The sequence below is a fragment of the Legionella israelensis genome, from assembly GCF_004571175.1.
GTDB lineage: Bacteria > Pseudomonadota > Gammaproteobacteria > Legionellales > Legionellaceae > Legionella_D > Legionella_D israelensis.
Genome location: NZ_CP038273.1, coordinates 807400 through 865070, shown reverse-complemented (window position 1 = coordinate 865070; position 57671 = coordinate 807400). Strand labels below are relative to the sequence as shown.

The following is a 57671-nucleotide window of genomic DNA, read 5'->3' as shown; positions in this document are numbered from 1 at the left end:
CATCAGAGGGCATTATTCTCACAGAAGCACAAATTGCAGCTTTGGAGAAGAAGAAGTTTGATGATGAGGCTTGCGGCGAAATTGAAACAGCACATCCTGGCTATCTTGGTTCCCAAGATACATTCTATGTGGGAACTATCAAAGGAGTTGGCCGCATTTATCAGCAGACTTTTGTTGATACTTATAGCAAAGTGGCATTTGCCAAGCTCTATACAACAAAAACGCCTATTACATCAGCAGATCTCCTTAACGACAAGGTCTTGCCGTTCTTTGAGCAGCAGCAGTTACCTATGCTGCGTGTTTTAACTGACCGGGGTACAGAGTATTGTGGGAAAGTAGAACAGCATGACTATCAGCTTTATTTAGCTATTAACAACATTGATCACACGAAAACTAAAGCACAATCACCGCAAACAAACGGTATTTGTGAGCGTTTCCACAAAACGATTTTGCAGGAGTTTTATCAAATCACATTCCGTAAGAAAGTTTACGATGACATGGATGAACTGCAAAAAGATCTGGACGTATGGCTTCATTATTATAATAATGAGCGCACCCATCAAGGCAAAATGTGCTGTGGACGTACTCCAATGCAAACATTGATTGATGGCAAACAAATCTGGAAGGAAAAATTGATAGGCTGAATTTGACCTGACAGACACTTCTGAAAAACCGGTAACTGTCAGATCAAGTTTGAACTACTACAGCTAAGGTGAGCAAGCGTAGGTTGGGCCACTCGGCCCAACATTTACTCCCCATTCATACTTTGAGTTGTCGCAAGTCTCTCATTACTCCAATCACCTGGTAGCTCACCGCATTTATAGACAAAATTAGAATTTGCCTAAGGCAAGTTCAGCAAGTAGTATAAGTTTTCCTGAGTAAAGTTTCACTCAATTCTGCTAATGCTTCAAATATGTGAAAGACAAGTTTTCAAGAGAAAGATTGATCTGTTAAGAATTTTGAGTTGATTTTCTGTTGACCGACAATACAGAACTTGTATTTATACTTTCAATCCCAGACTTCTTCGAGCGCACTCTACTGTTGCTGTGTTTGTTGTAACTACATTACTCAATAATCCCCATCGCCTTCTTGCGGCCATTCTTTGTTCTTCAATGGCATTTAATTCTTTTGTAAATTTTTCCATGTTAATAGTTGGTTGCGTTGGGTCAACTCTTATGAATCTAATATTCGCATTTTTTGCCATACTACCATCTAAATCATCCCTGTCTCCAACATAGGCAACCGGTCTATCTTTTACACTGTATGTCTTGCAAAATTCATGGAACATGGCGGCATTAGGTTTTGATGGTAACGTATTGTTTTTATAAATATATCCATCAATATCAACGCCAAAAAATTCCTTAATCTTTGGAACTTTACTCTCAAACGCTGAACCGTCAGTGATGATACCAATTTTATATTTATTTCTTAGCGCTAAGAAATCCTCCTTACTCATTTTTGGTGTAAATGGTTCTGCATTTTTATGTTCTTGGTACGCTTGAGTTATATCTTCGCAGGAAATTTGAATTTCAGGATTATATTGTTTTATGAAAGCCAATAGCATCTGTTGATATTGGTATTGCCCATTATCTTTCCATTTTTGACGCCTTTCTTTAATTTTTTCAATTGGCACTTTTACACTAGAATATGTTTTTATAATATCCTGAAATATGATAAAAGTATTATTGCTTAAATTATGTAAGGTATCATCAAAATCAAATAGTAACCAAGGGAGATTAGCCCTTTTGTAAACCTCCCTTTTTTAGTGCCAGTTATAATTAGAGTTTTCCGACCTGTTTTTAATCAATCTGTAATCCAAAGGTGACATATCACCGAGTGATTCATGTGGTCTTTCTTCGTTATATTCTTTCATCCAATTTCTGGTAATATCACGTACCTCATTGAGACTTCTAAATAGATAAAAATCCAATATTTCATTCCGATAAGTTCTATTGAACCGCTCCACAAATGAATTTTGAGTTGGCTTTCCCGGCTGAATAAACTCAAGAATAACACCATGCTTTTCTGCCCAATCCGCTAACGCAAGGGAAATAAACTCAGGTCCATTATCAAGTCGCAACCTTGCAGGATATCCTCGATTGGCGGCAATATGGTCAAGTACCCGAATAACCCTTAGAGCAGGCAAGCTCAAATCAATTTCAATTGCCAAAGCTTCCCGATTAAAATCATCTACCACATTAAAAGTCCTGAATCTTCTGCCGCAATTGAGGGCATCACTCATAAAATCAGCTGACCATGTATGGTTAAGGGAATCAGGCACAGCAAGAGGTTCCGGGTGACGGGAAGCTAATCTGCGTTTTCCTTTTCGCCTTATATTTAACTTCAACTCACAATAAACACGGTATACTCTTTTATGATTCCAGGAGAAACCTGCCTGCCGCAATTTGATAAACAACTTCCTGAAACCATAACGCGGATAGTGTTCGGTTATGGTCACCAATTCTTTTATCACCGCTTCATCCTTATCCATCGCCGGCTGATAGTAGTAAGCTGTACGACTTAAGCGTAATACCGAGCAGCTTCGCCTGAGACTCAGACCATGTTCCTGCACCAGATAATCAGCCATTTCCCTCTTTTCAGCCGGCTTCAAAGCTTTTTTTCTATAACATCCTTCAGTGCACGGTTTTCCAGAGACAAATCAGCAAACATCCGTTTCAGCTTTGCATTTTCTTCCTCAAGTTGCTTCATGCGTTTAATATCTGAGGCTTCCATCCCACCGTATTTTGCTTTCCAGTTGTAATAGGTGGCATCGGATATCCCATGTTCCCGGCATACATCCTTTACCAATCGTCCTACTTCAACTGATTTTAATATGTTTAAAATTTGATTTTCTGTAAAGCGACTGCGTTTCATCGTTCCTCCTCTTTTTTGCTTATTATGCCGGAGAAACTCTAATTGAAAATGGTGCTATTTTAAGGGAGGGTTACACTTTCACTTGCTTCTTTATTGATTTTTTGTCCTTCTTCGTCTGATAATACAATTTGTTTTTTATACGGTACTGTATATCTGCCTTTTTCTATTGCTGCCAATAACTCAATCTCAAAATTTGCAAATTCTACTTTTGGTTTTTCAAACTCATCCATTAAGCTATTTTTTTGATTTTTAAACAGAGGATGATTGATATCGTTTGTTGCATCATACTTTTTAAGTAAATGTTCGAACATTGATTTATGTTCTTTATTGGTAGAGTCACTCAGAATTGAGATTAATATCATACCCTCAATATTCGTCAAAGTTTCAATGTTTAATCCGACAGTATCTAGTATTTTATTTAACCTGGGGAGATCATTTGAACCATTAGGCAACAAACTTTTGATGAATTCTATAACATCAGGCTGGATATTAAAAAAAAGACCATTTTTATGCGCTGTTATACAAGCTATGCTAAGCAAATTAGCGTTGCTATTCATAACCTCAGTAGCTGCACAATACATCGCTGCACCAGCTTGAATATGATCATCTACAATAATTACTTTTTCATTTGGAGTTATTACCTCGTGAGGATTTCTTGATTGGTAAAGCATTAATGGCTGTTGTGCAATTCGATGGATTCCATAAGATTCAGCACGTGATGTACGCTGTTTTAACGCAAATACTCTATCTAATTCCACTTTCCAAGGGTCATTATTTTGCACAATTTTCTTTTTTAATTCTGCAAGTAGCAATGTGCTAAATTCCGCAGTTAACCGATTTTTACCGGCATCAGGCGCGGAAAGATCTCTTTCCATTGTAGCTAAATGAATCACTTCGTCTTTACTGGGACAAGAATTTTTTATTATCTGATATAACTGCATTACCATCTTTTGCAGATAAGTTTCCTCCGCATTTTCCTTCGTTGAGACTTTTAATACGCTTTCTATATATTTATTTGTATTTTCTCTGAGAAGGGAAAAAACCTCTGCATTTTGCATAATAGAGACAGGTGACATTTGCTGCGGTTTTCCGAAAATGGTAATGCTATTGCTAACAAGCCCTGTGATTTTGGTGGTAGGTTGTTTGTCATTATAGCCAAACATTTTTGCTTTTTTTATAAATAATTGCAGCCTGGAAAGCTTCTTTTCTTCTTCAGTCATACGGAAATGATTTTCTGGCTGAGAAAGTTCTTCCGCGGTAGCAGCCACAATAATAGGTATTTTCGCCTCTATGTCATTTAATTTGGAAAATAAAACTCGCCTGGGATGAAAAACATTTTCTTTTGGCATTTAAATTTTCTTGATTTATCGTGTATTTTTAATAAGATGGCATTTTACGTCAACATCATCCCCCATTCAATGGCATGCCTTATAACTTCCATCCACATAAAGGACCTGGGCGGCAATGTATTTTGCTTCCGAGGATATAAGAAAGACAGCAGGCTCTCCGATAGCCCTTTGTGGTGCACTTAGTTTAGGTTCTGGTTTGAAAAAAATTCATCTCATCGGCTAAGCCATTATCTTGCAACATTGACATGATTGAGCGTGTTTCGATCGTCTCACCATACAGGGTTTTTAATGCCAGTAAAGTACTCCAACCCCACCAATTAGAAGTCATTGTGCTATCGTAAGGATTGTTAATATCTTTGCGGTGTAATAATTTATTTTTTTTATCATCCCAGTAAAACAAAGGGGTAATGTTGAGCATGTTCTGAGTGAGCTCTTTTTCTGCTTGAGGAATTTGCGCAAGAATGTCTTGAGGATTTTTTTGATTTCCAGTGTCATAAGTATGAAAAATCGCATCAGCGGATTGTTGCAATAAACGCTCAAGACGCTCACGATTTGCTTGGTTATTCGGGTTAAAATAAGAGAAATCTCCATAGATTATCCAATGTTCATTGAGCTGGTTATGAACATACAAGCCGTATTTGTTGTCTTCATTGTGCATATAGATGGCAAGCAAGGAGCCAAGTAAGGAAGGGGATACCTTTTCGGCAAGTTTTAAGCGCGGTGTGCGCGTGTGTCCTGCGGCGAAATGGTCGGATAAAAAATGACAGGCGAAAGCATCCAGGGCATACGCCAACTCTAAATCACTGCGCAATCCGGTTTTTCGTGCTTTTAAAGCTTGGGATAAGGCCAGTTGATGGCCCTTAAATGGCTTATACCTCCAGTTCCAGTTGTTCATTCACTAACTGCATGTGGTTTGTGGGCTCATTTTTCTAGTCTGCTTGTGTTTGGTTAACTTCTCGGATGCGATCAAAATGGATTCATTGGCGCTATTATCAGATGCTTGCATATGGCAATAACCATCTTGATATTCCAATCAACAGAATAATTAATAAGCCCCAACGTTGATATGTTTCATCCTATTCATATCATCCTGATGTGTTTGTCCAAATCTTACATGTGCCCGATAACATTTTTCCTCATTTTGCTCTCTGGTTTCTTCAACAATGAAGTTTGTTATTTCAACGATTTTAGATGCAGTATAAAAAACTGCCATAACTCTAGCGACAGGGCTAATTTCAAGCGCCTTAAAGATTAAACCAGCTTTTATACCAGAATATACCTTATTAAAATCAAAGTAACTTTGTGGATTTGTTTTACCTACACCTAACATCTGTTGCCTGATGAAAAATTGCGCATCTTACATAGTGCTCCAAATTTAGTCAAGATTGGCGCAACTTGTAATTTTTCTCTAAGGCGCAAAATTTCGTGGCTGTTTCAGTGTTTAATGGTCAAGTCAATGCAGAAGCTAATGCTTATACGCATTTTTCTTGGTCTTTATGAAATACAGTCATTTTTGTTCTTCATCCTTTTTAATCCGTTAAAAAAATCAATAATGACATTTATAAAACTCGTCTATACTTGCTTATCTTAATAAATATTAACTGACCAGGCTTTCTTAAGGCTTAAATTAAATTTTTTCATGAAGAACCGGTTTTTTTAATATACTGAATCTTTTTAAAAAGTGAATCGTTATGCCTGAACATTCCAAACCCATCCAAAGCATGGATATTAAACAGGTCATTGCCTGGTCACTTTATGATTTTGCCAATTCCGCTTATTCGGCAGTCATTTATACATTTGTATTTTCTGCTTATTTCATCAATGAAATTGCACCCAGTGAAATTCAAGGTACCCAATTATGGGGATATACCATTTCGGCATCATCCCTTTTTGTCGCTTTTCTAGGCCCTATAATCGGTACAATAGCAGATTTTGGCGGTAAGCATAAATCCTGGCTGTTTCTTTTTACCTCTATAGGGGTAATATCCACGGTGTTTTTATGGTTTGTTCATCCAAATATACATTCTATTCAGCTTGCTTTAACTTGCATGTTTATTAGTACTGTTGCATTCGAATTGGCTAAGGTTTTTTATAACTCACTTTTACCCAATATAGTGTCATCCGATTATCTTGGCCGCGTATCGGGGTGGGGTTGGTCGTGTGGATATCTCGGTGGGTTGTTATGTTTAATATTATCTTTAATCGTGTTAGAACAACGTGAATTTTTTTTAATAGCCGGGATAAAAAATAAAGAAGACATTCACATTATCATCTTACTGGTAGCTATATGGGTGTCTGTGTTTAGCCTTCCTATATTTTTGTTTGTAAAACAAAAAAAATCTGAAAACTTCAAAGTCATTTCTGCGGTTAAAAAAGGACTCAAAGAGTTGAAAATAACTTTAAAGAACTTCCCTCAACAACGCGATCTCTTGCTGTTTTTAATCGCTCGACTTTTTTACATGGATGGAGTGAACTCGCTTATGGCATTAGGCGGTGTATTTGCCGCGGGCACATTTCATTTTAGCGTTTATGACATGATTATATTTGGAATCATCTTAAATATTACAGCAGGAATTGGTGCGGCATTATTTGCCTGGATAGATGATTGGATTGGCTCAAAAAAAACCGTACTTATTGCTCTTGGATGTTTTACTGCCATGTTTTGTTATCTGTTAACAATAAAGTCAAGGAATCTATTTTGGATGGCTGCACCATTTATAGGAGTGTTTGTTGGGCCAATACAGGCCGCCAGTCGTACATTTTTAGCTCGCTTGGCAAAACCTGAAGAGATAACCCGCATGTATGGTTTTTATTCCTTTTCTGAAAAAAGCACCAGTTTCTTAGGGCCATTTTTAGTGGGCAGTTTAACCGCTTGGGCGGGCAGTCAGCGTATTGGCATGTTAGCGCTTTTGCCTTTTTTTATAGTGGGAGGAGGGTTATTATTGCGAGTCAGTCAAAAATAAGCAATGGTTTTGTCGCAAAGTAGCGTGATTCGATTTGGGCGATCTAAAAAAATGAATAAAGAGAGCAAAAATTATTAGACAAGCGTTTGCTTGAGGAAGATAAATCGTTAGTGAAATTGCTTCAATCTAATTTAAAGCGGTCTTTCACTTTTAATAGGAGTCGTTCATTTTTGGAAGTATTAACCATACCATGCAGACACCCACGTCATGATGGCCTTAATCACTACCATAATAAACCAAGATATGAAACTGACATAGAGAACGGTTGCTATGTAGCCGAGAATAATGATTGCTCCATCTTTTTCAATCATACCAAGGCTGAAGATAATCAGCAGTGTGGCAAATATAAAATTAAAAGGAATGGGCAAAATTAAAAGAAAAGTCAGGCAAAAAATCAATAAACCATTCATTATTTGCATGGGACGGCAGAACATAAAAGACCATCTTGGTTTTATAAAAAACTCTGCATTTTTTAGATAGGGGGCCGTTGTACAGATGATTTTAACCACCAATTTATATGGAATATGCCATTGTGCAATAATTTTAGGTAGCCAAAATGTGCTTCTTCCAAAGATCATTTGAATTGTAAAAATGAAAATCGGCATACTAAAGATAAAAGTCATACCTGGTATAAGTGAAAATGGCAAAGCACTAGGTAAAGAGAAAAAAAGTAACGCAATACCATAAGTGCGCTCACCGAGCAAAGCTAAAATGAATTAGTTTCGACTTAATCTGACATAACCACTTGAAAAGGTGAGAGTTTCCGGTTTTGATAGAAGTGCAAACTTTAACAAAACCAAAAGGAAAACTCTCATGATAGATAATAACGTTAAAATTATTAAACACAAAGTTGGCTTACTAAATTTAGCTGAAGAATTAGGCAATGTATCGAAAGCCTGTAAGGTAATGGGTTTATCACGAGACACCTTCTATCGTTATAAATCAGCGGTAGAATCTGGTGGGGTAGATGCCTTATTTGATAAGTCACGAAGGCAACCTAATCACAAGAACCGTGTTGACGATTCTATAGAGCAAGCGGTAAAAGAGTACGCCATAGAATATCCAGCTCATGGTCAACTACGCACCAGTAATGAGTTGCGTAAGAAAGGGATTTTTGTATCCCCTAGTGGCGTTCGCAGCGTCTGGCTTAGGCATAATTTAGCTAACTTTAAAGACCGTTTGAAGGCACTTGAAGCCAAAGTAGCATCAGAGGGCATTATTCTCACAGAAGCACAAATTGCAGCTTTGGAGAAGAAGAAGTTTGATGATGAGGCTTGCGGCGAAATTGAAACAGCACATCCTGGCTATCTTGGTTCCCAAGATACATTCTATGTGGGAACTATCAAAGGAGTTGGCCGCATTTATCAGCAGACTTTTGTTGATACTTATAGCAAAGTGGCATTTGCCAAGCTCTATACAACAAAAACGCCTATTACATCAGCAGATCTCCTTAACGACAAGGTCTTGCCGTTCTTTGAGCAGCAGCAGTTACCTATGCTGCGTGTTTTAACTGACCGGGGTACAGAGTATTGTGGGAAAGTAGAACAGCATGACTATCAGCTTTATTTAGCTATTAACAACATTGATCACACGAAAACTAAAGCACAATCACCGCAAACAAACGGTATTTGTGAGCGTTTCCACAAAACGATTTTGCAGGAGTTTTATCAAATCACATTCCGTAAGAAAGTTTACGATGACATGGATGAACTGCAAAAAGATCTGGACGTATGGCTTCATTATTATAATAATGAGCGCACCCATCAAGGCAAAATGTGCTGTGGACGTACTCCAATGCAAACATTGATTGATGGCAAACAAATCTGGAAGGAAAAATTGATAGGCTGAATTTGACCTGACAGACACTTCTGAAAAACCGGTAACTGTCAGATCAAGTTTGAACTACTACAGCTAAAATGTCCTCAAAACAAATGTTTTCTTTTACTGTCTTGCAACGAGTAATTTCTAATAATTTTTCAGAAGCATTTTTTTTCATGTGCCACTGGACCTTTATCATTTTAGCTCTCTTAGGATAAACAATAGGCTACAATCGCATCATCTAAAAGCGTGTATTGATATTTACTTGTGGATAGAACCCAAGGAGAATTAAGATATAACCAAAACAAGCATTTGTTGAATGAAGCTTCAACTCATTGCGACACTTTTGGTTACCTTATTTCATACTATGATGTTCTCATAACTTTGTTCTCTTGTGTCCATCTTTATGCTAATTTAATGCCAGCTTCCATTAGATTGTAATCCGGAATCCATTTTTTAAACAAAACAGCACCGTCCAGGTTAGGCCAAAAAATAAGGAATAAATATGAAAAAATATCTTGTAAGATCAATGAGCTGGCTTGCCGTATTATCCGCATTTTATATGAATTCGCTTTACGCTCATTCTTCTTCTCCCAGTGTAGTAGGTCAACCAGCGGATGCCAGTCGAGTGACAAAGACCATTAAAGTGACGGCCTCTGATGACATGAAGTTTCAGTTTTTATCTGAACCCAATCTCCATAATGGCGATGTCATAAGCTTTGAGGTGACTAATGTGGGTAAAGTTCCTCATGAATTCTCCATAGGCGATGAAAAGGAGCAGAAAGCTCACCTGCAAATGATGCGTAAAATGCCAAACATGGTTCATCAACATGGGAATGCGATTACCATAAACCCCGGAGAAACCAAACAACTGATATGGGAGTTTAAGTCTGGTTTTGAAGTCGTATTTGCTTGCAATATCCCAGGACATTTTGAAGCCGGAATGTATAAAAAGGCTCATGTGGCCTAGCGAAGACCCAAACCAACATTGACCAAAGAATTTTTCTTTGAAAAAGAAAAAAAGATATTAAAAGAAAAGAAAGACGAAAGAGAAGGTGAAGGCGAAAATAAAGGCGAAAGACCAGAAGTGCAAAATCATCTTACCGAATTTTGTTTGACGAGAATTATTTCTTTTTCAAGCTTAATGAAGGTTTGAATGTTCAGAATTTTTTGAATGTAAATAATTGCCATAAGCCAGGATGACAAAACTGAACAACCAAATATAATATCCAGCAAGCAATTTTTCCGTAAGGATGAAAGGGGAGAAGAGAGCAAGAATAATGGCGGCAACTCCCAACCGATAACTGCTTACCGACCCATAAGTGAGAAGCTCGATGACATAAACTGGATTTGCTAACCAGGCTGGTTGAAGTGATATTAGCCCCATCCATCCGCTAACCAGAATTTCATAACCGTAAATGGTTTCTGGAAATCCCCGTTCAAAATTTGGTATGACCGCTGAAGGCAGGAATAAAGATATAACATACAAAAAAAACGATAAAAAAATACAAAATGTTTTCATAAGTTTTTAATCCCGATATAAAATTTGATGTCACAAACCTTGCAAAGTAATTTTTTTGAACTCACTTTATCCCTTTAATTCAATTTTTATTCTGGAATTGAGTACTAGTTTAATAATTAATGATAGCGTCTATTTTTTCTAGAGAAAAATATTAGCTAATAGGTCATTCCTCCTCTTTCGGTCTCATGATATGACTTATGGGAAATCCTTGATTTAACTAAAAGCATTTACCCTTATATGGACAACAATGGAAAGATTTAAGTGTTTATGTCCGCGTATAATCCGAGCGGCATTTGCTTTCAGGGAACAATGAAAAGGCAACTCGTTACTACATTACCTCTCTTCCTTATAAAAAACATAGAAAAATGCACCAAGCTATCCGCGAACACTGGCAAATTGAGAATGGTTTGCATTACAAGCTCGATGTGGGAATGAACGAAGATCAATGTCCTATTTATCGAGGATATGCTGATAGAAAATTAAGCATCATGTGTAAAATTATTCTTAAATTATTAATAGACGATAAGGACAATCAAGATGGAATTGCCTTAAAACGAATTAAATCCGCCCTTTCTACTCAATATATGAAAAAAGTGATTGAATTTTAAACTTTAATGAAATCGACCTGATCATATTTCCTTAATGTTAGTGCGATAAACTACTAGTAATAATGGGAATTTTTACATATACAGCATAAATTACCGCAGAAAACGATTTATATGGGACATTTTGATGAGATGTGAAATGAATTTTGAATTTATTAGATCAGCATACTCAACATAAGAGACTGATCTATCCAGTGTAAGTGAAATTTCCGGAGCCAGGATATTTTTCGAAGTAAGGACTTACTTGAGGAATAGTAAAATGCCATTAGAACAAGATCCAAAAATAAGTATAGACAGTTTCATTAAGCGTTACAAAAAAAAATTACCCCCCGAAAGTCTGAAACTTCTAAAAGCTATTAATGCCTTGGCCGCTGAGGAAAGTGTGGCTTTAGGTGCCCAAAGCGATAAAGTAATTAAACTTGTTGGCAAACAACTCGAAAAATCTTTTGATGAATCTTCCCTCCAAGATGCAGCAACTTCTATTTATTCTTTGGTCATAGAACAAATGGATCGCGAAACCGATGAAAATAGACGGAGACACCGTGCCCAAGGCCATTATGATCAAAAATATATTCATGAGCGTAGCCTGCGCGATCAATTGCAAGACCATGATATGTCCTTGTTAATGCCAAAACCCTATGGAAATATCGAGGTGCTAGGCCCAGTAAATCGCTTCGACTCCAGATCTGTTGAAGCGGCGCAAGAAGGCATAGCTTTAGCGCTTCAAAATAAAAAATTTAAACATATTTTTATTCCAATAGGCCCCGGGCATTGGCGTGGTGTTTATTTAACCAAGCCCGTTGATGGCACAGGTAAATATCAGCTCGAACTATTTGATCCTTATGGTCCAGGCGGTGCAAATGCAATCAGAGGAATGACTTTAGATTTGTTGAAAAAGTGTGGGATAAAGGCAAGTCAAATAACGATTACGACCACAGGTCCAATTAACCCACAACAAGATGCATATGCCTGCGGTGATTTTACCTCTGCTTATAGCCATAAAAAAATGAAAGAACTTGGCGCCCCAAGCACAGCTTACAACCAAGAGCTTATCAACGTACTGGACACCCAAGGCAATAAAAAAGATTCACTGCGCCATGCAACTCGTGGCGTATCCAAGACACTAACAAACTCTGAAAAAATAGAAAAAGAATCTGGAAAAACATTAAAACAAGAAGAGAATGTAGATTTTACAGAAACTGAAAAACGGGAATTTTTAAGTCGATTAGTTAAAAAATTTTCAGATCCAGATCAGATAGATAAAGCCGTTCTTGACCAGCACGTTGCAAAAATAAAAACTCCATTGGGCAATACATCTAATGCATCGTTACGGGAATTGGATGCTTATGGGGTATTTAATCCAGATGGTTCTCTGAATGAATCGGTTGCGCAACAATTTGAGATAACATTCGATATTGGTCGAATTAAACCACGACTGGAATCTTATGGGTTCAAACATCTCTCATTTCGGGAAATGATTGTTTTTGAATCTGCTATTGGCACTGTAATTAATGAGCTTTCTTCTGAAACTTTTAAAAAAATAATGACCCTTCAGGATGAATTAGATACTTTATTACAAAAGAATGACCCAAAATCGCAAAACCGGAAAGAAGAAATAGAGGACGAATTAGAATATATAAAATCACATCAACCAAGTAAGGGATTGGCGAGACAGAGTCTTGCTGATATTTGGCCACCTACACTGCTACGACTTACAACGCCTTTAAGTATGGATCTCTCAGGTCCGGCCCGACAAAGGATAGGAATGGGCTATTTTAAATTTAAAGATACGAATGTTTCGATTTCACCAGGACCTAATTCCGCCAAATCGCTTATTCCTGCTGAAAATCCAGAACTTTACGAAGCACACCATGATATCGCAAGATATTTCAACAATTTATTAAAAAATAATGTAGCTCATGTATTCGCTATGGGTAGAGTACTTCCCTATTATCCACAAGAAGGCTTCAATGAAAGGGCAATAATAAAAGAGCAAATAGTAGAGGAAGATTTCATTAATTATTTCATACCCGATGCTAATGGACGCGTAATACTCCCTGATATTCCTGAGCTTAAAGACGTGTATATTACTTCACAGCCAATTAAAAAAGTAGGACGATTCTTTACTTATGAAATCAGCATCAATGGAAACGATCCTATCCAAATACATCATTTTCCTATTCGGGATAAGCAACCCTTAGAATTAACTACAGAAGAATTAGCCTATGTCAAAGAAATAGGCCAAACCACTCCTCCTGAACAAAACATTCACACACATTGTCGAGGAGGAAAAGGACGCAGTGCTCAAATTGCTTATCTTTTGGCCTCCTTAAATCCGAATTACACTCAACTTAGTCATAAGCAGCGACTCACTCAGATGAGAGCAGAAAAAACTGATGGCCTGAAAAGGGAGTTTATAGAAACTCCCTTACAGAAAGGTTACATTAGTGAAACCGGATACTTAATCCATGAAGATATTGGCCGCGAGGCCCCTCTTGAAGATGAAAATATCGAACTTTATGTTATTTATGGAACCCTATTAAAACAAGAAATTGATACACTCCTTCGGCAGATTGGTATCCCAAAGAGGGGATTGATTAGACCGAAACATCAGGCGCTTCTTGAACTGATGGAAAAATACCAAGAATTAAGTTCAATCCCGTCTGATCAATTAAAAAAATGGATTACAGAGGTTTGCGAAAACCCAATTGTTACTGAGTCAACTACTGAGTCAACGCAGAAATTATTAACTTCAATTAATAACTCTGCCGAATTCTTACTGCATGCCTTTAAAGAAAATAAGCATCTCGATGAACTAGGATTATTTTTTGACTTGCTAGCTCGTAATAGAAGCTATCTGACCCTTCTTGACCAGTTAGAGAACATTCCTCCCGAACAAGTTCAAATAGAAGAGGATAGGTTTGTTAAATATAGAGCTTCTTTTGTCGCTCATATGCAAGATGCCTATTTAAAAAATTCAAAAAATTTAAACAAAACAAACAAACTACAATTAAAACTTGATGTATTTAATAATATTTCAGAAACAATGAATGGAATATTAGAATCTATTTTTAGTTTTCCAAAGGAACTTACGAGAGAAAAGTTTGAACGCTTAAAAGATGAATACCATCAGTGTAAACAACGTATCGAATTATTGGAAAATGCAGAACGCAATGATAATTATCAAGTGCTTGATGCGGAGTTAAAACAACGTAGCAAGTTTATAGAACAATTGTTTATTTTAGGTTATGACCATTTTGAAATAGATCCAACTGAGATACCTATAAAAATGGCACTGCTCTATCAACAATTAAGTGAATTAAATGCCACTAATGAACTTAGTCCAGAAAGGTGGGACGAGTTAAAAAAACAATTTACGGCGCTTAAGTTCCTATTTGATTCTACAAAACCAGATGATATGGAGCCGCCTGTCATACTCACAACTTTGGATACATTATTCCAGGGAAAAAGAGAACAGACTATTCCTCTATTTACATGGAGAGTTCTGCAAGCCAAACCAAACAGAGAAAGCCTCGATGAATTTGTGGCTCGCTTAAGTTTTGCTGTATTAGAGGCCGCTTTCACAGAACTTCCAGAAAAGTATTATGGTAACAACGCTGATGGGGCCTATTCTAAAGAAATTAACCAACTACTTGTCGCTATTGCTGAGCTGGCTGATAGTTATAGAAAACCACCTGAGAAGGGGGCCTTTAAATTAAAATCCCAAAAACCTAAATTACCTGCCCCAGAAGAATATGAAAAGGCGCGACAACAAGTTATTGAATTAATTTCAAAACATGTTCCATTTCTTATCACTACAAACGATCTTAGAGTACAGCTTGAAAATCTAAATAAAGATTTCCAACGTTTAGAGCATCATTTTCAATTGAGGACCCCCGAATTTAAAGAATTAAAAAAACGCTTTATTGAATTGAAAGAAGAGTATCAAAAGACAAATCCTCAACTAGATAATCCATCAATTAATCAATTAATTGAGAAATTTGAAACACAAATCAAAACAGTGGTTGATCTCGATGAGGAAAAGCAAAATCTTTTTACCCTTACAATGAAACAACATCTCTCATCCATGGAAAATGTTTCAAGAATTCAAGCGATTAAGTCAGGAGTCGCCCGAGAAGTTCAAGATGATATTAATGATGTGGATTTACGTGTTAAAGCACCATCACCGTATAAACAGCCAAAACTTATCGTGTTTGATGCGGATGCACTTATACATTTAGAAGAGGAAACTACAGCAGAAGTACTCAATGTACTGAAACATGCCAAGAAGCAAGGTATCGAAGTCGCTTTTATTACCAATCGTACTCCATCTGAAGATGCTGAAGAACAAACTCCAATTGCAAGACTAAAATCAGTAATATCTTCGGAAACAGGGATTAACATTTCGGATATGTTGATTTTTTTAAATACTGATTCCCTACGTCAAGAAAAACAAGCACGTGTTAATTATTTCCATGAAAAAATCTCTAAATTAGAGCAAAAACTCAAAGGATTAAAAGAGCAGCTTCCTCATGCATTAAATAAAGAAGAATTGGAAAAAAATATCAGAGATTTACAATTAGAAGTTGAGTCGCTTCAAAAGAAAGCCGAACGATTTACTTCCGATAAATTCATGCAGTTAGATGCCGCAAGAAGACATTACCGTGCATTTAAAAACCCGAACAACTACTATCAAATGGTTGAAGGGGGAGTTCTACTGGATTTTAGAAACCCGGGATTAACAAAAAATATAGGAATTGATGACTTCAAAGAAAAAAAAGAAATTTGGACTGACCTATTTGATTTAGCAGAAGCCCTAATGCGCTCTCCTGCACTTAAGGAGAAGGAGCCCAAACCTTCATTACATACTATATTAAAAGATCTTATTTTTGATGTCGATAAACCTGAACGTCTGCACAAAAAATACGGCAACCTCAGCCAATGGGGGGAAACGATAAACAGTGTTAGTGAAAATAAGAAATATTTTAGAAAACATATTTCTCAAATCGACTCATTTTATCAAAGTCGACTTGCTTACCAAAAACTTGAGTATGAGAGAATTGCTGCCTTGCATGAAGAAGATGTAGTATATCTTGATTCTCAGGAAGATATTGTTAAGCAAATTCATCAACAAAGTCATTATCGTACGATTAAGATGGGTGATTTGGATGAGGATTCATTGCAATTCACTGTAGAGTTTAATTATGAGATAGGGGCATATAATGATGTTATCGCCTATTTAAATGAAGACCAGCCCAATATCCCTCTAGGTTATGATCCACGCAACAGTCACATCCCTAATTTCAGTACCCATGAATTTCGACATACTCCAATTGTCTTGCATGTAGAAATGTCAAAAATAATTAGAAAACTACCTGAGTTAAGTGCAAAAGTAAAAGACCAAATACACTTTAAGGATCAATTTATTGAAGCGGCTATCGAACGTTTTAAAGAATTACCCAAAAAATTACAAGAAGACTTTGTAAAAAGTTATTATTATGATGCTAATCTGGCTTTAGAAGAAATAAATAAACAGCTTAAAGATTTAATCGCTTCCCCTTCTGAAGAGTCTCGCCAAGAGTTAAGCAAGCTAAAAGCTCAAGCTGATAAAATTATCGCAATGGATGCGAAATTTTCACAACACATTTCACCGACGTTTTTAAGTTCTGAAGCGAAGCTATTAAAATTCATGATTCAAAATTTCGACAGTTTGAAAATTGAAGCTGAGAAAGTGCAACTTAAAGAAAAACACGAGGAAACTCGAACAAGATTTTATATCGAATCAATCATAGAAGAACCTGATATTTATCTGCGGGAGATTCATTCAGCTCTAGAAGAAGCGGACGGTTTTGATAAAGAATTTATATCCGAGCAGTATGCATTTTTTGTTTCTAAGTATTTGAAAGAAAATCTTGATGTTTATATCAAGCAAATCGATCCTTCTTCACAAATCATGGAAGGAAAATACCCCTCTTTACAAGTTCTTTTGCATATGCTGCAATCTGAGGTAAGCGAAATGGATCCCGAGGAAACTGATATTCCATTGACGAAAGTTCATCGCCAATTAATTGCTGCAAAAGATCTATGTGACGCTTTGGTCCAAATTGCTCCATTCCAAAATAGGGCGGAGCATTTAAAAGAACAACCTGCTGAAGATTATATACAACAAGTTTTTGAACTATCAAATAGAATAATAGATTACAGAAACAAAATTGAAGAATCCGAAGAATATAAAGCCAAACTTTTCTTAGATAAAGCCGAGAAGTATCTGCTTGCTAAAAATTGGGATGTTGGATTCCAATGGAATAAACATACTGAACACGTGAATGGTAAAGATAAGAAAATTCCAGCAACTGTAGCAGAACAATTAAAGACGATAAGAGAGGCTCGAAAGAATGATAATTATTTAGAAGCTAAAAAAAAGTTTCTAGAGCTAGGGCAACAAAAAGAGCTTTCCTGGCGTTCTTCAAAAATAGCAAAAAATTATTATTCTCTATTTAAGAAAGAAGATGCAAGTTTAGAAAAAGACTTAGAAAACGAGTTTTTGCCAACAAAAAAGACTTAGAAAACGTAGCTTGAATGCAAGCAGCCAGTCATTTTGAATTTTAAATATGGCAATTCAGTTAAGGAAAATCTTTTTTGTATAATTTGTAGTAGTTCAAACTTGATCTGACAGTTACCGGTTTTTCAGAAGTGTCTGTCAGGTCAAATTCAGCCTATCAATTTTTCCTTCCAGATTTGTTTGCCATCAATCAATGTTTGCATTGGAGTACGTCCACAGCACATTTTGCCTTGATGGGTGCGCTCATTATTATAATAATGGTAAGCGCTTAATTAACCTCACCTAGCAAAGTTCCTTCCCAACCTTGATACTCCGTTTATTTTTAACAACGGAGAAAATCAGCATGACAGACAATCCGAAAAGATCACGACGCGAATTTTGGCAATCTCATAATGACTCATGGGAAGTCAGTGGTTTAACCCAAGCTGTTTACTGTGAACAGCAAGGCATAAGTCATTCAGCGTTTTGTTATTGGCGAGGACGTCTTCGTCCTAAAGCTTCAAAAGCGCAGAGAACATCCCCTCATTTTCTAGCGGTTAAGTCAGCTGTTGAACCTACTTCGGCAAACACGCCCTATGAGCCGGCCATTCAGTTAATGTTGCCAAATGGTGTACGCCTTGGAATCAGCGGTCAGACCGACAAAGTCATTTTACGTGAAGTTTTAACGTTTGCAGGGGCGTTATAATGTTGCGCTTACCGGAAACGACAGCGATTTATGTTGCAACAACACCTGTTGATTTCAGAAAAGCCATTAATGGCTTGGCTGCCATGGTGATTGAGGAATTTGAATCGCCGGCGAACGATGGTTCTGTTTACGTTTTTTATAATCGTAGCCGTGACAGGGTTAAGTGTTTGTTTTGGGATAAGAATGGTTTTGTGCTTTATCACAAGCGCTTAGAGCGTGGAAAATTTAAGATGGAGAAGACGTCAACCCAGCTTGAAGCCATTACTCACCAACAGTTGGACTGGTTGTTGGCGGGGCTTGAATTTAAGTTGATGTCTGAATTTCCCATGCTTGATTTCAAGCATTATTTTTAAGTTAACTTCATGATTTTATTAAATTAAACCGTTACATTGCATGCTTATTTTGGTATAATAGTGCCCATTAAAACAACACAAATAATACCAACGATGAAACAACAATCTGACTTAACAGTAGAGCAATTACGCGAAGAAAATGCGCGTTTGTTGGCATTGTTGGCTCAGCAGGAAAGCACTATCGAAACGCTTCGCCACCAGCTGCACTTATTCCGTAATGCACGCTTTGGCCGCAAAAGCGAAAAAGGTGTCGTGCCGGAACAAATGGCATTGCAATTTGACGAAGCAGAGCCATCCAGTGAACAGGATGAATCGACTGTTGAGCCTTCTCAAACTGAAACCATTACCTATACCCGTGCTAAAAAAGGCACAGGCCGCAAAGCACTGCCCAAGTCATTACCCTATGTTGAGCAGATTCATGACTTAAGCGATGAAGAAAAACATTGCGACTGTGGTTGTGAGTTAACTCATATTGGTGACGACATCTCAGAACAACTGGATGTTGTACCGCAAATGACCTTCCGTGTGGTTCATGTTCGTAAAAAATACGCTTGCAAGACATGTGAAGAAACCATTCAAACGGCCAAACTGCCGAAACAACCTATTCCACAAAGCATTGCATCGTCTGGTTTACTGGCAGCAGTGATTGATGCCAAGTTTAACCGCCACATGCCGCTTTATCGCCAGGAGGCGATGTTTAAAGAAGCGGGCATTCCCGTTACCAGAGCAACGCTTTGCAACTGGGTGGTAAAAGCCGCTGATTTATTAACGCCGCTGGTTAAACTCATGGTTGCGGCCATTCACGATTATGACATCGCTTATGCGGATGAAACACCCGTGCAGGTGCTCAAGCAGAAAAACAAACCGCCAACATCAAAATCCTATATGTGGCTATTCATTGGCGGTCCACCGGATAAACGCTGTTATGTTTATCAGTACCATCCGTCACGCACTCACCAGATACCGGCTGATTTCTTTTCCGACTTCAGCGGCTACCTGCATGCTGACTGTTATGGTGGTTATGTCGCTTTAGACAAAGAAGACCATGTTACCCATGTTGCCTGTATGGCGCACGCCAGAAGGTATTTTGTCGATGTGGTCAAACTTGCCGGCAAGAAAAAAGGCATTGCCCATAAAGTCTTGACCTATTTTACCGAGCTTTATCAGCTGGAAGCTTCCCTCAAAGAGGCAAAGGCTGCACCAGACGATATTTATCAGGCAAGACAAAAAGAGGCCAAACCTATTCTTGATGAACTCAAAGACTTTGTTGAAGATAAAAAAATCAATATCCCACCGAAAAGCCCATTGGGCAAAGCCGTTCATTACCTGTTGACGCACTGGGTTGCGCTCAAACGATACCTTGACGATGGCCGTCTCGAAATAGATAACAACCGAACAGAGCGCTCCATTAAACCTTTCGTCATCGGACGAAAAAACTGGCTCTTTCATGGCAACGAAACGGGCGCCAAAGCAGGTGCTATCCTCTATTCCCTCATCGAAACCTGTAAGCAACACCAGGTTGATGCTTTCGCATGGTTGAAATACGCACTGACCAACATCCAATATGCTGAAACCATCGAACAGCTCGAAGCTTTGCTGCCCTTTCATGTAAACCCTTCCGAACTTGAAAACATGCGCAGCTTACCTGCTTTGGAAATGCCTGAGAAGAGTGGGGTTAATTAAGCGTTTACTAATAATGAAGCCATACGTCCAGATCTTTTTGCAGTTCATCCATGTCATCGTAAACTTTCTTACGGAATGTGATTTGATAAAACTCCTGCAAAATCGTTTTGTGGAAACGCTCACAAATACCGTTTGTTTGCGGTGATTGTGCTTTAGTTTTCGTGTGATCAATGTTGTTAATAGCTAAATAAAGCTGATAGTCATGCTGTTCTACTTTCCCACAATACTCTGTACCCCGGTCAGTTAAAACACGCAGCATAGGTAACTGCTGCTGCTCAAAGAACGGCAAGACCTTGTCGTTAAGGAGATCTGCTGATGTAATAGGCGTTTTTGTTGTATAGAGCTTGGCAAATGCCACTTTGCTATAAGTATCAACAAAAGTCTGCTGATAAATGCGGCCAACTCCTTTGATAGTTCCCACATAGAATGTATCTTGGGAACCAAGATAGCCAGGATGTGCTGTTTCAATTTCGCCGCAAGCCTCATCATCAAACTTCTTCTTCTCCAAAGCTGCAATTTGTGCTTCTGTGAGAATAATGCCCTCTGATGCTACTTTGGCTTCAAGTGCCTTCAAACGGTCTTTAAAGTTAGCTAAATTATGCCTAAGCCAGACGCTGCGAACGCCACTAGGGGATACAAAAATCCCTTTCTTACGCAACTCATTACTGGTGCGTAGTTGACCATGAGCTGGATATTCTATGGCGTACTCTTTTACCGCTTGCTCTATAGAATCGTCAACACGGTTCTTGTGATTAGGTTGCCTTCGTGACTTATCAAATAAGGCATCTACCCCACCAGATTCTACCGCTGATTTATAACGATAGAAGGTGTCTCGTGATAAACCCATTACCTTACAGGCTTTCGATACATTGCCTAATTCTTCAGCTAAATTTAGTAAGCCAACTTTGTGTTTAATAATTTTAACGTTATTATCTATCATGAGAGTTTTCCTTTTGGTTTTGTTAAAGTTTGCACTTCTATCAAAACCGGAAACTCTCACCTTTTCAAGTGGTTATGTCAGATTAAGTCGAAACTAATTCACATAAAGGTTTTTTTAAGCATTCTTGGCCAAAGAACTTGTCCATGTTCATATCGGATATCAAATAAAGATGTCCAGAATCCGAAGGATAACTCAGCAACAATTCGCCCTGTTTCTAATGGTTTTTTCCTTCTTTTTAAGTCATCCTTTACTTTTTGTATTTGTACCTGCTCTCTTGGGTGTAAAAAGCTTAAATCAAACCATTGATCTGTTTCAAAATTTTGACTAAGAGCATGGTGTAATGAATTGCGCAAGCTGATTTCTAGAATCTGTAATGCAGGATATAACGATTGGCTCAGATCAATATTCCAAGAATACATAATAAGAGCATCTTCTTTTGAATTATTACAACTCGCATGATTTAAGTAGCCCTCCAATCGTTCTTGAGAGAATATAATTGATAGTTTATCGAAAAAAGCAGGGTATGGATCTGACATCAAAATTATCCTATAATTACATTACAGTCCCCGGGCAATTCCTATCCTTGGTTTTACCAAGTGAAGAATCCGGGGTTTTTTATTTTGTTCATCCGAATTCACTATTATCCACGCCTGGTTTTCAAAATTCAATTGAAACCACTTGTAATTTACATTATATGGTTCATCAGTTCTCACCAATTCCAGATAAGGTCGCATTGTTTCTATCCCTTTTCCGAGGACGAGGAGATGTGTTTCCAAGGCGTTTTCAAAATAGAAAGACGCAGAAATCCGGATATACACCAGTATGCCGCAATGAATGGGTTAGAAATGTTTGTCAGAAACCCAAAATAAAGTGCATGAACTGTCAGCATGAGCAGTTCGTTCCAGTCAGTGAGGATATGATTGTATGGCATTTGCAGGGATTTGATAACACAGGGAATGAGTTTGTCATGGGCATGTATCCCATGTTATTAGATGAAACCTGTTACTTTCTTGCGGCTGATTTTGATAAAAGAAAATGGGAACAAGATGCAATTGCATTTTTAAAAACTTGCCATAATTTGGGGTTACCAGCGGTATTAGAACGGTCTCGTTCAGGAAATGGCGGTCATGTGTGGTTTTTCTTTGAAGAAGCAGTAAGCGCTTCTTTAGCTAGAAAGTTAGGGGCATATATACTCACTGAGACTATGGAGTCTAATCCTGAATTGGGGCTTGATTCCTATGACCGTTTTTTTCCAAATCAAGATACGCTGCCCAAAGGAGGATTTGGCAATTTGATTGCACTCCCTCTACAAAAAGCAGCACGATATCAAAAGAACAGTGTATTTATTGATGAGCATTTACAACCTTATGATGATCAATGGGCTTATCTCGCGGGTATAAAAAAAATAACTTCAAGTGAAATTGAAAGCGTGGTTAGTCAGGCAGAATCCCAGGGGCGCATTATAGGCGTTAAAATTAACATTGATGAAGAAGAAAATCGTACACCGTGGCGCCCGAATGTCCAATATCCAGCGATTGAACTTGTAGAGAAGATTCATTTGGTTGTTAGTAATGAAATTTTTATTGAAAAAGAGCCTTTGCCAAAATCATTGTTGAATCGCCTTATTAGAATTGCAGCTTTTCAAAATCCTGAGTTCTACAAGGCTCAGGCAATGCGCCTGCCTGTGTATGATAAACCAAGAATTATTGGCTGTGCGCGTGACTATTCACATCACATTGGATTACCAAGAGGATGTCAGGATGAGATTATCGATTTACTTAAAGAACTAAAGATTAAACATACAAAGCAAATTGAACTAAATGAAGGACAACCAATTGAAGCACTATTTAACGGGGAGCTAAAGCCAGAGCAACAGATGGCAGTTGATACCTTGATTCAAACGGATATTGGTGTTTTATCAGCAACAACAGCATTTGGAAAAACAGTAGTTGCAGCTTGGCTAATAGCAAAGCGCGCAGTAAATACATTGATCATAGTTCACACCAAGCAACTTCAAGATCAATGGCGGCAACGCATTGAACAGTTTTTGGGAATTCCAGCAAAGAAAATAGGTGGTTATGGTGGAGGTAGAAAAAAAGTTCATGGTATTGTTGATGTTGCTTTAATTCAAAGCCTTGTGAAGCACAAGGATGTCACAACTTTTCTTGGACAATATGGCCACATTATTGTGGATGAGTGTCATCATATACCTTCAGTTAGTTTCGATGAAATTGTGAGACAAGTAAAAGCTAAATATATTACAGGATTATCCGCTACGTTAGTTAGAAAAGATGGACATCATCCAATCATAACAATGAGGTGTGGTCCTGTACGTTATGTTGTTAGCGCAAAAGAGCAGGCTATTAGTAGGCCATTTGAGCATTATGTTTTTGTAAGACCAACATCATTTATACCATTTAATGAAAGCAGTGATGATTTACGCATCCAATTCCAACACTTATATGATCAAATGATTCAGGATGAGAGTAGGAATAAGCTTATATGTTCAGATATCGTCGATGCGGTCAAAAAAGGAAGAGTTCCGCTGGTATTAACGGAGCGCAATGAACACCTAGATCTACTAAATGAAAAATTATCACATCAAATTAAAAACATTATAATTCTGCGCGGTGGAATGGGCTCTAAAGCAATGAAAAATGCAATTAGCCAATTAACGCTAATCCCAGAAAATGAAGAAAGGCTAATTTTAGCGACAGGAAAATTTGTAGGGGAGGGCTTTGATGATGCGCGGCTAGATACTTTATTTTTGACCTTGCCAGTTTCATGGAAGGGCACCATTGCGCAATATGTGGGTCGTTTGAATCGTCTACATGAGTCTAAAAGGGAAGTTCATGTCTATGACTATGCAGATTTATCAGTTGCCATGCTTGAAAAAATGTTTCAACGTCGTTGCAAAGCATATGAGTCGGTAGGGTATAAAATTCTTCGGCCTGCCAGTGCCTATCCCGGTTGGCTTGCTGAAATCTCATTGCCAACTGAACCTTTATGGAAAGAGCAGTACGGCAGGACTCTAAGTCGACTGGTTTCTGACGGAATGGATACATCCTTAGCTCAGTTATTTTCTGATATTTCAATAATTGAAAACGAACAGTTCCAAAGAGCCAGAAGTTTAATTGAGGCTTTTCTTTTTTATCGTTTAGAAACATTACCAGAAACGAAAGGCCGATTTAAATTAAACCAGGAACTGGCAATACCTTTTGATGCACTTGGTTGTATGGAGGTTGATCTTTTAAGTTTAGATGCTCGCATTGCTATAGAAATTGATGGGCAGCAACATCTGTCTTCAAAGGATGCTTATCGCCGGGATCGACGTAAAGATTGGTTATTGCAAGAAAATGGCTATCTTGTTTTACGATTTCTTGCTGAAGATGTCAGTAAAAATTTAGATATTGTTTTGGATACTATATTGCGCGCCATGTGCAACAAAAAAATCAATCAGAAATAGATTACATTAATGTTAGATATTCTGAACTCAAGTGTTCTTAATTTTGTCAGGTAGAAGCATCTGGAAAATAGTCCGTTGGTTCTAGGGTTAATACCCTTTGAAAACAGTAACATAAAGTGGGTTTTTGAATTCAATGCGGGAGTTTTGTGGGGTGTTCTGTCCCGAAAAAGTCCCGAAGCGTTATTTTGACATGACTATAAATCATTGCAGTTTAATGCTTAAGTCATTGATATTATTGAGTTTTATTGGTGGGCCCACTAGGACTCGAACCTAGGACCAACGGATTATGAGCCCCATAATTTAAAAATAAGCAATTGATTTTATTGCAATTTTTATCGCAGGATTCCACTACAAATGTCGTACGATGTATAACAGTGTCGTACCCAAATACACAAAATCCCCACATTACTTTTGTCTTGATTATAAGTGCATTGAAAGACTATGGGAACAGAAAATTTGATCTTATCTAATAAAATAGTTAGCAATTCATATTATCTGTAAGCGCTTAATTAACCTCACCTAGCAAAGTTCCTTCCCAACCTTGATACTCCGTTTATTTTTAACAACGGAGAAAATCAGCATGACAGACAATCCGAAAAGATCACGACGCGAATTTTGGCAATCTCATAATGACTCATGGGAAGTCAGTGGTTTAACCCAAGCTGTTTACTGTGAACAGCAAGGCATAAGTCATTCAGCGTTTTGTTATTGGCGAGGACGTCTTCGTCCTAAAGCTTCAAAAGCGCAGAGAACATCCCCTCATTTTCTAGCGGTTAAGTCAGCTGTTGAACCTACTTCGGCAAACACGCCCTATGAGCCGGCCATTCAGTTAATGTTGCCAAATGGTGTACGCCTTGGAATCAGCGGTCAGACCGACAAAGTCATTTTACGTGAAGTTTTAACGTTTGCAGGGGCGTTATAATGTTGCGCTTACCGGAAACGACAGCGATTTATGTTGCAACAACACCTGTTGATTTCAGAAAAGCCATTAATGGCTTGGCTGCCATGGTGATTGAGGAATTTGAATCGCCGGCGAACGATGGTTCTGTTTACGTTTTTTATAATCGTAGCCGTGACAGGGTTAAGTGTTTGTTTTGGGATAAGAATGGTTTTGTGCTTTATCACAAGCGCTTAGAGCGTGGAAAATTTAAGATGGAGAAGACGTCAACCCAGCTTGAAGCCATTACTCACCAACAGTTGGACTGGTTGTTGGCGGGGCTTGAATTTAAGTTGATGTCTGAATTTCCCATGCTTGATTTCAAGCATTATTTTTAAGTTAACTTCATGATTTTATTAAATTAAACCGTTACATTGCATGCTTATTTTGGTATAATAGTGCCCATTAAAACAACACAAATAATACCAACGATGAAACAACAATCTGACTTAACAGTAGAGCAATTACGCGAAGAAAATGCGCGTTTGTTGGCATTGTTGGCTCAGCAGGAAAGCACTATCGAAACGCTTCGCCACCAGCTGCACTTATTCCGTAATGCACGCTTTGGCCGCAAAAGCGAAAAAGGTGTCGTGCCGGAACAAATGGCATTGCAATTTGACGAAGCAGAGCCATCCAGTGAACAGGATGAATCGACTGTTGAGCCTTCTCAAACTGAAACCATTACCTATACCCGTGCTAAAAAAGGCACAGGCCGCAAAGCACTGCCCAAGTCATTACCCTATGTTGAGCAGATTCATGACTTAAGCGATGAAGAAAAACATTGCGACTGTGGTTGTGAGTTAACTCATATTGGTGACGACATCTCAGAACAACTGGATGTTGTACCGCAAATGACCTTCCGTGTGGTTCATGTTCGTAAAAAATACGCTTGCAAGACATGTGAAGAAACCATTCAAACGGCCAAACTGCCGAAACAACCTATTCCACAAAGCATTGCATCGTCTGGTTTACTGGCAGCAGTGATTGATGCCAAGTTTAACCGCCACATGCCGCTTTATCGCCAGGAGGCGATGTTTAAAGAAGCGGGCATTCCCGTTACCAGAGCAACGCTTTGCAACTGGGTGGTAAAAGCCGCTGATTTATTAACGCCGCTGGTTAAACTCATGGTTGCGGCCATTCACGATTATGACATCGCTTATGCGGATGAAACACCCGTGCAGGTGCTCAAGCAGAAAAACAAACCGCCAACATCAAAATCCTATATGTGGCTATTCATTGGCGGTCCACCGGATAAACGCTGTTATGTTTATCAGTACCATCCGTCACGCACTCACCAGATACCGGCTGATTTCTTTTCCGACTTCAGCGGCTACCTGCATGCTGACTGTTATGGTGGTTATGTCGCTTTAGACAAAGAAGACCATGTTACCCATGTTGCCTGTATGGCGCACGCCAGAAGGTATTTTGTCGATGTGGTCAAACTTGCCGGCAAGAAAAAAGGCATTGCCCATAAAGTCTTGACCTATTTTACCGAGCTTTATCAGCTGGAAGCTTCCCTCAAAGAGGCAAAGGCTGCACCAGACGATATTTATCAGGCAAGACAAAAAGAGGCCAAACCTATTCTTGATGAACTCAAAGACTTTGTTGAAGATAAAAAAATCAATATCCCACCGAAAAGCCCATTGGGCAAAGCCGTTCATTACCTGTTGACGCACTGGGTTGCGCTCAAACGATACCTTGACGATGGCCGTCTCGAAATAGATAACAACCGAACAGAGCGCTCCATTAAACCTTTCGTCATCGGACGAAAAAACTGGCTCTTTCATGGCAACGAAACGGGCGCCAAAGCAGGTGCTATCCTCTATTCCCTCATCGAAACCTGTAAGCAACACCAGGTTGATGCTTTCGCATGGTTGAAATACGCACTGACCAACATCCAATATGCTGAAACCATCGAACAGCTCGAAGCTTTGCTGCCCTTTCATGTAAACCCTTCCGAACTTGAAAACATGCGCAGCTTACCTGCTTTGGAAATGCCTGAGAAGAGTGGGGTTAATTAAGCGTTTACTATTATCTTAAGAAGACTACAAGAAAAATATATAAATAGAGATTTTTCTCATTCAAATCCTCATCAATCATGTTTTAAAAATAATACTGAGCCCATGATAATCAAAAAGATTCCGCTTATATATGAAGTTAATTTCTTGATTTTTCTGTTTATAAATGGGGTAGCCTTTTTAGTAACAAAACATGAAACAAATGAATACCAGCCACCTGCAATCGTTACAATACTAACTATAATTGCAAATTTGAACCACAACGATGCTGTTATTGGTATGACGTGGTCAAGCAAATTGCGACACACCAGTTAAGCAACCATTTTTAACAACCTCATTTCCTTTTCGAATTGATTTGGGCTTTTATAACCAATTGTTGAGTGAAGCCGAAAATCATTATAAAAAACGGTGATGTAATTTAATACATCCCGGTGTGCCTCAGAACGCGTCTGATAATGTTTCCATTGCACTCGTTCTTGCTTCAAGCTACCAAAAAAGCTCTCTGCAACCGCATTATCCCAACAATCACCTTTTCTGCTCATGCTGCCAGTACACTTCCAGTCGTTGAGTAATTTACGGTACTCATTGCTGGCATATTGAGAGCCTCTATCTGAATGCACAATTAAGCCAGGTTTTGGTTTACGTTGCCATAAAGCCATTTTCAGGGCATCACAAACTAAATCTGCCTTCATCCTTGAACTCATACTCCAGCCAACAACTTTCCTGGAGAACAAATCAATAACCACTGTCAGATATAACCAACCCTCTTGTGTTGACAGGTAAGTAATATCCGATACATAAGCTCGGTCTGGCGCACTGGGCGAAAAATCACGGCTCAGAACATTTTCAAAAACCGGTTTTTTATGTCTGCTATTGGTCGTTATCTTATATTTTTTTCTGTACCGAACCATAACGCCCGCTTCTTTCATCAGGCTCTGAGTTTTACGCCGACCAACCGGATATCCTAGAGCATTTAGCGCTTTTCTCATGCGTCTACTGCCAAATGTATAAGTACTTTTCTCCGCGATGTCTTTCACAAAATCAATCATCTCCTGATGTAATGGATCGCTCGGTTTACCGTGTCGATTTCGACGGTATCGATAATATCCTGAACGCAAAACGCCCAGTAATAGACACATCTTGTCTATTGGCCAGACCTTCTCATGTTGGGCGATAAACGAATATTTCACTTCGTTTCCTGAGCAAAGAAGGCCGCCGCCTTTTTTAAAATCTCCTTTTCCATCTTCAGCCGACGGTTTTCTTCTCGTAGCTGGCGAATCTCAAGCTGTTCAGCCGTTAATTTCCCGTTACCCCTGAATGCATTCCCTTGATCTGATTCATGTTCTTTTATCCACCGACTAAGCATATTGGGATGAATTGATAAACTGCGAGAGGCCTCAGCTCGACTGTAACCTTGATCTTTTACAAGGCTTATCGCATCAAGTTTAAATTCTTGTGAAAATTTTCTTCTAATTGTCATCTTTTTTACTCCAGTTAAGCTTATTATCTCTTAACTGCTGTGTCCGAATCCATTAAACCACGTCAAGTAAAAACAAAGGCGTTTCCTGCTCTAATTTAGTATCTTATGCAGTAAAAATAGCCATTATTGAGCGACTATTTCCCCAAGAAGTTCCACTCAGTCTACAACTTTTTTATACCATCGAGTATCCATTAAAACAAGTTGATTCAAATATCAAAAAACTTTCGGAAATAGAACTAAGTTTTTTTGAAGCGTTTGATGCGAAGTTTAGGGAAGAATTAAAAGATTGTAAGGAAATATCTGATATTGAAAAAGAGGAGTTATATAAATTCTTATGTTTACCTGTTAAAGGACATAGCATTGGTGAATTTTGTTCTCACTTAAAAGAATTTCCAAATCTATTTGCCAAGGAAGGGTATTTAGTAATGCAAGAAGAAGTCAATCACGATGGAGAAAAAACGCTTACTCCTGGCATTCTAAACCCAGAAGAATTACAAGCTGTTTCCGAATATTATAAAGGTATCGATAAAAAACCAATAGAAGAGGTAGCAGTAAAAGTTTTAGCTGAGTTAGGATTAACAGAAGAACCTATAAGCGCATCCCGATCATTGGACAGCCATTTGTAATTGATAATTGATCTTACCATTTTATTAAGCCACCAAAGGAAGCTCCCCTTTAATTTTTAATATCAGTATAAATCGTCCATACGATTATGATTAACTCTTTGGTTTACATGAAATACTTATACTAATTCTGATTACTATTCGCTAGAAATTAAACCCATAAGTGCGAAAATAGCGAATTATGAGTACGAGCAACAACAGCCACAGAAACGTTAAGTGTCAATCTACCTTTTCGCCAGTAGGTTTCACACTGATTTTTGCCGGAGTAAGGTTGTTGGTGATACGAGAAACCGTCCTATCTACTCGTCTCTGAAGCATGATTTCAACCATTACTGTTTCATTTGGATGAAGAATTTTATTAATGTCAGCGAGCGAGGAATGAAAGTCAAGTAACTTGTAATAAGCAAGGGCTTGGTCACTCGCTTCAGGGCGTGCCCTAATACGAAACCCGAGATTACCTTGCATTTTTGGCGTATTAATCCCAGCTTCCATGATATCGTAGTCAAGAAAATACGTCAGTTTTCCTCGATTATGTTGGTTTCGCTGGCGATCTCCGAAGAAACCTGTGGGAAGCGCGTGCTCGCTATATTTAGGGCCAGCAGTTAGATAAAGGTCATAATCGTTAAGATGATTGCCTCGGTCATCAATCAGTCGAAATATAATCATAGAGTAGCGATTGGTGATATACTCGCGCTTATAGATAAGTGTACTCACAAGTTCCGTATGCTCATTTTTCTGGGTTTCTTTAGTCATCTTATCTAACTCTTTTGCCAGTGAATTATAGGAGTCACGCGTTCTTACTTGGAGGCATCGCAAGACCCATATAGCCGTAGGGTGAGTGGATGCATTGGCCATCGTAACACTGCGGATGATTCCCATCCTTTTACCGGAATGCGAACACCCAGGCAAAATCCCAAATGCCATTGGCTGTGTCCGTTTCATTTGGGCGACAATAAGATTTTCGCCGTTATTTCCTTCCTGATGTAACCTTAATAGACTGTAATTCATATTTGCAGCAACTACGCGTACAACTCCATCAGATCCGGCCTCTCCTGTGTAAGAGTTAATAGCATCATAAAGTTGGCGATCAATTTTCTGACCTGTAAGTACAAAGGAATAGATGCCATTAGCCGCGCAATCGTAATCAAGCCAACTTTCATTAAGTTCCCAGCTCATATCACTTCCGAGCTCAAGCCAATCAAGTACATGCTGCCCTGGTTCAATACCTTCAAAAAAACTTTTTATACGGCCTAGCCGGGATTTACCAAGTTGAGCAAGCGCAGAACCGTGGTTGGCGGGAGCCAGCATGATAAGATGACTCAATGGGCATTTTGCAAGATTATTCTTAAAGTATAAATCCATCCATTTACGAACAACGGGGCCACCGGTTGAATGAGTGATGCAAGCAAAACGCTCCCCATCTCGCAGTTTATCAGAAATTTCATCACGCACTGCATGGTCAAATGCACGTGCTATATCGTCGACTGTTACTGTATCGTCAAAGCTGATGTAGTGCCCAAGATAGATATTACCAACTTGAATATCCAGCTTTCCGTCTTTGCTCTGACTTTCAAGCCATTGAGGAAGCTCTCCATAAGTATTGGTATGTGTGACACTCCAACCATGGACGAAGATAACAATCATAACTTTCCTTAACTTATTGACGCCCCACTTAAATTTCTTCTGATATTTGTTCAATAACTGAAATCAGTAAATCCGATGAAGCGATCAGGTTTTCTTTATTTTTACGAGAAAGATTTTTAATAACTCATGTTACGCAGCACCAGTATTTTTTAGAAGATTTGGACGTATTTTGGAATTTTAAAGCGCAGTTTACATGGAGTAAATGAGCATTTGAAATTCCAAAATGCGTCCAAAGAGGCAAAAAAGACGAAGCTACGTAACATGAGTTAATAAAGCACTCAATTTTTAAAACATCGCTTTATGCCCATGATTGTGCGATTCCAACCAAGGGGGTCAAGCTATATTTTTTCATCCATCACCAAAATGACTGTCAACTGATGTCCACCAGCACACTGGTAAAGAACCTCCGCCATCAGACCATCGATATTTTGCGAGTCTTCAACATATTTTTTTGTTGATTTTGATAAGAGATACTACTTTTTTTAAAACAAAAGCAAGTAGAGTATTTTTTTAAATGCAAGGCATTACATCAACCAACACTCTATCACCATTCCCGCAGGATATTGGATAATTACTATTACACCAGATTAGACTATGTTATATTTCAGGAAAGTATGGCGACGCATTATTTAATAAAAGAATTAAGTCTGTTTAATGAAATTACAAAACAATATTACTGCAAAAGGAATAGCAGTCTGGCTGGTATGTGCTTTATTTTTTATATATGAATGCTTATTGCGCACAGTATTAGGCACTTTTCAGTCATCTTTAATGTCTGAATTATATCTTACTACAATCACATTCGCTTTTTTAAGTTCAACCGCATACAGTTTGATGTTTGGTCCTATGCAATTTGCAATTGGATTTATTGTTGATAGTTTTGGTATAAAAAAAACCATGTTTGTTGCCGTATTGATTTGTACAGTTGCTAATATCGGTTTTGCCTGCTCCCCTACTTACACAGTGGCTATTATATTTCGAGTTGTAATGGGATTGGGTTCTTCATTTGGATTTATTTGCTTGCTCGTCACCGTCTACGACTGGATGCCTCGAAATCATATTGCTTTTTTTATTGGATTATCACAATTTATTGGCACCTTAGGCCCCATGATTGCAGCAGGACCATTAAATGCACTATCCAATTTTTTGGGTGTCAGCTGGCGAGAAATATTTATCCTCATCGCTTTTTCAGGATTAATCATAGCTTTTTTAGTGATTTTTATCGTTGATAAAAACAAACAACATGAAAGTCATGCCATTATTTTGAGAATTCGATCAAATGCAGCAAATCCAATTCGGAAACTGTTGGGTGAAAAACAAGTTTGGTATATTGCTTTATTTTCTGCTTGTGTCTATTTTAGCTTGGAGTATTTATCAGAAAATGAATGTCAAATTTTTCTTAAGCAGAAAGGGTTTTCCGATTATTTCTCAGCTTATATGATCACAGTGGCCTGGTTAGGATATGCTTTTGGTTGTGTGGTTATGGGGTATTTCTCTGATAAATTCCACAGGCGAAAGAGTGTAATGCTTGCCAGCGCTTTGTTGGTGTTAATTGCATTAACAGGCATTATTTACCTTTCTTTAAACGAATTTTTAACGGCTTTTTGTTTTATTCTGCTTGGAGTGGGCGCCAGCGGACAAAGTATTGGTTTTGCAATTATGGCAGAACAATGCAAAGAAGCTTCCCTTGCCGTAGGCTTAGGCATCAATAATGCTATGATTGTAGCTTTTGTAGCTATTTTTCCACCCTTTATTGGAAGTCTGTTAAAATATGCAGGCCAAAAGCAATCTTTAATTATGACATACCAATACGCCTTTCTGGTCATGATGGCCTTATCAATCCTGGCGGTAATTTTGGCTGGCTCGCTGATTCGGGAAACCTATTGCAAATCAGTGAGGGAAAACACCCCATTGACTCGTCCAAGATATTCCTAGCCAGAAAATATTTTTCTTAATTTAAGGATGGGTTTATTTAGTTTAGGAGGATAAGTGGACCACCTGTGCAAAAATAACTCTGAACACACTTGCGACTAATGTTGCCCTGCATACAGCTTCTGTTTAGCAAGGCTATTTATTATCATTAGGAGAAATATCCAGATATGAATCCTCACAGGCAATTGCTTCATAATAACGGGATAAAGCATGAATTGTAGTAGTTCAAACTTGATCTGACAGTTACCGGTTTTTCAGAAGTGTCTGTCAGGTCAAATTCAGCCTATCAATTTTTCCTTCCAGATTTGTTTGCCATCAATCAATGTTTGCATTGGAGTACGTCCACAGCACATTTTGCCTTGATGGGTGCGCTCATTATTATAATAATGAAGCCATACGTCCAGATCTTTTTGCAGTTCATCCATGTCATCGTAAACTTTCTTACGGAATGTGATTTGATAAAACTCCTGCAAAATCGTTTTGTGGAAACGCTCACAAATACCGTTTGTTTGCGGTGATTGTGCTTTAGTTTTCGTGTGATCAATGTTGTTAATAGCTAAATAAAGCTGATAGTCATGCTGTTCTACTTTCCCACAATACTCTGTACCCCGGTCAGTTAAAACACGCAGCATAGGTAACTGCTGCTGCTCAAAGAACGGCAAGACCTTGTCGTTAAGGAGATCTGCTGATGTAATAGGCGTTTTTGTTGTATAGAGCTTGGCAAATGCCACTTTGCTATAAGTATCAACAAAAGTCTGCTGATAAATGCGGCCAACTCCTTTGATAGTTCCCACATAGAATGTATCTTGGGAACCAAGATAGCCAGGATGTGCTGTTTCAATTTCGCCGCAAGCCTCATCATCAAACTTCTTCTTCTCCAAAGCTGCAATTTGTGCTTCTGTGAGAATAATGCCCTCTGATGCTACTTTGGCTTCAAGTGCCTTCAAACGGTCTTTAAAGTTAGCTAAATTATGCCTAAGCCAGACGCTGCGAACGCCACTAGGGGATACAAAAATCCCTTTCTTACGCAACTCATTACTGGTGCGTAGTTGACCATGAGCTGGATATTCTATGGCGTACTCTTTTACCGCTTGCTCTATAGAATCGTCAACACGGTTCTTGTGATTAGGTTGCCTTCGTGACTTATCAAATAAGGCATCTACCCCACCAGATTCTACCGCTGATTTATAACGATAGAAGGTGTCTCGTGATAAACCCATTACCTTACAGGCTTTCGATACATTGCCTAATTCTTCAGCTAAATTTAGTAAGCCAACTTTGTGTTTAATAATTTTAACGTTATTATCTATCATGAGAGTTTTCCTTTTGGTTTTGTTAAAGTTTGCACTTCTATCAAAACCGGAAACTCTCACCTTTTCAAGTGGTTATGTCAGATTAAGTCGAAACTAATTCACATGAATATATGCAGCGCTTCTTAAATCAATTTTATATTTATTTTTTAATTCATAGACATTATTAAATTCTTGGGTAATTCTATATTTTAACTGCTCATGAACCGTATCAAGATCCCAATAGTAACCTGATTTGTTTTGTGTCCATTCAAAATAGCTGACGATTACACCACCTGAGTTAGCAAGAATATCGGGAATAATCATAATGTTTTTTTTGTTTAAAATTTCGTCCGCCTCCATAGTGATGGGGCCATTTGCAATTTCAACAATCACATCTGCTTGAATTTGATCGGCGTTTTTCGATGTGATTTGATCTTGGATTGCAGCAGGAATTAATATATCAACATCAAGAGTTAAAAGCTCCTCATTACTGATACTTGAGGTATTCCCTTCCAACTCGCAAACTGACTTTTTACAATAGAGATCATGAATGGATTCCATTTGTTTTTTCTTTTGAACTAAATCAGGGATTTTTATGCCATCAGGTTTATAAATGCCTCCTTCAGAGTCACTGACAGCAACTATTTTATATCCATCTTGATATAGAAGTTCTGCTACTGGCTGAGCTGCATTACCAAAACCTTGTATAGCCACTTTGATTTTTTTAGATGAGTATTTTCTTTTTTTCTCTAATTCTTTAATGCAGTAATAAGCTCCACGACCTGTAGCTGTATCGCGTCCTTGACTTCCATTCAATGGGATAGGTTTACCTGTAACGATGCCAGGGCAAAATTTTCTTGAGATGGTGGAGTATTCATCCATCATCCAGCTCATGATTCTTGGTGTAGTATATAAATCAGGGGCAAGTATATCTTTATCAGGCCCAATAAAATCAGCCATCATTTCAATATATCGACGGCTTAGTCGTTCCAATTCTCTTGGTGTTAAGTCTTTTGCAGATACTTTAATAGCACCTTTGCTTCCTCCAAAAGGAAGCCCGGTAATCGCACACTTCATGGTCATTAAAAAAGCAAGCGCTGTGACTTCGTTCATTGAAACATTGGGATGAAATCTTATACCGCCTTTCCCTGGCCCCCGTGCATGTTCATAATGAACGCGAAAACCCTCAAAAATTTTCAACTCTCCATTATCCATACGAATTGGAATGCTGATTTTAAGACAGGATTTAGGGTGTTTTAATTTTTCAATAGCATCCTTATCCATTTTTAAATAACGGGCGGCACGTTCAAGCCACTTCATTGAGCGATTAAAAAAACTATGAGTATTATTCATGATATCTCCTTGACCCAAACATCCATGTAATGTGTCCATCTGGCTTAACTAAAACAGCTTCATGGATTAAAGCTACCTCCTGAACCAAAGCGATACGCTAATGATATGATTAAAAAAAGAAAACTGTTGACGTAGTTTAATGGATTTGGACATACCAGTTAAGTTTATTATCTCTTAACTGCTATGTCCAAATTGACATGTCGTAGATAGGAGAAAGTTTGGTGCTTTTTGCCGTTTTGATAAACGCCAAATTTCTTCCATGTCGATCACATCATCAAGATTGTCTTGGTATAAGTATATACCGGCTTGGTGTAGATATTTATTTATCCTAAAATGTAACTTATGACTCATCGCAAAGATTATTATACATATAAGCGGGGCAAAGGGGGGCAAGTGGGGCACCCGCATCATTACTGGCTTATAGCCGCCCCCTCATAAATTCTCAGTAATGGGACGCTGGGGCAGTTTATATCGGTTTTCTGGCTGTAATTACCATCGTTAGTTATATAATTCGCAATTCGCGAATCACAAATTATATGCGTAATATCTGAATATAGACTTGCTTTAACCAAAAGCCAGGCAACTAAGACAATACCCGTTTAGCGTCTTTTAATAATAAAACAAGTTGTTTTTCTCTAAGCGGTGATTCTTCAAAGCCAAAATGTTTATAAAAAGATTCGGCTTTATCGTCAATTGGGTGAGTAATGATAGCCCTAACGCCCACTTCATTAGCAACCATCAATGACCGTTTAATGGCATCTTGTAACATGCCCCGACCTATTTGTTTACCCTGATAATTTTTGCTAACCGCCATTCTAGCAAGAATAATTACAGGAATATGATAGTTTCCCATTCCATGAGAGACTCTTTTAGAAACTTCCGATTGCTCTACTTGTCCGACAGTTAAGCTATAGTAACCAACAGGTGTATCATCATCAAAAACGACATAGGTTTTAGCGGAACCACTTCCGCCAGCTTGCTTTGCATGTTTTATGAGCCATGTATCAAGATTTTGATTGCCACTATCAAAGTTTTTGATTTCAACTTTATTATCAAGAGGGATTGGTTTTTTTAGCATTATTCATCCCATGGTGAAGGCTTGGAAAATAATTTTTTCAATCCTTCATTATCCATGGGTTCTCTGTCAAGCAACTTTGAAAACTTTTCAAACTTATCATTGGACACCATAAAAAGCCTTTGGTCTAACAATGTTTGCTCAGCAGCTTGGTAAGCCGTATCTAAAATAAACTCAGAAGCAGATTTTCCCTTTATTTCAGAAGCTAATTTAATAGCTCTTTCTTGAGCAGGGGATATTCTCAAACCAATTCGAGATGATTTGCCAGATAGCGAGCGTGCTCTTCTAGTTGAGGCACCTTTTTTTGTTCTATGACTTGTATTATCGTTTTGTTTTATTGGTTCCATAGCAGTATACTCGGTTTTAGATATATTTAAATGTTAGCACAATGTATGTACAATATCAATCCTGCTAACAATGGAATAAGAAAATTGTTGGCATTTAAGATCATCTTCTCAAAATTTTTTCAGTATCAATCGATAGCATTCCTTTGAATTCGATCTTTCACTTCAGAGGTGCATCCTCATCGGGCAAAAGCACGGCATTAAAAGTGGCTGCTTCTGTTTGGGGTAATCCACAATCGTATTGCCGTTTATGGCGTAGTACGGCTAATGGTCTTGAAGGACTGGCAGCATTACATAATGATGGATTGCTCATCCTTGATGAACTCAGCCAAATAGACTCCAGAGAAGCAGGGGAGGCGGCTTATTTACTGGCTAATGGTCAGGGCAAAACGCGTGCTTCTCGGACTGGGACTGTCAGAAAATCCTCCCAATGGTCGTTGTTTTTCCTCTCTGCTGGTGAGGAATCGTTGACTGCACTCATGGCAAAATCAGGCCAGCGAAGCAACGCAGGTCAGGAAATACGCCTTGCTGATATTGAGGCGGATGCTGGCTGTGGTATGGGGATTTTTGAAACGATTCATGATCAATTAAGCCCTGTCAGTATGGCCTTATCGCTAAAGCAGTTTACCAGCCAATATTATGGCGCCATAGGTATAGAATGGCTTAATCAGGTTGTGACCCACCGACAGAAAATCGCCAGATTCGTTACCGACATTATTCAAAACTTCGTTGATACCGTGATCCAGTCCGATGCAACAGGGCAGATTATCCGTGTCGCCAGACGATTTGCGCTGGTTGCTGCTGCTGGTGAGTTGGCGAGTCGCTTTGGTTTGACTGGTTGGAAAGAAGGGGAGTCATTCGCTGCTGCAAAGATATGCTTTACAGCATGGCTTGAGGCTTTTGGTGCGGATGGAAATCGAGAAGACCGAGCCATCATGGCTCAGGTACGAGCCTTCTTTGAGTCTCATGGAGCCAGTCGTTTTGATAGTGCGAATCATCCCAACAATGAAAAAATTATTAACTCATGTTACGCACAATCGACTTTAACGAACCATATTTTTTAACTCCTGCATAGCAATTTGGTTAGCCCTGAGTATTAATTTGTACTTGATGGCAAAGTGATTTAATTTTGTCTTTATTTTCATCATTTCCAGTTTGCAGTATGCAATGATTGCGGCAAAGATATGATTGGATTGTGTTTTAACCGTGCGGGTTGGAGATTTGTTCAGGCTTGCATTTTGTTTAATTGACTTGTGATACTCTTCAATCCGCCACCGTTTCTGGTACACTTCATAAAGACGTTCGGCACTACTGGTCATGTCATTAGAAACGAGATAGAGAACACCTGTAGAACCATTTTCGTTTTTGAAAATTTTCTTCAAAAGCCTCACTGGGAAGTCTAATCCCTTGAGATAGACTGTGTGGGCTATGTCCTCTTCAAGCTCTAATTCTCTGACTTTTGTGTACCGTCCGTTGTTGGCGTCGTTTTTGGATAAAGCTAAGGTTCGATTAGATTTAATCCCAATAATAAACGATTTTTGAAGGTCATTATGGATGTAAGCCATATTGGCCTTCGAGCCAAACCAATTGTCCGCAAGTACAAAGTCAAACAACACATGATTACTAACCGCTTGTGCGATAAGCTTGCGAAAAAGTTCATTTTTAGTCGTGGATGACTTTCTGCGAGCTTGCCTTGTTTCAATGTCACAAAAAGCAACGTCTTTTTTGATAACTTCATAACCAACAGGAACACTGAAGTCACCATACCGAACCATGCAGGTCAGGATATTAATCCCTTTGACCACATCACCTTTAGCATGGGAATAATGCCAACAATTAATTTCATTCTCATCGGTATAAGACTTCTCCTCAATCGAGTCATCCAATAAAAGAACACCGTCTGATGCGTCATTCTCCCTGACTGGCTTCTTGACATAATTCCAGAGCGCTTTGGCATCAAAGTCTTGTAGTCGTAAAAATCGTGTCACCTTGTCGTGCGCAAATTCACCATCCAACATCTCCGATAAACCTGTAGCTGTTGCATATTTATTCTGGCAAATCAAATAGTCAGTATAAATATCAAGCATATCCATTAAATCTTCCTCCCTAAAAATCAGGGATGAAATTTTAATTAAATTTCAGGGAGCAGCAAGGTTTAGTGCGTAACATGAGTGATTATTGTTTTACGCGGATTAATATGTGGCTGTGACAGTTGGAAAGCCATGGAGATTTTTGCCAGGTCGCGCAAGCGCTGGTTAAGCCAATTTATTGACGTCAGTGAAGGTTTGCCAAGCCATCACACATTGGCACGGGTGTTTTCTCTGATTGACCCTTTAGAATTTGAGCGTTGTTTAAGTTCATGGATAGAAGAAATCAGTCAATTTTTTATGGATGAGCTGATTGCGATTGATGGTAAGACAAGTCGTGGCTCCTCTTATCAAAGGGGCCATAAGAAGGCGACCCATCTGGTGAATGCTTACTCCCCACGCTTGGCAGCACGGTTACACCTGACAAGTCTAATGAAATAAAGGGGATACCTATACTATTAAAGGCGCTCAGTATCAAAGATAAGGTGATAACGATTGATGCAATGGGAACGCAAAAGGGAATTGCCAATTTAATACGTCTCAAACAAGCTCATTATGTGCTTGCTTTAAAAAAGAATCATAAACGCATGCACCGAAAGGTGGATAACCTCTTTCAAAAAGCGGATTCCTTAAATTACAAGGCCATGGTTTTCCAACAAAAAGACACCAATAATTATGACCACAGCCGTTTTGAAGAAAGAACATACACCGTATTACCAGCCATGTACCTTCCTTCCTACGGTCAACAATGGAAAGATTTAAGCGCCTATATCCGTGTGCAATCCACGCGGCATTTACCCACAGGAGACATTGAAACCGCTACACGTTACTACATGACATCCCTCCCTTATAAAAAACACAACTTAATGCGTCAGGCGATTCGCGAGCACTGGCAAATAGAGAATGGCTTGCACTACAAGTTAGATGTCGGGATGAATGAAGACCAATGTCCGATATATCGTGGATACGCTGATAGAAATTTAAGTATTATGCGTAAAATAGTCCTTAAATTATTAACCCAGGATACTTCAAACCAAGATGGCATTGCTTTAAAACGAATGAAAGCTGCCTCTTTCTACTCAATATTTGAAAAAAGTGATTGGATTTTGAATTTTGATGAAATCGCCCTGGTAGCGTTAAATAAAAAACAATCACTTAATATTTATTTAATTTATATTGGCTAAAATAAAATCATATCCATTCAACAGGTATTAAATTTATGTGGCATATTGAGCTATTAAACGTGAATTCGATGTAACTGTTTAAGGATTATCCTGCAAAGAGAAAATATATTGAAAACCCAGACCTTTTGTGATCTTATTTGTTTTTTCTAAGAACAGTAATAGGATACAAGAGGCCTGGAATGGATAAGTTAGTCGAATTATTCTGTATTGTCGATGATTTTTGTCAAAAGTTTTTACCAATCTTTGAGCAGCAACTTATAAATATTTCAGGCAAAGTCAGGAAGAAACCCTGTAGCCTGTCTATGTCCGAAATAATGACGATAGTGATACACTACCACCAATCCAATTATCGAAACTTCAAAAGCTATTATTCTTATGTTTTGCAGAAAGATTTACGTCCCTATTTCCCAAAACTGGTCAGCTATAGCAGAATGACTGAGCTGATGCCATCTTGTATAGTGCCATTAACGGCATTTTGCCACAATCAATCAAAGACTCTAACTGGCATTTATTTCGTAGACTCAACCCCTATTGAGGTCTGCCACGTTAAAAGAGCGCAACAGAATAAAACATTTAAGGGGTTAGCGGAGAAGTCCAAATCAACTATGGGATGGTATTTTGGTTTTAAACTTCATTTGGTGGCCAATGATAAAGGTGAGCTAATGGCTTTTAAAATAACCTCAAGCCGAACAGATGACCGAACGGTTGTGCCCGATTTAAGTAAAAATCTGTTGGGTAAAATGATTGGAGATAAGGGATATATTTCCCAAAATCTGACCGAGAAACTTGCTGAAAGAGGCTTGCAACTACTGACCAAAGTCAGAAAAAATATGAAGCAAAAAGTGCTCGATGCCTTTGACAAAGTCCTGTTGAGAAAAAGAGCCATTGTTGAATCTGTTATTGACCAATTAAAAAATATTTCAAATATCGAACACTCAAGGCATCGTTCTGTCTTTAATTTTATGGTCAATATCTTGGCTGGTTTGGCAGCTTATGCACTTAAGCCAAAGAAACCTTCCTTGAATATTGAAAAAACATTCGTGGCTGTCGTTTGACCAGTTATATCGAATTCACGTTATTAATCAATTTTTTAAAATCAAAGATTTCAGAAGAAGATAGAGCTCGTTTGGACTCTGAAATAAGAAAAGTATTTAAAGAAACCGATGATGAATTAGAGCTTAGCTTTTATGACAAAGAAACGCTTCAAGAAGAATCATCTTTTAATAGTCTGGGCGCCAAATTAAGTATATTAAGTTACATCGCTCAACTTTATACAGGCATTGAAAGAGCTAAAACAGATGATATTTTAGATGACGTTTTAATCGCTATCATTATTGCATCAAAAGTTAATTGTGACTCTGCAATTTGGATTGCTGATTTTCCTTTTGTTAATATAAATAATCGAGAGCAGTTTAAGAAAAAAGAACGCCATTTTTTAGCTAATAAACTTCAATTTCAAACGGAATTTAACCCAATTGTTTTTAAAAAACTGCGCCAAGAATATAGTAGCCCTAATATTGACGATTCTCTACAAAATGAGATCAATCAGCAAAGGAGGTTTCTTGAAAAAGAAAACCAAGAAGAACTTGATGAGCTAGCAAAAATTATTTTTTCTTACGATAAAGAAGAAGCAAATACTTCAAGTCGATTGAGTTCTCCGTTAGAAGCACACGAAGAGCATGAAAAAAATAAAAATTATCCTATAGATGTTAGTGCTGAAAAAGACTTTAGTAAAGAATTCACTGAAGAAGTTATAAAAATACAACAGCAAATTGATGTCCAGATTAAAAAATTAAAGAAATCCATCTGGAACCCCTTTCTTGGCTCACCAGAAGCAAAAATTAAAGCACTTTATTTATTGAAAGATTTCTTTAATAGTCCATTAGAAAAAGCTCCAAATGCAGATAATATTGGTGAATTAATAGATGCATGGAAAGAATCTCGTGATTACTTTAGAAGTAAAAACAAAACGAATGTATCAATTAATGCCGTTTTAACTCAGCACCGCAATATCTTTTTTAGCGACCGTCGAGATAAGCTCACATCTACAGAGGAGTTTATTGACAATTTATTCAGAGAATTTAAAGACCGCAGTATTTATAATCTTAATAATAAAATTCAGCTTAACTGATTACCGAGGGAAACTGTCGGACTGGCATATGCCATAAAGCTCGAAAAGGGGGCAAATCAAATAGCCGTACTACATTTTTTCGGTGGTTTTCTCCTTATGTTTGAAATGTTAACGACATAGCAAAACCCGAAGCTTTTGCTTAGATGGTGTCAATACAGAGTATGTATGCTGACTCAAATTCCGTTGGAATTTGTTCTGCCGAATGGCAAGTATCCGTGAAGGGTATCCCGACTGAACGTCCAGCCACAGGGTTAGGGATCGGGGGCACAAGACCTTTAAAAGGTTTCGCCTTTACAGGCTCGTCATCTGTGCTAATTAAAAGCCATCAAATCGGTGCTTGCTGCGCGAGGATTTATCGTGAGTTTTTTGTTCAAACGCGTTGAGCGCCTTTGAACAAAAGGGCGGAATGTGTTGATTTTACTGGGTAAAATCAAGGATGCTTTCCTGCGTCACTGCACATAAACTGCAGTGACGCATGTACTAAAGCTCATGAAAAATATGTCGATATACGGTATTATTCTTGGCTTATTTTAATACTTATGAAAAAAAACTGCTCACACTTGCTTTCATCAATCTATATAAAATTAGTATTTCTGTTAATAGTAGTGTTAGCGCTAACGTTTCTTTTAGTATTTTTTTCCGACTTTTATCTGATGAATATCGTTGACACAAATCAACTAAAAACAAACATAATTCATCTTCATGCAGGTGTAAACCTCCCTTTTTTAGTGCCAGTTATAATTAGAGTTTTCCGACCTGTTTTTAATCAATCTGTAATCCAAAGGTGACATATCACCGAGTGATTCATGTGGTCTTTCTTCGTTATATTCTTTCATCCAATTTGTGGTAATATCACGTACCTCATTGAGACTTCTAAATAGATAAAAATCCAATATTTCATTCCGATAAGTTCTATTGAACCGCTCCACAAATGAATTTTGAGTTGGCTTTCCCGGCTGAATAAACTCAAGAATAACACCATGCTTTTCTGCCCAATCCGCTAACGCAAGGGAAATAAACTCAGGTCCATTATCAAGTCGCAACCTTGCAGGATATCCTCGATTGGCGGCAATATGGTCAAGTACCCGAATAACCCTTAGAGCAGGCAAGCTCAAATCAATTTCAATTGCCAAAGCTTCCCGATTAAAATCATCTACCACATTAAAAGTCCTGAATCTTCTGCCGCAATTGAGGGCATCACTCATAAAATCAGCTGACCATGTATGGTTAAGGGAATCAGGCACAGCAAGAGGTTCCGGGTGACGGGAAGCTAATCTGCGTTTTCCTTTTCGCCTTATATTTAACTTCAACTCACAATAAACACGGTATACTCTTTTATGATTCCAGGAGAAACCTGCCTGCCGCAATTTGATAAACAACTTCCTGAAACCATAACGCGGATAGTGTTCGGTTATGGTCACCAATTCTTTTATCACCGCTTCATCCTTATCCATCGCCGGCTGATAGTAGTAAGCTGTACGACTTAAGCGTAATACCGAGCAGCTTCGCCTGAGACTCAGACCATGTTCCTGCACCAGATAATCAGCCATTTCCCTCTTTTCAGCCGGCTTCAAAGCTTTTTTTCTATAACATCCTTCAGTGCACGGTTTTCCAGAGACAAATCAGCAAACATCCGTTTCAGCTTTGCATTTTCTTCCTCAAGTTGCTTCATGCGTTTAATATCTGAGGCTTCCATCCCACCGTATTTTGCTTTCCAGTTGTAATAGGTGGCATCGGATATCCCATGTTCCCGGCATACATCCTTTACCAATCGTCCTACTTCAACTGATTTTAATATGTTTAAAATTTGATTTTCTGTAAAGCGACTGCGTTTCATCGTTCCTCCTCTTTTTTGCTTATTATGCCGGAGAAACTCTAATTGAAAATGGTGCTATTTTAAGGGAGGGTTACACAGGTACGATTATAATATTAACTGCTTTAATTGTGTGTGCTGGCTGGTTGCAATTTACTATCTTAAATCATACATCTAAAGGTGATTTTCTTTTAAGGATAGATACGAGATAGCAGTAATGAATTAAAAATTCTTCTTTATATCTTGATATAACAGGATACTTGCTAAATTTATTCCTAAAAATACCAAGGATAAGATGATTAAATTATTCAGCGGTATAAATGTCGCAACGCCTGTATAAATAGCAAAGACTATCCAGGTTGAGGCAAATAAACAGGCATTACTTGAAGCAGCCAACGTGGGGAATAAAGCTAATCCTTCACCTACCATTAATGGAAAAACCAGACCGGCTGCATAAATATATAGAAAAAAGGCAGTAATAGTAGGAATAAGGCTGTAAATGCCCGTTAAAGAACTTCCTAAAAGAACCAGAGTTGTCAAAAAATGACAGATTAGACTAAACCGCAATTTAGAAATTGGCTGAACAAGAAAAAATATTCGATTTGTAACATTGCCGCAGAACCAGCCAAAACCAAAAAATAAGGCAATATACCCATAATGCAGGGGAGCAACACCAAGATGTTTAACAAAGATGAAAGGACCTAAAACACTTGTTAAGGAACTAAAGCCAAACAAGATGCTAACAAACAAAGTCATCATAACAAATTTTCGATCACTAAATATATGGACATAGTTATGGAATATATCCGAGGGTTTAAACTTTTTTTTCGCAGGAATGGTTTCTTCATAAGTTAGACTGACTAAAATAAGGAGAATTACTGCATAGAATAAAATAAAATAAAAAGAAGCTTGCCAACCAAAATATTCCTGACAAATACCGCCAATCAATGGGGCAATTATAGGTGCTAATGCGAAGCTAATCGTCAAATAATTAAATTGTTTTTTAAGCTCATCATCACTGAAACAATCATTTAATATTGCTCTGCCAGGTACAATCATAAAGGCTGCTGCCAAGCCTTGCAAAAAGCGATTAAAAATTACCCAATAAATGCTAGGACTAAGAATAATACCAATAACCGTAAGAGTTTGAATGACCAAAGAGATTAGAATTAATTTTTTACGACCCAAAGCATCTGAGATGGGGCCGGCCAAAAGTTGACCAAACCCCATTGCTGCCACATAAGCTGTCATTGTTAATTGTACTTCTGAGCGAGAAGCATTAAACTCAGCGACCATGGCTGGCATGGATGGTACGTAAATATCCGTTCCAAATCCTCCCAAGGGTACGATGATATTGGGGAGGATTCCATAATATTTTTTAGTCATTTTTTTATTCTTAAAAAACTATTTTTGAAATCCAATGGTATTTTAAGTTAAGCAGTAAGAACAGCCTCTAGAGCAAATCAAATATTATTATTTTGACATTCGCTGCGCGCCATGGAAGGCTGAAAGCCGAGGCGCGTAGTCCGCGATAGGCTGCGATTTTTTTAAACAGCCCGAAGGGATGTTAAAAAAATCTTTCTGCAGCCGTTAAGTCATTGGTGAAGGCGTACGCTTTGCTCGTTCAGAGCAAACGTGCCGTAAACAGGACGCTCGCGGCCCAAACACTTCGCGCGTTGGCGAGTCGATTTTGGGGACTTGGATGTCCCAAAATCTTTCATGAGGTAGCGCGACTCTTGTGATATTTACTCAATCGTATTATCTGGAATGAGGAACATGGTCGAGTTTATCAAAAAATTATAAGTATATTTGAGTTTTTTTATTGCCCTGTGGTCAAGCCTTTGATTTTGATATTTAAATTTACCGCATTTCACAGGTTAATTTTGTCGCCTTAAAATGTTGGATTAAGATTTGGGAATAAAACTGAAGGAATTTTTTTGATTTTTAATCATTAAAAAAGTATCATAATTTGAAATAATTTTTCAATATTAAATCACGTGATGTAGGGAATGAATCATCAAATATTCCAAGAAAATATTGCTTACCATGAATAATTACTTGGGCATCGATAATCGACAATAAATGTTATATTATTTCCATCAATCCCCACCGTCATCCAAAGTTTCGTATACCGAGCCGAGGGTAGCACATGCGTTTTAAAACACGTTTCCGTCTGTTGCTGACACCGCTTTTACTCTTATGCCTGTACATCTTCATATTATGTAAGGAGCGCCTATGAAATATTTCCACGCTTTATCCATGACTGCGGCTATTCTCTCGTGTACACAGAGTTTTGCCGGCACTATGGGGTCTGTTATGGCTCCTAAAGACTGGACCTGGATAGGTTTCGTCAGCGCCGGTCCTGTTTGGGCTCGCGGTGGAGAAACACAGACTTTTTATTTAGCGCCAGAAATTGAAAAGACATATGCAGCCAGAAAATCGACCAATGCTATTGCCTCGGGTGAGCTGTTTGTGGGCCTGCAAAAATCATTGAATTCTCAATGGTTGGGACAACTAGGAATAGCGGCGGCCATCACCGGTAATTCCAAACTTCAGGGTGTGATATGGGACGATGCTGACCCCGAGTTTGATAATTACAGCTATCAATATAAAATACGAAACATTCGCGTGGCAGTAAAAGGTAAGCTTTTGCTTGATAAAGGTTATTGGATCATACCTTGGGTGAGCGCAAGCCTTGGAGTAGGCTTTAACCGTGCTCATGATTTTACCAATACGCCCTTAATTTTTGAGGCTTTACCTAATCCCAATTTTACAGATCACACAAAAACAGCGTTTACTTACACTCTGGGCACTGGAGTGCAAAAAGCTCTCAACAATCACTGGCAGATAGGGGTGGGTTATGAGTTTGCCGATTGGGGCAAAAGTGAATTGGGTCGCGCCTTAGGCCAGACAATAAATTCAGGATTAGCGCTCAATCACCTCTATACCAATGGCGTGTTGTTTAATCTTACTTATGTTGCATAAGGACTGAAATCATGTAATAGGAACTTCATACTCAAAGCCTTTTTTCCTTTGATGCCATCGAGCAGGTAGGTGTCTGCCTTTATGGACATTTGCACCGCAAACGCCCGACCGAAATCATTGTAGCTAAAGGAGGTAGCGCAAGTTAGCTACACTGTACAGAATCACTCATCAAGAGCCAAGATGAAACCCATTCCAAGAGTCGCGCTACCTCATGAAAGATTTTGGGACATCCAAGTCACCAAAATCGACTCGCCAACGCGCGAAGTATTTGGGCCGCGAGCGTCCTGTTTACGGCACGTTTGCTCTGAACGAGCAAAGCGTACGCCTTCACCAATGATGATACTCAATGTGAATGGTTCAGCCCTGCAGAGGAGGGCTGTGCAATTGCTCGTCAGTCGCTTTCGAGCAGCGTTTATTATCCCTCTTAAAGAGGACATTATAATTGATTTCACAAAAATTCTTGTGGGCTAAACAACTTACCATCTTAGCCCACCCAAACATTTGTTTAGGACGTTTACATAAATTTTATGTACAATGGGAAAAATAAAAACAAATAGAGCCCTTCATTCATGACCTTTATTATCGATTTTAGTGAACCTCAAAAAATTAACAGGAAAGTTTTAGCCCAGATTCTTAGGTACATGCAGGAAAAAAAGCTTGAGGAGTTGTCTCCTGGACAGTATGACAAACATGATCCTTCATTTATTCTTAAACAAAAAATAGTCAGGAGAAAACGCTCGTTAAATAAAAAAATCGGCGATTCTTGGGCTACACATACTAAAAAAAGGGAGCAAATAGAAAAGAGCTTAAATCCTCATGATCAATTTAGATTCCAGGTTGTTGGAGATGAATTGGGAGGTGGTACATGTGCTAAAGTGTTTAAATCAGAGATAACTTTGGCTCTTACGTCAGGTGGTGATGATTGCACGATAAAATTCACTAAAAAAAGAGCCATCAAGTTTTTTAATACAAATCAATGGCTGTTGAGACCCGCTGAAGAGGCTATAATCGCTAATCAAGGGGGATTAAAAACAAAACCTGTCTTAAACAATAATTCTTCTATTATGGTAATGGAAGAAGCATACGGCAAAGAGCTTTTTGCATTAATTAATGATGGCAATGTCAATAAGGATAACTTCTATTCCACAGCAATTCAAATCGCCGTGCAAATTAATTCACTTCATCAAAAAGGGTATCTACATAGAGATTTAAAACCGGAAAATATTGTTGTCAATTTAATACCACCACAACCACCTGTAATAAAAATTGTGGATTATGGTTTTTCACAAAAAATTAATGAGCATGAACCTATATGTTGTGGCACTCCTGAATATATAGCACCTGAAGTATTAGCAGAAAAACCTTACTCAGAACGTATTGATATATTCTCTTTCGGACGAATATTGCTCGACATGCTTGAAAGTAATCAGCATTATCATGGGTTATCACAATCAAAAATTTTTAAATATACTGAAGAGGGCAAGGACAAACAATTAGCACTTACTGATATTCGCTTGGACATTGATAATAGAGAAGAGCTTTTAAATTTTATCAAAAGAATGCTTGATACTGACGCTAAGAAACGACCGACTGCTATGGAAGTCATCCTTAAATTAAACAATCTCGCTCCTAATGAACAGAAAATACACTTACAAAAAAAGCTTCAAGGCCAAGGACAGACAGCTGCGAATGTAGATGTAGCAAAAAATCAATTTATTAACGAACATCGCAGATTAGTGAATAAACGAACTATTCTTAAAGTAAAATATTGTAAATCAAGAATACGGGAATATGACAATCTTGATTGGGATACGATAAGTATTTTATCAACAAAAGCAGGTAGTCGCAGTGCCCAAGCCTTTAAAAATCTTGGCTGGTTCAATAAAAAAGGTCAACTGACAGAAGAAGGTAAAAAAATCAATGCATTAACTGATAATTCAGAGTATAAATTCATTTGAATTGAAAGTTACTTATAAGCGTTAAGTCTTCTCTCCTTGTCTCTTTTATCTATCGCTTCTTTAAAAATGTTACCATTGCAGGGAGGCCCTTCGCTGCAGTCGGAATGAGGTGGGAAATTATGTCTTGGCTATTCCTATTAAAAGCAATACCCAGCCAGTAACAAAACAAATTCCGCCAAATGGAGTAATCATACCGAACCATCCAATACCGCTGATGCTATGTATATAGAGGCTTCCAGAGAACAAAAAAATGCCTGCAACAAAAACTATACCGGCGAATCTAAAATAGATATTTGAATAATGAAGCATTAAAATGGCAAGAAAAAGCAAAGCAAGACTATGGTAAAACTGGTATTGCACCGCAGTTTGGTATATTTGCATGGCTGTTTTACTTAGATTTCCTCTCAAGGCATGTGCGCCAAACGCTCCTAAAACGTTAGCAAATAAAGCGAAAAATCCCCCCGTGAGAAAAAATATTTTTGGCGTCATTTTTAAATGTTCTCTTTAAACTACCGACAGTTTCTAATATCTCAGCCCTATTGACCAGCGAAAAACATCCAGTTCAACTCACTTTTTCTAATTAAACGTCATTATCGCTCAGTAACTCTTTTAGATTTGTTGTCAGTTGAGCATCTTTCTGGTATTAAGTTGCATGCTTTCTGAAAAAATCTAATAAAAAGAAATATTACAGACGCCTTCATTCATACCCCCATTTTCTCAGATATCACAAGTTTAGTCGTTATAAAATTACAATTAGAAGTCGTTGCAAATATATATCTAATTAAGGGCTAAATGCTCGTATGCAGCGAACAGGAAATGGTCCGTTTATAGCACCTCTACTCTGTTGGCTATCTGAAAATCGTGTAAGCCAGGCATTCCCGAGATCAAATGCAGTAGAACTCCAGTAACTAAAATCTGTAAATCCTCCAATAGGACCAGAGCCGTTTTCTTCTAGATTGGAAAATAAATTTTGTATCAGCGGAGCAACTTGAGACCCACAACCGCTAGCCTGAAGTGTCGCATCATAGCCCATCTCGCAAATGGCAGGTAAATACCAATCATTAAATCCTTGGTCATTTTTAATAAAACAAGTTTGTGCTGCAGGATAACTGCCAAATGGATTAGCAAGCTCAGAGGTATTTGCCTCTCCATCCGTAATACTGTCTGCATCCAAGTCAGCTGCAATGACCCCCCACACCAAAGGAAAAAGCTCATCCGCAAATGCAGCTACTTTCCCGCCCACACTGAGGGTATCAGCAGTAGTATCATCAATAGCAAAAACAAATCCTCCTTGAAAACGGTTACCATAAGTTAAAAGAATGATATCAGAGAAAACCTCATTTATTGTATTGGTGCCTTGTGCTGTTAGCCTGCTGGGAACAGGAGCATTATCCGGTTGAGCGCTCGGTGTATTGCCGGGCGTAATGGTTAATTCACAATTATCTCCAGGGGCAATATCGCCGCAACTGCTCGGAGTAATGGAAGTTCCTACCGGCAAGGGCGGTAAGATGGAATAGGTTACATTGCTGGCTGTATTTATACCTGTATTGGTGATGATCAGATGTCGAGATCTGGACAATTGTATTCCAGTACCGGAAGCATCAGTAAATATTCCTTGAGTTGCCAGAGTCAAATTTGCATTTGATATATCCAATGTGGTTACTATAGGTGTGGTAACTGTGACAAAAATGGTTACTGAATTGCTGTTAGTCCCAGCGATAGCCACGGGGGTTGGCCCTTGAGCTGTGCCAGCACTTAGCTCAATGGTGCATTGATTGCCGGGAGAAAGACCCAAAGGACAATCATTGCCTGTTACCACTATACCACTTGCTGGAGGAGGAATAGCAGTTATCTGATTCGCTACATCTGTTGATTGTATGGAATTCGTCACGTTAAGTGTGCCACTACTGCCGGAAGGGAAAGATAAGTTCCCAGGAGTAACTGTTATTCTCACAATTGCCTGAGCTATTGACAGGTTTAATACATTACCAGCCGTCGGTTGATAACATTGATTAGGATTTGGCGTTCCATTGGGGTTGGCTTGACACATGACGGGCCCCCCTTTAATACCATTTTTAGGCAGTGTACTACCATCGATACGAAGTGTGAGAATACAGCTACTGCCAACCTGATTTCTAGGATTTAATTGGCAGAGTCCAGTTTGTATAACTCCTTTTGTTGGTAATAACACTAAGTTCTTGGGACGCGAAGATTGATTGGTAATCTGATATGCAACGGTTGCTACCCCTTGGGGAGGAACGGTTAAATGCGTCGGTGTTAATGGTTTGAAGGTCCACAAAGGATTGGCAACTGCAGCCGTATTAAGCAAAAAAATGACAAATCCAAACAAGCTCTTTGTAATCATTGATTTTTGGTTCATAAATATTTCTCGTCCTTAAACACAGATACTTATTATTAGTACTACAGTTGTAATCCAAGGAATTTTGATTAAAATAACTAATTTTCAGGAAGAATGATACAATATCAGGGATGGAAACGAGAGTATTATCTCCGGCAGATGTTATGTTTGCAATAGAACAAGAATTGCCCTCAATACACTGGCAATACTACACGACTGTTTTAATGTCTAGAGGTATGAGCTTCTGCAATATCTTCTTTTTCAAGGTTTAATTAGCACGGTAGAGCGTAAAAATAGCTGGCAACCAGGTTTTTACTCTTCTAAAATATTTGAGGTTGATAATGTAATCCGCATCATAACCGTAACCATTCACGGTCCTTGTATGGGAATGCAACGACAGCTGTTGCTTCCCTTCTGAGAGGACGACAATTTATAGGTATAGAAATTGAAAATAAATACTTATCTATTGCTGAAAAAAGAGTAAGGCCTGGTGTCTACGTAGCGCGTCCATTATTTTTTAAATATTTTTGAATGGATTAAGGAAAAACATGGGAGTTTTTTTTTGATATTCCACATAGGTTTCTCCTTTTGACTCTATAGAACCTTTTTCAGTCATTGGCCCTGTGATTTTTGTCATGATTAAATAGAGCGTTAGTGGTGAAACAACGGTTATCCATCCAAACGGATGTGATAACGAAAACAAAGTGAATGCACACCAGGTTAACCATTCAAAAAAATAATTGGGGTGTCTAGAGTAGCGCCATAGTCCTTGCTTACAGACTTTACCCGTGTTGGAATTTTTAAATCGTTGCAATTGATAATCCGCCAAAGATTCCATAATAATAGCAAAAAATGACAGCACGAATGCAAGCCAGTCGAGCAAGTTCGGTATATCAGCTCGTACCATAGAAGCAAACAGCCAAGGTAATGATACAATAAAAATTAATAAGCCTTGTAACTGAAAATTTATAAAAAATCCGAGAGGCTTTGCAATTTTCCAGTTTTCGCTAAGAGAAGTATATCGTTTATCCACCTTATTATGGCGAATGCGTGTAAACCACAAATATAAACCAAGGCGAGAGCCCCAAGCCATAAGGATTAGGCTTAGAAGAAGCGTACGATAGTTGATCATTTGGCTGTTTAAATAAATCAACCCACTCAGGGTCAAACCTGATGCCCAGCCGATATCGACAACGGATGGATTATTAGTAGCGCGATACCATAACCAAAAAGCGCACATGTGTAGAAAAATGAATCCAATAACCAGTGTAATTATCATTACTGAATATCCTTAATCTGGAGAAAAACATATAAGCTAAAAGGTAAGAGAATCGCCCAAGTTACACCTAAAATCAGATAAAAAAAGCGTCCTTCTTTTAAAATACTGGCAGCACCTAACTCAATTCCAAGCCAGTAAGCCACAGGGATCAAAACCAGAGAAGATATCCCAACTGTAACATAACGTTTGAGAAAAGCCTGATAAAGCACAATAAGATTAAAGCCAAAACTTAACCAAAGCGACATCATCCATAAAGGGGCAAAATGAAAAGAAAAAGGATTGGCGTTGAAATCAATCAGATGCATCTGCAACCATAATGTGTCCGTTATAATTCCTAGAAAAGTTAGAAACAGTGTATAATAAATGGGAGCTTTCCAAAGAAATCCATGGATTATTTGCCAAGCTATTTGAAAAAAAAGAATCACAAGAACAAGCACAGCGCTTAGGTACTCGTAATCGAGTCCAGCAAGAATAATACAGCCTATCCACGCTATATAATAGGCAAAAAAATGGATGGCCCAGGATATTTTATTGTTCATTTCTTTTTTCCATGCGTGCGGCAAGTGCAATACAACCCTTGCCTACATGAAGTCCAATCGCTAAAGATACAGGCTCAATAAAAGAAGGGTTTTTATTAAACAAATCGCTTGCGTGCTCAGCAAGTTGGCATGCATTAATTTCTTCACCCGCATGAACAATGCAATAATCTGCAAGTGTAAAGGCCTCCGTATCAAGCCTCTTGATAACCAGTTTAATCATTTTTTTTAGCGCACTGTCAAATGAAAAGCTCTTGGATGCCATATACCCTACTCCTTCATTATCAAGAGAAATAATTGGCTTGATTTTAGACCATGAGGCAACTTGCCCTGCAATTTTGCTGACACGGCCTGAACGAATCATGGATGAAAATTGTTTAATCACCACATATATAATAGTGTTTTCGATGGCAATTTTTATTCTTTCGATGACGGCTTGAGGTTTCATTTTTAAAGAAATCAGCTCTCCTGCATATTTTAAAATCAAACCATGCCCCCCTGAGTTGCTTTTTGTATCAATGACCGTGATATTGTCATAATGCCTTGCTGCGGATTGAAAAACATCGAAAGTTCCGCTCATTGACTTTGCAACCGAGAGCACTATCACATGCTCGTATAACTCTGATAACTGAGCAAACTTTTCTTCGATCAGTTTTGGGGCCAAGCATGATGTTTTAGGATAATGACTAAAGCTGTTTAGCATTTCATAAAAATCATTAAGTTTAAAACTGTATCTGTCCAGGAAGTGATGCTCACCCAGATGAACATTTAAAGGTATTTGATAAATCTGATATTCATCCATTAAATTCTGAGGCAGGTTGGCACTTGAGTCTGTTACCAATCCTATTGAGTATTTTTTTTTAAACAGTAGTTGGTACTGTCTTAGCATGTCATCTACTTTAGGATATTGGATAATATAATCTTTGTATAGGCCGCTAAAGACTTCATGAGGATGGTTGGTGTGAACATGGAATCTATTGATTCGCTCGTTACCTGTAACAGAAGCACAATTTCCATGTTCGTTTAAAAAAAACAATAATTTATCTTTATCAATTGATGAGGACTTAAGGACAGCTTCAGTACAATAGCGATAAATATTTGAAGCACATAACTGAGGTGGATGTTTAAGAGTTAATAGCGGGGATGGAATAATTACTGTATCCGTATTCTGCAAATTTTGGAGAAAATGTGTAAATCCTTCAATGAAATAATAAAACCCTAATGCACCCGCATCTACAACGTTAGCTTCCTTTAAAATTTTTAGACTTTGTTTGGTTTTCCCTACCTCTAAATAGAGTAAAGGAAGCAATTCCAACATTGTTTTGGCAAATGAAGCATTGAATTGATTTAATTCGCAAAGTGAGGCCCATTTTTGTATGAGCGTTATCATGGTCCCTTGTATTAAATGAGTTAAAAAAGTAGAAATCTCATTACTGACTTGAGTCAGGATTTGCGAAAAATCGTTAAAATACAGCGCTGCTTTCGATGGTAAATGCTTTAGGAACAGGTTGAAAAATTGAGAAAAAATTATCCCTGAATTACCGCGTGCGCCAATAATACTTGCATCGGCAATCGTCTCTAAAGTTTTTTTTAACTCAATTTCTGCTGATGAAAACTCTATAATTGCCGTACAGGTCGAAGACAAATTATCCCCTGTGTCTCCATCAGCTACCGGGAAGACATTGATTTCATTAAGAAATTGTTTATGACGAATAACTCTATGACAACCAGCTATGATCGAAGCATGAAATAGTGCTCCTGTTAATTTATCTAAAGACATTGTATCTCCGTATTTGGATATTAAATTTCCACCCAGGTCATTATCAGCATCTCGGGTCTTTATTTAAGATAACCTGCCAAATAAAGCGTGGTCATTGAACTCCATGAGTAAAGAACAATTCCCCATATCCAATCAATAAATGCCATGCCCATAGGAAAATCCCTAAAAATGGCAAGGCACGTAAAATCATAAACCCCATAAATAATAGCGCCTAGAAGCGCACCATATATTGCCGCATACATTAACGATGTATTAGCAAGAGGCATAATAAAAACAACAATGCTCAAGGCGAAAAGCATATAAACCAGTAAGGCTGACCACCATATTGGCTTTAATTGTCCCTGTGAAAGACGCAACCACTGGTGGTATTGTTCAAAATAAAGATTCTTGGCAATGAAGCCAAGCCAAATCATATCCGTCAAAATAAAAATTAAAAAGGCAATCACAAATACTTTCAGGGAAAATCCATTCATTCTCTTTCCTTAATCCATTATTTCTATATTTTTTTATTAAATTGAGATGGTAGCACAATCGCTATAATCCATATGTTTGGTCAAATCCAGTTATTGTTGTTCAAAATTATTTCTCCATATCTGAGTTAATCCTTCACGAAAGCTAGGATACTGCAAAACAACATGAAGCTCCTTTTTTATTTTCAAGTTAGACACCCGACGATTACACGAATAAAATTGCCTCTCCATCAGTGACATCATGGCTTTTTCAAACCGAACTAAAGATAATGGTGGGCACTGAAGCAAACTAGCCGCATAAGCGTCAACAATATGAGAGGTTCTGTCGAAATTTTTTTTAGAGTTCAGGCTGATTTTATTTTGGACGTAGTTAGGCTGCTAATTGACAAAATTGCTTCCAGGCTGGGGTCTTCCCTGTATTTTTCATCTGTCCTTTTTTAAGCATTCGATGTAACTCAATTCCAGCAATCGTTGCTTCAGCACTTTGAAAAGATTTAAAACCAAGCGTATATTTGGTAATGGTTTTAATACCACGATGGTCCTGTTCAACCATATTATTCAGGTATTTGATTTGGCGAACGGCGACTTGTGTGAAAACGCCATCTAATATAAACAGAAGTGTCAGATGCAGATTGATGGTATCGATACCAGCTTTATTGGCACCACTTTTATCCATGGTTACTTTATCTGGAATACCACTTGAACCAATGGCTTTTTCAAAAAAGGCCCTGGCTGCGGGTTCGTCACGTTGTTCTATCAACATCCACAAAATCTGTGGATAATCCTTGTGGGCAGGCATTTATAAACCTTGCAAAACCACTGTTTTCAAGAGTTGATCAGCGTTTTCTCAGGCACACACGGAATAGCTGGCAATGATCTGTGGTATCATTAACAGGATGCTGTCGTGTCTGTTATCTAACAAAGATTAACCTATCCATGCAAAAGGAGATGCTGAAATGGCTGACGACTATAAAAATAAAAAATTTACCACCACTGACTCAGGAATACCTGTTCCAAGTGACGAACATTCTCTATCGATTGGGCCAAATGGCCCACTTCTGCTTCATGATCACTATCTTATTGAGCAGATGGCAAATTTTAACCGTGAACGAATCCCTGAACGGCAACCCCATGCAAAGGGCGGTGGCGCATTCGGGTATTTTATGGTGACAGAAGATGTAAAAAAATATACAAAAGCTTCTGTTTTTCAGCCTGGAACAAAGACGGATGTGCTTATACGCTTTTCAACCGTTGCGGGTGAACGTGGAAGTCCCGACACCTGGCGTGACCCACGCGGGTTTGCCGTGAAGTTTTATACCAGCGAGGGTAATTTTGACATGGTCGGGAACAACACTCCTGTGTTCTTTGTACGAGATCCAATGAAATTCCAGCATTTTATCCGTTCTCAGAAGCGCCGTGCCAATAACAATCTGCGCGATCATGACATGCAATGGGATTTCTGGACACTTTCGCCTGAATCTGCACATCAAGTGACCTGGCTGATGGGAGATAGGGGCATTCCCAAGAGCTGGCGCCATATGAACGGCTACTCAAGCCATACCTACATGTGG

The 57671-nt window shown here is 38.3% G+C and carries 42 protein-coding genes and 6 pseudogenes (2 of these 48 only partly in view); 23 read left to right on the top strand and 25 right to left on the bottom strand.

Annotated features, from left to right (window positions below; translation table 11 throughout):
- A pseudogene (locus E4T55_RS03810) lies at positions 1–711 on the top strand (IS481 family transposase); it begins 391 nt to the left of the window's first position.
- Between the two features lie 289 nt (positions 712–1000).
- On the opposite strand, the gene E4T55_RS03805 reads toward E4T55_RS03810, so the two are convergent.
- The 5 genes from E4T55_RS03805 to E4T55_RS03785 form a co-directional block, all read right to left on the bottom strand.
- A complete protein-coding gene (locus E4T55_RS03805) occupies positions 1001–1672 on the bottom strand; it encodes an HAD-IA family hydrolase (protein WP_223168362.1) in 672 nt (223 codons plus the stop codon).
- Positions 1673–1762: 90 nt separating this feature from the next.
- Positions 1763–2874 (bottom strand): IS3 family transposase gene (locus tag E4T55_RS03800; protein ID WP_245183899.1). Its coding sequence is split into 2 segments (ribosomal slippage): positions 1763–2622 and positions 2622–2874, totalling 1113 coding nucleotides; the frame shifts between segments, so codons are not numbered across the junction.
- A gap of 59 nt (positions 2875–2933) precedes the next feature.
- A complete protein-coding gene (locus E4T55_RS03795) occupies positions 2934–4223 on the bottom strand; it encodes a hypothetical protein (RefSeq protein WP_058501991.1) in 1290 nt (429 codons plus the stop codon).
- A 184-nt stretch (positions 4224–4407) separates the two neighbouring features.
- The gene (locus E4T55_RS03790; protein WP_058501992.1) at positions 4408–5118 is read right to left on the bottom strand and encodes a hypothetical protein; all 711 of its coding nucleotides are present in this window, start codon (positions 5116–5118) and stop codon (positions 4408–4410) included.
- A gap of 150 nt (positions 5119–5268) precedes the next feature.
- Positions 5269–5553: a hypothetical protein gene (locus tag E4T55_RS03785; RefSeq protein ID WP_058501993.1), complete on the bottom strand. Its 285-nt coding sequence runs from the start codon at positions 5551–5553 to the stop codon at positions 5269–5271.
- Positions 5554–5914: 361 nt separating this feature from the next.
- Between E4T55_RS03785 and E4T55_RS03780 the strand changes: the two genes are divergently transcribed.
- Complete coding sequence (locus E4T55_RS03780; protein WP_058501994.1) at positions 5915–7186, top strand: MFS transporter; 1272 nt, start codon at positions 5915–5917, stop codon at positions 7184–7186.
- A 179-nt stretch (positions 7187–7365) separates the two neighbouring features.
- Here E4T55_RS03780 and E4T55_RS03775 read toward each other — a convergent pair whose 3' ends face one another.
- Positions 7366–7890, bottom strand: a complete 525-nt coding sequence (locus E4T55_RS03775; protein ID WP_223168349.1) for an exopolysaccharide biosynthesis protein — start codon at positions 7888–7890, stop codon at positions 7366–7368.
- Between the two features lie 109 nt (positions 7891–7999).
- Here E4T55_RS03775 and E4T55_RS03770 point away from each other — a divergent pair.
- The 3 genes and pseudogenes from E4T55_RS03770 to E4T55_RS15175 all read left to right on the top strand — a co-directional run bounded on the left by E4T55_RS03770 (position 8000) and on the right by E4T55_RS15175 (position 10160).
- A pseudogene (locus E4T55_RS03770) lies at positions 8000–9101 on the top strand (IS481 family transposase).
- A 408-nt stretch (positions 9102–9509) separates the two neighbouring features.
- Positions 9510–9974 carry a cupredoxin domain-containing protein gene (locus E4T55_RS03765; RefSeq protein WP_058501902.1) on the top strand — a complete coding sequence of 155 codons (465 nt, stop codon included), beginning with the start codon at positions 9510–9512 and terminating at the stop codon, positions 9972–9974.
- 18 nt (positions 9975–9992) lie between these two features.
- Positions 9993–10160 carry a hypothetical protein gene (locus E4T55_RS15175; protein ID WP_156411806.1) on the top strand — a complete coding sequence of 56 codons (168 nt, stop codon included), beginning with the start codon at positions 9993–9995 and terminating at the stop codon, positions 10158–10160.
- Here the strand turns inward: E4T55_RS15175 and E4T55_RS03760 are convergent.
- Positions 10146–10526, bottom strand: coding sequence for a hypothetical protein (locus tag E4T55_RS03760; RefSeq protein WP_058501901.1), 381 nt, complete (start codon positions 10524–10526; stop codon positions 10146–10148). The two genes, E4T55_RS15175 and E4T55_RS03760, sit on opposite strands and share 15 nt — an antisense overlap.
- A gap of 293 nt (positions 10527–10819) precedes the next feature.
- On the opposite strand from E4T55_RS03760, the gene E4T55_RS03755 reads away from it, so the two are divergent.
- The 5 genes from E4T55_RS03755 to tnpC (E4T55_RS03730) all read left to right on the top strand — a co-directional run bounded on the left by E4T55_RS03755 (position 10820) and on the right by tnpC (E4T55_RS03730) (position 20414).
- Positions 10820–11134 (top strand): ISAs1 family transposase, encoded by a 315-nt coding sequence (locus tag E4T55_RS03755; RefSeq protein WP_058501900.1) that lies wholly within the window; start codon positions 10820–10822, stop codon positions 11132–11134.
- A 256-nt stretch (positions 11135–11390) separates the two neighbouring features.
- Positions 11391–17696: a hypothetical protein gene (locus E4T55_RS03750; protein ID WP_162262330.1), complete on the top strand. Its 6306-nt coding sequence runs from the start codon at positions 11391–11393 to the stop codon at positions 17694–17696.
- A 340-nt stretch (positions 17697–18036) separates the two neighbouring features.
- Positions 18037–18378 (top strand): IS66 family insertion sequence element accessory protein TnpA, encoded by a 342-nt coding sequence (gene tnpA / locus E4T55_RS03740; protein WP_058501899.1) that lies wholly within the window; start codon positions 18037–18039, stop codon positions 18376–18378.
- Positions 18378–18731 (top strand): IS66 family insertion sequence element accessory protein TnpB, encoded by a 354-nt coding sequence (tnpB, locus tag E4T55_RS03735; RefSeq protein WP_058501898.1) that lies wholly within the window; start codon positions 18378–18380, stop codon positions 18729–18731. The genes tnpA (E4T55_RS03740) and tnpB (E4T55_RS03735) overlap by 1 nt, the downstream gene beginning before the upstream one ends.
- Before the next feature lie 93 nt (positions 18732–18824).
- Complete coding sequence (gene tnpC, locus E4T55_RS03730) at positions 18825–20414, top strand: IS66 family transposase (protein ID WP_058501897.1); 1590 nt, start codon at positions 18825–18827, stop codon at positions 20412–20414.
- Positions 20415–20424: 10 nt separating this feature from the next.
- Here tnpC (E4T55_RS03730) and E4T55_RS03725 read toward each other — a convergent pair.
- Positions 20425–21354 (bottom strand): annotated as a pseudogene (locus tag E4T55_RS03725) (IS481 family transposase); the annotation flags it as partial.
- A gap of 98 nt (positions 21355–21452) precedes the next feature.
- Positions 21453–21890 carry a hypothetical protein gene (locus E4T55_RS03720; protein WP_058501603.1) on the bottom strand — a complete coding sequence of 146 codons (438 nt, stop codon included), beginning with the start codon at positions 21888–21890 and terminating at the stop codon, positions 21453–21455.
- A gap of 158 nt (positions 21891–22048) precedes the next feature.
- Here E4T55_RS03720 and E4T55_RS03715 point away from each other — a divergent pair, with 158 nt between their 5' ends.
- From E4T55_RS03715 to tnpC (E4T55_RS03700), 4 genes are all read left to right on the top strand, one after another.
- On the top strand, positions 22049–24820 hold the full coding sequence (locus E4T55_RS03715; RefSeq protein WP_058501604.1) for a TOTE conflict system archaeo-eukaryotic primase domain-containing protein: 2772 nt from the start codon (positions 22049–22051) through the stop codon (positions 24818–24820).
- A gap of 580 nt (positions 24821–25400) precedes the next feature.
- Positions 25401–25742 (top strand): IS66 family insertion sequence element accessory protein TnpA, encoded by a 342-nt coding sequence (gene tnpA / locus E4T55_RS03710; RefSeq protein WP_058501899.1) that lies wholly within the window; start codon positions 25401–25403, stop codon positions 25740–25742.
- A complete protein-coding gene (gene tnpB, locus E4T55_RS03705; RefSeq protein ID WP_058501898.1) occupies positions 25742–26095 on the top strand; it encodes an IS66 family insertion sequence element accessory protein TnpB in 354 nt (117 codons plus the stop codon). Before tnpA (E4T55_RS03710) ends, tnpB (E4T55_RS03705) begins: the two co-directional genes overlap by 1 nt.
- Before the next feature lie 93 nt (positions 26096–26188).
- Positions 26189–27778, top strand: coding sequence for an IS66 family transposase (tnpC, locus tag E4T55_RS03700; RefSeq protein ID WP_058501897.1), 1590 nt, complete (start codon positions 26189–26191; stop codon positions 27776–27778).
- A 308-nt stretch (positions 27779–28086) separates the two neighbouring features.
- Here tnpC (E4T55_RS03700) and E4T55_RS03695 read toward each other — a convergent pair.
- A protein-coding gene (locus E4T55_RS03695) for an IS3 family transposase (RefSeq protein ID WP_115325230.1) occupies positions 28087–29255 on the bottom strand; the annotation gives its coding sequence in 2 pieces (ribosomal slippage) (positions 28087–28991 and positions 28991–29255; 1170 coding nt in all).
- Between the two features lie 425 nt (positions 29256–29680).
- Between E4T55_RS03695 and E4T55_RS03690 the strand changes: the two genes are divergently transcribed.
- Positions 29681–29881 carry a hypothetical protein gene (locus E4T55_RS03690; RefSeq protein ID WP_058502045.1) on the top strand — a complete coding sequence of 67 codons (201 nt, stop codon included), beginning with the start codon at positions 29681–29683 and terminating at the stop codon, positions 29879–29881.
- A gap of 216 nt (positions 29882–30097) precedes the next feature.
- Here the strand turns inward: E4T55_RS03690 and plaB are convergent, their stop codons facing one another.
- Entirely contained in the window at positions 30098–31522 is a 1425-nt protein-coding gene (plaB, locus tag E4T55_RS03685; RefSeq protein ID WP_058502046.1) for a phospholipase PlaB, read from the bottom strand.
- 654 nt (positions 31523–32176) lie between these two features.
- On the opposite strand from plaB, the gene E4T55_RS03680 reads away from it, so the two are divergent.
- Positions 32177–33457 (top strand): MFS transporter, encoded by a 1281-nt coding sequence (locus E4T55_RS03680; protein WP_058502047.1) that lies wholly within the window; start codon positions 32177–32179, stop codon positions 33455–33457.
- A gap of 187 nt (positions 33458–33644) precedes the next feature.
- Here E4T55_RS03680 and E4T55_RS03675 read toward each other — a convergent pair.
- The 4 genes and pseudogenes from E4T55_RS03675 to E4T55_RS03660 all read right to left on the bottom strand — a co-directional run bounded on the left by E4T55_RS03675 (position 33645) and on the right by E4T55_RS03660 (position 37521).
- Positions 33645–34767 (bottom strand): annotated as a pseudogene (locus E4T55_RS03675) (IS481 family transposase).
- A gap of 93 nt (positions 34768–34860) precedes the next feature.
- Complete coding sequence (locus tag E4T55_RS03670; protein ID WP_223168358.1) at positions 34861–36030, bottom strand: Glu/Leu/Phe/Val family dehydrogenase; 1170 nt, start codon at positions 36028–36030, stop codon at positions 34861–34863.
- 652 nt (positions 36031–36682) lie between these two features.
- The gene (locus E4T55_RS03665) at positions 36683–37177 is read right to left on the bottom strand and encodes a GNAT family N-acetyltransferase (protein WP_172460991.1); all 495 of its coding nucleotides are present in this window, start codon (positions 37175–37177) and stop codon (positions 36683–36685) included.
- Positions 37177–37521 carry a type II toxin-antitoxin system TacA family antitoxin gene (locus E4T55_RS03660; protein ID WP_082636534.1) on the bottom strand — a complete coding sequence of 115 codons (345 nt, stop codon included), beginning with the start codon at positions 37519–37521 and terminating at the stop codon, positions 37177–37179. The genes E4T55_RS03665 and E4T55_RS03660 overlap by 1 nt, the downstream gene beginning before the upstream one ends.
- Positions 37522–37676: 155 nt before the next feature.
- Between E4T55_RS03660 and E4T55_RS03655 the strand changes: the two are divergent.
- Positions 37677–38540 (top strand): annotated as a pseudogene (locus E4T55_RS03655) (DUF927 domain-containing protein); the annotation flags it as partial.
- A 21-nt stretch (positions 38541–38561) separates the two neighbouring features.
- Here E4T55_RS03655 and E4T55_RS03650 read toward each other — a convergent pair.
- Complete coding sequence (locus E4T55_RS03650) at positions 38562–39611, bottom strand: IS701 family transposase (RefSeq protein WP_135121912.1); 1050 nt, start codon at positions 39609–39611, stop codon at positions 38562–38564.
- A gap of 129 nt (positions 39612–39740) precedes the next feature.
- Between E4T55_RS03650 and E4T55_RS03640 the strand changes: the two are divergent.
- From E4T55_RS03640 to E4T55_RS03630, 3 genes and pseudogenes are all read left to right on the top strand, one after another.
- Positions 39741–40789, top strand: a pseudogene (locus E4T55_RS03640) (ISAs1 family transposase).
- A 179-nt stretch (positions 40790–40968) separates the two neighbouring features.
- A complete protein-coding gene (locus E4T55_RS03635) occupies positions 40969–41844 on the top strand; it encodes an IS982 family transposase (RefSeq protein WP_115325218.1) in 876 nt (291 codons plus the stop codon).
- Positions 41841–42920 carry a hypothetical protein gene (locus tag E4T55_RS03630; protein WP_058501776.1) on the top strand — a complete coding sequence of 360 codons (1080 nt, stop codon included), beginning with the start codon at positions 41841–41843 and terminating at the stop codon, positions 42918–42920. Before E4T55_RS03635 ends, E4T55_RS03630 begins: the two co-directional genes overlap by 4 nt.
- A gap of 725 nt (positions 42921–43645) precedes the next feature.
- Here E4T55_RS03630 and E4T55_RS03625 read toward each other — a convergent pair.
- Together E4T55_RS03625 and E4T55_RS03615 are read right to left on the bottom strand one after the other, a co-directional pair.
- A protein-coding gene (locus E4T55_RS03625) for an IS3 family transposase (RefSeq protein WP_242604080.1) occupies positions 43646–44757 on the bottom strand; the annotation gives its coding sequence in 2 pieces (ribosomal slippage) (positions 43646–44505 and positions 44505–44757; 1113 coding nt in all).
- 198 nt (positions 44758–44955) lie between these two features.
- The gene (locus E4T55_RS03615) at positions 44956–46119 is read right to left on the bottom strand and encodes a multidrug effflux MFS transporter (RefSeq protein ID WP_058501964.1); all 1164 of its coding nucleotides are present in this window, start codon (positions 46117–46119) and stop codon (positions 44956–44958) included.
- Between the two features lie 849 nt (positions 46120–46968).
- Here E4T55_RS03615 and E4T55_RS03610 point away from each other — a divergent pair.
- Positions 46969–47718 carry an outer membrane protein gene (locus E4T55_RS03610; protein ID WP_058502152.1) on the top strand — a complete coding sequence of 250 codons (750 nt, stop codon included), beginning with the start codon at positions 46969–46971 and terminating at the stop codon, positions 47716–47718.
- Positions 47719–48287: 569 nt separating this feature from the next.
- Positions 48288–49676 (top strand): protein kinase domain-containing protein, encoded by a 1389-nt coding sequence (locus tag E4T55_RS03605; protein WP_058502150.1) that lies wholly within the window; start codon positions 48288–48290, stop codon positions 49674–49676.
- Between the two features lie 117 nt (positions 49677–49793).
- Here E4T55_RS03605 and E4T55_RS03600 read toward each other — a convergent pair whose 3' ends face one another.
- From E4T55_RS03600 to E4T55_RS03560, 7 genes are all read right to left on the bottom strand, one after another.
- The gene (locus E4T55_RS03600; protein WP_058502149.1) at positions 49794–50165 is read right to left on the bottom strand and encodes a DUF423 domain-containing protein; all 372 of its coding nucleotides are present in this window, start codon (positions 50163–50165) and stop codon (positions 49794–49796) included.
- Positions 50166–50457: 292 nt separating this feature from the next.
- Positions 50458–52056 (bottom strand): hypothetical protein, encoded by a 1599-nt coding sequence (locus E4T55_RS03595; protein WP_058502148.1) that lies wholly within the window; start codon positions 52054–52056, stop codon positions 50458–50460.
- Positions 52057–52552: 496 nt separating this feature from the next.
- Positions 52553–53314 carry a DUF1295 domain-containing protein gene (locus E4T55_RS03585; RefSeq protein WP_058502147.1) on the bottom strand — a complete coding sequence of 254 codons (762 nt, stop codon included), beginning with the start codon at positions 53312–53314 and terminating at the stop codon, positions 52553–52555.
- The gene (locus tag E4T55_RS03580; protein WP_058502146.1) at positions 53314–53853 is read right to left on the bottom strand and encodes a DUF2878 domain-containing protein; all 540 of its coding nucleotides are present in this window, start codon (positions 53851–53853) and stop codon (positions 53314–53316) included. The genes E4T55_RS03585 and E4T55_RS03580 overlap by 1 nt, the downstream gene beginning before the upstream one ends.
- Positions 53843–55630 carry a DegV family protein gene (locus tag E4T55_RS03575; protein ID WP_058502145.1) on the bottom strand — a complete coding sequence of 596 codons (1788 nt, stop codon included), beginning with the start codon at positions 55628–55630 and terminating at the stop codon, positions 53843–53845. Before E4T55_RS03575 ends, E4T55_RS03580 begins: the two co-directional genes overlap by 11 nt.
- A gap of 59 nt (positions 55631–55689) precedes the next feature.
- Positions 55690–56103 carry a DUF2177 family protein gene (locus E4T55_RS03570; protein ID WP_058502144.1) on the bottom strand — a complete coding sequence of 138 codons (414 nt, stop codon included), beginning with the start codon at positions 56101–56103 and terminating at the stop codon, positions 55690–55692.
- Positions 56104–56470: 367 nt separating this feature from the next.
- Positions 56471–56899: a DDE-type integrase/transposase/recombinase gene (locus E4T55_RS03560; RefSeq protein ID WP_058502143.1), complete on the bottom strand. Its 429-nt coding sequence runs from the start codon at positions 56897–56899 to the stop codon at positions 56471–56473.
- 157 nt (positions 56900–57056) lie between these two features.
- Between E4T55_RS03560 and E4T55_RS03555 the strand changes: the two genes are divergently transcribed.
- On the top strand, positions 57057–57671 hold the 5' portion of the coding sequence (locus E4T55_RS03555; protein WP_058502142.1) for a catalase. Its footprint extends 846 nt past the window's final position; only the first 615 of its 1461 coding nucleotides appear in the window; it begins with the start codon at positions 57057–57059; the stop codon falls past the right edge of the window.

What these genes read in the sequence shown, in the direction of transcription:
- E4T55_RS03795 (WP_058501991.1), bottom strand. Translation starts at nt 4,223, where the DNA reads ATGCCAAAAGAAAATGTTTTTCATCCCAGGCGAGTTTTATTTTCCAAA.
- E4T55_RS03790 (WP_058501992.1), bottom strand. Translation starts at nt 5,118, where the DNA reads ATGAACAACTGGAACTGGAGGTATAAGCCATTTAAGGGCCATCAACTG.
- E4T55_RS03785 (WP_058501993.1), bottom strand. Translation starts at nt 5,553, where the DNA reads ATGTTAGGTGTAGGTAAAACAAATCCACAAAGTTACTTTGATTTTAAT.
- E4T55_RS03780 (WP_058501994.1), top strand. Translation starts at nt 5,915, where the DNA reads ATGCCTGAACATTCCAAACCCATCCAAAGCATGGATATTAAACAGGTC.
- E4T55_RS03765 (WP_058501902.1), top strand. Translation starts at nt 9,510, where the DNA reads ATGAAAAAATATCTTGTAAGATCAATGAGCTGGCTTGCCGTATTATCC.
- E4T55_RS03760 (WP_058501901.1), bottom strand. Translation starts at nt 10,526, where the DNA reads ATGAAAACATTTTGTATTTTTTTATCGTTTTTTTTGTATGTTATATCT.
- E4T55_RS03750 (WP_162262330.1), top strand. Translation starts at nt 11,391, where the DNA reads ATGCCATTAGAACAAGATCCAAAAATAAGTATAGACAGTTTCATTAAG.
- tnpA (WP_058501899.1), top strand. Translation starts at nt 18,037, where the DNA reads ATGACAGACAATCCGAAAAGATCACGACGCGAATTTTGGCAATCTCAT.
- tnpB (WP_058501898.1), top strand. Translation starts at nt 18,378, where the DNA reads ATGTTGCGCTTACCGGAAACGACAGCGATTTATGTTGCAACAACACCT.
- tnpC (WP_058501897.1), top strand. Translation starts at nt 18,825, where the DNA reads ATGAAACAACAATCTGACTTAACAGTAGAGCAATTACGCGAAGAAAAT.
- E4T55_RS03720 (WP_058501603.1), bottom strand. Translation starts at nt 21,890, where the DNA reads ATGTCAGATCCATACCCTGCTTTTTTCGATAAACTATCAATTATATTC.
- E4T55_RS03715 (WP_058501604.1), top strand. Translation starts at nt 22,049, where the DNA reads ATGGTTCATCAGTTCTCACCAATTCCAGATAAGGTCGCATTGTTTCTA.
- tnpA (WP_058501899.1), top strand. Translation starts at nt 25,401, where the DNA reads ATGACAGACAATCCGAAAAGATCACGACGCGAATTTTGGCAATCTCAT.
- tnpB (WP_058501898.1), top strand. Translation starts at nt 25,742, where the DNA reads ATGTTGCGCTTACCGGAAACGACAGCGATTTATGTTGCAACAACACCT.
- tnpC (WP_058501897.1), top strand. Translation starts at nt 26,189, where the DNA reads ATGAAACAACAATCTGACTTAACAGTAGAGCAATTACGCGAAGAAAAT.
- E4T55_RS03690 (WP_058502045.1), top strand. Translation starts at nt 29,681, where the DNA reads ATGCAAGAAGAAGTCAATCACGATGGAGAAAAAACGCTTACTCCTGGC.
- plaB (WP_058502046.1), bottom strand. Translation starts at nt 31,522, where the DNA reads ATGATTGTTATCTTCGTCCATGGTTGGAGTGTCACACATACCAATACT.
- E4T55_RS03680 (WP_058502047.1), top strand. Translation starts at nt 32,177, where the DNA reads ATGAAATTACAAAACAATATTACTGCAAAAGGAATAGCAGTCTGGCTG.
- E4T55_RS03670 (WP_223168358.1), bottom strand. Translation starts at nt 36,030, where the DNA reads ATGGATAAGGATGCTATTGAAAAATTAAAACACCCTAAATCCTGTCTT.
- E4T55_RS03665 (WP_172460991.1), bottom strand. Translation starts at nt 37,177, where the DNA reads ATGCTAAAAAAACCAATCCCTCTTGATAATAAAGTTGAAATCAAAAAC.
- E4T55_RS03660 (WP_082636534.1), bottom strand. Translation starts at nt 37,521, where the DNA reads ATGGAACCAATAAAACAAAACGATAATACAAGTCATAGAACAAAAAAA.
- E4T55_RS03650 (WP_135121912.1), bottom strand. Translation starts at nt 39,611, where the DNA reads ATGGATATGCTTGATATTTATACTGACTATTTGATTTGCCAGAATAAA.
- E4T55_RS03635 (WP_115325218.1), top strand. Translation starts at nt 40,969, where the DNA reads ATGGATAAGTTAGTCGAATTATTCTGTATTGTCGATGATTTTTGTCAA.
- E4T55_RS03615 (WP_058501964.1), bottom strand. Translation starts at nt 46,119, where the DNA reads ATGACTAAAAAATATTATGGAATCCTCCCCAATATCATCGTACCCTTG.
- E4T55_RS03610 (WP_058502152.1), top strand. Translation starts at nt 46,969, where the DNA reads ATGAAATATTTCCACGCTTTATCCATGACTGCGGCTATTCTCTCGTGT.
- E4T55_RS03605 (WP_058502150.1), top strand. Translation starts at nt 48,288, where the DNA reads ATGACCTTTATTATCGATTTTAGTGAACCTCAAAAAATTAACAGGAAA.
- E4T55_RS03600 (WP_058502149.1), bottom strand. Translation starts at nt 50,165, where the DNA reads ATGACGCCAAAAATATTTTTTCTCACGGGGGGATTTTTCGCTTTATTT.
- E4T55_RS03595 (WP_058502148.1), bottom strand. Translation starts at nt 52,056, where the DNA reads ATGAACCAAAAATCAATGATTACAAAGAGCTTGTTTGGATTTGTCATT.
- E4T55_RS03585 (WP_058502147.1), bottom strand. Translation starts at nt 53,314, where the DNA reads ATGATAATTACACTGGTTATTGGATTCATTTTTCTACACATGTGCGCT.
- E4T55_RS03580 (WP_058502146.1), bottom strand. Translation starts at nt 53,853, where the DNA reads ATGAACAATAAAATATCCTGGGCCATCCATTTTTTTGCCTATTATATA.
- E4T55_RS03575 (WP_058502145.1), bottom strand. Translation starts at nt 55,630, where the DNA reads ATGTCTTTAGATAAATTAACAGGAGCACTATTTCATGCTTCGATCATA.
- E4T55_RS03570 (WP_058502144.1), bottom strand. Translation starts at nt 56,103, where the DNA reads ATGAATGGATTTTCCCTGAAAGTATTTGTGATTGCCTTTTTAATTTTT.
- E4T55_RS03560 (WP_058502143.1), bottom strand. Translation starts at nt 56,899, where the DNA reads ATGCCTGCCCACAAGGATTATCCACAGATTTTGTGGATGTTGATAGAA.